This window comes from Brevundimonas diminuta 3F5N, from assembly GCF_900163625.1.
GTDB classification, from domain to species: Bacteria; Pseudomonadota; Alphaproteobacteria; order Caulobacterales; family Caulobacteraceae; genus Brevundimonas; species Brevundimonas diminuta_A.
Genome location: NZ_FUIE01000085.1, coordinates 55,360 through 110,920 on the forward strand (window position 1 = coordinate 55,360; position 55,561 = coordinate 110,920).

51 protein-coding genes and 1 pseudogene (2 of these 52 running past the window's edge) are annotated in these 55,561 nt (G+C 69.0%); 25 read left to right on the plus strand and 27 right to left on the minus strand.

The window, feature by feature from the left end:
- The 7 genes and pseudogenes from odhB to FM111_RS15530 all read right to left on the minus strand — a co-directional run.
- Positions 1-261, minus strand: the 5' end (the start) of a protein-coding gene (gene odhB, locus FM111_RS15505; protein WP_087141818.1) for a 2-oxoglutarate dehydrogenase complex dihydrolipoyllysine-residue succinyltransferase. The gene continues 1,245 nt to the left of window position 1, outside the view; 261 of the gene's 1,506 nt are visible here — the first part of the coding sequence; it begins with the start codon at positions 259-261; its stop codon lies beyond the left edge, outside the window.
- A 55-nt stretch (positions 262-316) separates the two neighbouring features.
- Complete coding sequence (locus FM111_RS15510) at positions 317-3,337, minus strand: 2-oxoglutarate dehydrogenase E1 component (protein ID WP_087141819.1); 3,021 nt, start codon at positions 3,335-3,337, stop codon at positions 317-319.
- A gap of 213 nt (positions 3,338-3,550) precedes the next feature.
- A pseudogene (locus tag FM111_RS16625) lies at positions 3,551-3,619 on the minus strand (twin-arginine translocation signal domain-containing protein); the annotation flags it as partial.
- A 61-nt stretch (positions 3,620-3,680) separates the two neighbouring features.
- On the minus strand, positions 3,681-4,583 hold the full coding sequence (sucD, locus tag FM111_RS15515) for a succinate--CoA ligase subunit alpha (protein WP_087141820.1): 903 nt from the start codon (positions 4,581-4,583) through the stop codon (positions 3,681-3,683).
- A 46-nt stretch (positions 4,584-4,629) separates the two neighbouring features.
- Positions 4,630-5,820, minus strand: coding sequence for an ADP-forming succinate--CoA ligase subunit beta (gene sucC / locus FM111_RS15520; protein ID WP_087141821.1), 1,191 nt, complete (start codon positions 5,818-5,820; stop codon positions 4,630-4,632).
- 165 nt (positions 5,821-5,985) lie between these two features.
- A complete protein-coding gene (locus FM111_RS15525) occupies positions 5,986-7,374 on the minus strand; it encodes a spinster family MFS transporter (protein WP_087141822.1) in 1,389 nt (462 codons plus the stop codon).
- Positions 7,375-7,496: 122 nt separating this feature from the next.
- On the minus strand, positions 7,497-9,755 hold the full coding sequence (locus FM111_RS15530) for a TonB-dependent receptor (protein WP_087141866.1): 2,259 nt from the start codon (positions 9,753-9,755) through the stop codon (positions 7,497-7,499).
- Between the two features lie 177 nt (positions 9,756-9,932).
- Between FM111_RS15530 and FM111_RS15535 the strand changes: the two genes are divergently transcribed.
- Together FM111_RS15535 and FM111_RS15540 are read left to right on the plus strand one after the other, a co-directional pair.
- The gene (locus tag FM111_RS15535) at positions 9,933-10,661 is read left to right on the plus strand and encodes a TetR/AcrR family transcriptional regulator (protein ID WP_087141823.1); all 729 of its coding nucleotides are present in this window, start codon (positions 9,933-9,935) and stop codon (positions 10,659-10,661) included.
- Positions 10,658-11,440: a LytTR family DNA-binding domain-containing protein gene (locus FM111_RS15540; RefSeq protein ID WP_256968376.1), complete on the plus strand. Its 783-nt coding sequence runs from the start codon at positions 10,658-10,660 to the stop codon at positions 11,438-11,440. Before FM111_RS15535 ends, FM111_RS15540 begins: the two co-directional genes overlap by 4 nt.
- A 4-nt stretch (positions 11,441-11,444) precedes the next feature.
- On the opposite strand, the gene FM111_RS15545 is transcribed toward FM111_RS15540, so the two are convergent.
- The 3 genes from FM111_RS15545 to FM111_RS15555 all read right to left on the minus strand — a co-directional run bounded on the left by FM111_RS15545 (position 11,445) and on the right by FM111_RS15555 (position 14,555).
- Positions 11,445-12,425, minus strand: a complete 981-nt coding sequence (locus FM111_RS15545) for a magnesium transporter CorA family protein (protein ID WP_087141824.1) — start codon at positions 12,423-12,425, stop codon at positions 11,445-11,447.
- 222 nt (positions 12,426-12,647) lie between these two features.
- A complete protein-coding gene (locus FM111_RS15550; protein ID WP_087141825.1) occupies positions 12,648-14,111 on the minus strand; it encodes a carotenoid oxygenase family protein in 1,464 nt (487 codons plus the stop codon).
- A 24-nt stretch (positions 14,112-14,135) separates the two neighbouring features.
- The gene (locus tag FM111_RS15555; protein ID WP_087141868.1) at positions 14,136-14,555 is read right to left on the minus strand and encodes a DUF2141 domain-containing protein; all 420 of its coding nucleotides are present in this window, start codon (positions 14,553-14,555) and stop codon (positions 14,136-14,138) included.
- A 209-nt stretch (positions 14,556-14,764) separates the two neighbouring features.
- Between FM111_RS15555 and rpe the strand changes: the two genes are divergently transcribed.
- The 4 genes from rpe to purH all read left to right on the plus strand — a co-directional run bounded on the left by rpe (position 14,765) and on the right by purH (position 19,325).
- Positions 14,765-15,448 (plus strand): ribulose-phosphate 3-epimerase, encoded by a 684-nt coding sequence (gene rpe / locus FM111_RS15560; RefSeq protein WP_087141826.1) that lies wholly within the window; start codon positions 14,765-14,767, stop codon positions 15,446-15,448.
- Entirely contained in the window at positions 15,445-17,259 is a 1,815-nt protein-coding gene (locus tag FM111_RS15565; RefSeq protein ID WP_087141827.1) for a heparinase II/III family protein, read from the plus strand. Before rpe ends, FM111_RS15565 begins: the two co-directional genes overlap by 4 nt.
- Before the next feature lie 56 nt (positions 17,260-17,315).
- A complete protein-coding gene (locus FM111_RS15570; RefSeq protein ID WP_143276143.1) occupies positions 17,316-17,654 on the plus strand; it encodes a hypothetical protein in 339 nt (112 codons plus the stop codon).
- Positions 17,655-17,720: 66 nt separating this feature from the next.
- Positions 17,721-19,325, plus strand: coding sequence for a bifunctional phosphoribosylaminoimidazolecarboxamide formyltransferase/IMP cyclohydrolase (purH, locus tag FM111_RS15575; RefSeq protein WP_087141829.1), 1,605 nt, complete (start codon positions 17,721-17,723; stop codon positions 19,323-19,325).
- A gap of 112 nt (positions 19,326-19,437) precedes the next feature.
- Here the strand turns inward: purH and FM111_RS15580 are convergent, their stop codons facing one another.
- Both FM111_RS15580 and FM111_RS15585 read right to left on the minus strand, forming a co-directional pair.
- Positions 19,438-20,253 (minus strand): siderophore-interacting protein, encoded by an 816-nt coding sequence (locus tag FM111_RS15580; protein ID WP_087141830.1) that lies wholly within the window; start codon positions 20,251-20,253, stop codon positions 19,438-19,440.
- Positions 20,250-20,840, minus strand: coding sequence for a PadR family transcriptional regulator (locus FM111_RS15585; RefSeq protein ID WP_256968378.1), 591 nt, complete (start codon positions 20,838-20,840; stop codon positions 20,250-20,252). The genes FM111_RS15580 and FM111_RS15585 overlap by 4 nt, the downstream gene beginning before the upstream one ends.
- A gap of 149 nt (positions 20,841-20,989) precedes the next feature.
- On the opposite strand from FM111_RS15585, the gene FM111_RS15590 reads away from it, so the two are divergent.
- The 3 genes from FM111_RS15590 (at position 20,990) to FM111_RS15600 (ending at position 23,191) form a co-directional block, all read left to right on the plus strand.
- Complete coding sequence (locus FM111_RS15590) at positions 20,990-21,739, plus strand: dienelactone hydrolase family protein (protein WP_087141832.1); 750 nt, start codon at positions 20,990-20,992, stop codon at positions 21,737-21,739.
- A gap of 71 nt (positions 21,740-21,810) precedes the next feature.
- Positions 21,811-22,299, plus strand: a complete 489-nt coding sequence (locus FM111_RS15595) for an Rrf2 family transcriptional regulator (protein WP_087141833.1) — start codon at positions 21,811-21,813, stop codon at positions 22,297-22,299.
- On the plus strand, positions 22,268-23,191 hold the full coding sequence (locus FM111_RS15600) for an NAD(P)/FAD-dependent oxidoreductase (protein WP_256968379.1): 924 nt from the start codon (positions 22,268-22,270) through the stop codon (positions 23,189-23,191). The genes FM111_RS15595 and FM111_RS15600 overlap by 32 nt, the downstream gene beginning before the upstream one ends.
- A gap of 5 nt (positions 23,192-23,196) precedes the next feature.
- Here the strand turns inward: FM111_RS15600 and FM111_RS15605 are convergent, their stop codons facing one another.
- Genes FM111_RS15605 through trpS form a run of 3 tightly spaced genes read right to left on the minus strand, consistent with a single transcriptional unit; the run spans position 23,197 to position 25,478 of the window.
- Positions 23,197-23,661 carry an OsmC family protein gene (locus FM111_RS15605; protein ID WP_087141835.1) on the minus strand — a complete coding sequence of 155 codons (465 nt, stop codon included), beginning with the start codon at positions 23,659-23,661 and terminating at the stop codon, positions 23,197-23,199.
- A 33-nt stretch (positions 23,662-23,694) separates the two neighbouring features.
- The gene (locus tag FM111_RS15610) at positions 23,695-24,435 is read right to left on the minus strand and encodes a GNAT family N-acetyltransferase (RefSeq protein ID WP_087141836.1); all 741 of its coding nucleotides are present in this window, start codon (positions 24,433-24,435) and stop codon (positions 23,695-23,697) included.
- A gap of 5 nt (positions 24,436-24,440) precedes the next feature.
- The gene (gene trpS, locus FM111_RS15615) at positions 24,441-25,478 is read right to left on the minus strand and encodes a tryptophan--tRNA ligase (protein ID WP_087141837.1); all 1,038 of its coding nucleotides are present in this window, start codon (positions 25,476-25,478) and stop codon (positions 24,441-24,443) included.
- A 250-nt stretch (positions 25,479-25,728) separates the two neighbouring features.
- Here trpS and FM111_RS15620 point away from each other — a divergent pair, with 250 nt between their 5' ends.
- Positions 25,729-26,232 (plus strand): hypothetical protein, encoded by a 504-nt coding sequence (locus FM111_RS15620; RefSeq protein WP_087141838.1) that lies wholly within the window; start codon positions 25,729-25,731, stop codon positions 26,230-26,232.
- Here the strand turns inward: FM111_RS15620 and murJ are convergent.
- The 6 genes from murJ to FM111_RS15650 all read right to left on the minus strand — a co-directional run bounded on the left by murJ (position 26,227) and on the right by FM111_RS15650 (position 35,869).
- On the minus strand, positions 26,227-27,933 hold the full coding sequence (gene murJ / locus FM111_RS15625) for a murein biosynthesis integral membrane protein MurJ (RefSeq protein ID WP_087141839.1): 1,707 nt from the start codon (positions 27,931-27,933) through the stop codon (positions 26,227-26,229). The two genes, FM111_RS15620 and murJ, sit on opposite strands and share 6 nt — an antisense overlap.
- A gap of 30 nt (positions 27,934-27,963) precedes the next feature.
- A complete protein-coding gene (gene glnD, locus FM111_RS15630) occupies positions 27,964-30,666 on the minus strand; it encodes a [protein-PII] uridylyltransferase (RefSeq protein ID WP_256968380.1) in 2,703 nt (900 codons plus the stop codon).
- A 150-nt stretch (positions 30,667-30,816) separates the two neighbouring features.
- On the minus strand, positions 30,817-33,522 hold the full coding sequence (mutS, locus tag FM111_RS15635; RefSeq protein ID WP_087141840.1) for a DNA mismatch repair protein MutS: 2,706 nt from the start codon (positions 33,520-33,522) through the stop codon (positions 30,817-30,819).
- Between the two features lie 95 nt (positions 33,523-33,617).
- Entirely contained in the window at positions 33,618-34,517 is a 900-nt protein-coding gene (locus FM111_RS15640; protein ID WP_087141841.1) for an aldo/keto reductase, read from the minus strand.
- Positions 34,518-34,586: 69 nt separating this feature from the next.
- The gene (gene maiA / locus FM111_RS15645) at positions 34,587-35,219 is read right to left on the minus strand and encodes a maleylacetoacetate isomerase (protein WP_087141842.1); all 633 of its coding nucleotides are present in this window, start codon (positions 35,217-35,219) and stop codon (positions 34,587-34,589) included.
- Positions 35,216-35,869, minus strand: a complete 654-nt coding sequence (locus FM111_RS15650; RefSeq protein WP_087141843.1) for a fumarylacetoacetate hydrolase family protein — start codon at positions 35,867-35,869, stop codon at positions 35,216-35,218. The genes maiA and FM111_RS15650 overlap by 4 nt, the downstream gene beginning before the upstream one ends.
- A 158-nt stretch (positions 35,870-36,027) precedes the next feature.
- On the opposite strand from FM111_RS15650, the gene FM111_RS15655 reads away from it, so the two are divergent.
- The 3 genes from FM111_RS15655 to FM111_RS15665 all read left to right on the plus strand — a co-directional run bounded on the left by FM111_RS15655 (position 36,028) and on the right by FM111_RS15665 (position 37,064).
- Positions 36,028-36,372 carry a glycine zipper domain-containing protein gene (locus FM111_RS15655; protein WP_087141844.1) on the plus strand — a complete coding sequence of 115 codons (345 nt, stop codon included), beginning with the start codon at positions 36,028-36,030 and terminating at the stop codon, positions 36,370-36,372.
- Positions 36,372-36,782 (plus strand): hypothetical protein, encoded by a 411-nt coding sequence (locus FM111_RS15660; protein WP_087141845.1) that lies wholly within the window; start codon positions 36,372-36,374, stop codon positions 36,780-36,782. Before FM111_RS15655 ends, FM111_RS15660 begins: the two co-directional genes overlap by 1 nt.
- Positions 36,783-36,884: 102 nt before the next feature.
- Entirely contained in the window at positions 36,885-37,064 is a 180-nt protein-coding gene (locus tag FM111_RS15665) for a DUF1328 domain-containing protein (RefSeq protein WP_003166483.1), read from the plus strand.
- Between the two features lie 69 nt (positions 37,065-37,133).
- Here the strand turns inward: FM111_RS15665 and FM111_RS15670 are convergent, their stop codons facing one another.
- Positions 37,134-37,922, minus strand: coding sequence for a metallophosphoesterase family protein (locus FM111_RS15670; protein ID WP_087141846.1), 789 nt, complete (start codon positions 37,920-37,922; stop codon positions 37,134-37,136).
- Complete coding sequence (locus FM111_RS15675; RefSeq protein ID WP_087141847.1) at positions 37,922-38,887, minus strand: diacylglycerol/lipid kinase family protein; 966 nt, start codon at positions 38,885-38,887, stop codon at positions 37,922-37,924. The genes FM111_RS15670 and FM111_RS15675 overlap by 1 nt, the downstream gene beginning before the upstream one ends.
- A 154-nt stretch (positions 38,888-39,041) precedes the next feature.
- Here FM111_RS15675 and FM111_RS15680 point away from each other — a divergent pair, with 154 nt between their 5' ends.
- From FM111_RS15680 to FM111_RS15695, 4 genes are all read left to right on the plus strand, one after another.
- Positions 39,042-39,395: a YMGG-like glycine zipper-containing protein gene (locus FM111_RS15680; RefSeq protein WP_087141870.1), complete on the plus strand. Its 354-nt coding sequence runs from the start codon at positions 39,042-39,044 to the stop codon at positions 39,393-39,395.
- 126 nt (positions 39,396-39,521) lie between these two features.
- Positions 39,522-39,977 carry an OmpA family protein gene (locus FM111_RS15685; protein WP_087141848.1) on the plus strand — a complete coding sequence of 152 codons (456 nt, stop codon included), beginning with the start codon at positions 39,522-39,524 and terminating at the stop codon, positions 39,975-39,977.
- Positions 39,978-40,082: 105 nt separating this feature from the next.
- Positions 40,083-42,296, plus strand: coding sequence for a protein-disulfide reductase DsbD family protein (locus FM111_RS15690; RefSeq protein WP_087141871.1), 2,214 nt, complete (start codon positions 40,083-40,085; stop codon positions 42,294-42,296).
- A gap of 23 nt (positions 42,297-42,319) precedes the next feature.
- Positions 42,320-42,994: a thioredoxin family protein gene (locus FM111_RS15695; protein ID WP_087141849.1), complete on the plus strand. Its 675-nt coding sequence runs from the start codon at positions 42,320-42,322 to the stop codon at positions 42,992-42,994.
- A gap of 84 nt (positions 42,995-43,078) precedes the next feature.
- On the opposite strand, the gene FM111_RS15700 is transcribed toward FM111_RS15695, so the two are convergent.
- Entirely contained in the window at positions 43,079-43,555 is a 477-nt protein-coding gene (locus FM111_RS15700; protein ID WP_087141850.1) for a hypothetical protein, read from the minus strand.
- A 150-nt stretch (positions 43,556-43,705) separates the two neighbouring features.
- On the opposite strand from FM111_RS15700, the gene pgi reads away from it, so the two are divergent.
- From pgi to FM111_RS15715, 3 genes are all read left to right on the plus strand, one after another.
- On the plus strand, positions 43,706-45,310 hold the full coding sequence (gene pgi / locus FM111_RS15705) for a glucose-6-phosphate isomerase (RefSeq protein ID WP_087141851.1): 1,605 nt from the start codon (positions 43,706-43,708) through the stop codon (positions 45,308-45,310).
- Positions 45,307-45,696 (plus strand): DUF4260 domain-containing protein, encoded by a 390-nt coding sequence (locus FM111_RS15710; protein ID WP_087141852.1) that lies wholly within the window; start codon positions 45,307-45,309, stop codon positions 45,694-45,696. Before pgi ends, FM111_RS15710 begins: the two co-directional genes overlap by 4 nt.
- A gap of 90 nt (positions 45,697-45,786) precedes the next feature.
- Positions 45,787-46,254, plus strand: coding sequence for an ion channel (locus FM111_RS15715; RefSeq protein WP_256968383.1), 468 nt, complete (start codon positions 45,787-45,789; stop codon positions 46,252-46,254).
- A gap of 58 nt (positions 46,255-46,312) precedes the next feature.
- On the opposite strand, the gene FM111_RS15720 is transcribed toward FM111_RS15715, so the two are convergent.
- Positions 46,313-46,786 (minus strand): hypothetical protein, encoded by a 474-nt coding sequence (locus FM111_RS15720; RefSeq protein ID WP_087141853.1) that lies wholly within the window; start codon positions 46,784-46,786, stop codon positions 46,313-46,315.
- A 239-nt stretch (positions 46,787-47,025) separates the two neighbouring features.
- Between FM111_RS15720 and groES the strand changes: the two genes are divergently transcribed.
- A complete protein-coding gene (gene groES / locus FM111_RS15725) occupies positions 47,026-47,313 on the plus strand; it encodes a co-chaperone GroES (RefSeq protein ID WP_003166488.1) in 288 nt (95 codons plus the stop codon).
- 109 nt (positions 47,314-47,422) lie between these two features.
- A complete protein-coding gene (groL, locus tag FM111_RS15730) occupies positions 47,423-49,069 on the plus strand; it encodes a chaperonin GroEL (RefSeq protein WP_087141854.1) in 1,647 nt (548 codons plus the stop codon).
- Positions 49,070-49,319: 250 nt separating this feature from the next.
- Here groL and FM111_RS15735 read toward each other — a convergent pair whose 3' ends face one another.
- Positions 49,320-50,264: a LysR substrate-binding domain-containing protein gene (locus FM111_RS15735; RefSeq protein ID WP_087141855.1), complete on the minus strand. Its 945-nt coding sequence runs from the start codon at positions 50,262-50,264 to the stop codon at positions 49,320-49,322.
- A 391-nt stretch (positions 50,265-50,655) separates the two neighbouring features.
- On the opposite strand from FM111_RS15735, the gene FM111_RS15740 reads away from it, so the two are divergent.
- Positions 50,656-52,296, plus strand: a complete 1,641-nt coding sequence (locus tag FM111_RS15740; protein ID WP_087141856.1) for a leucyl aminopeptidase — start codon at positions 50,656-50,658, stop codon at positions 52,294-52,296.
- A gap of 12 nt (positions 52,297-52,308) precedes the next feature.
- Here the strand turns inward: FM111_RS15740 and greA are convergent, their stop codons facing one another.
- Entirely contained in the window at positions 52,309-52,791 is a 483-nt protein-coding gene (gene greA / locus FM111_RS15745) for a transcription elongation factor GreA (RefSeq protein ID WP_179205128.1), read from the minus strand.
- Positions 52,792-52,838: 47 nt separating this feature from the next.
- Here greA and FM111_RS15750 point away from each other — a divergent pair, with 47 nt between their 5' ends.
- A complete protein-coding gene (locus tag FM111_RS15750) occupies positions 52,839-54,053 on the plus strand; it encodes a TIGR03862 family flavoprotein (protein ID WP_087141858.1) in 1,215 nt (404 codons plus the stop codon).
- A gap of 72 nt (positions 54,054-54,125) precedes the next feature.
- Positions 54,126-55,561, plus strand: partial view of a M28 family metallopeptidase gene (locus FM111_RS15755; RefSeq protein ID WP_087141873.1) — the 5' portion only. Its footprint extends 205 nt past the window's final position; only the first 1,436 of its 1,641 coding nucleotides appear in the window; it begins with the start codon at positions 54,126-54,128; the stop codon falls past the right edge of the window.

A 55,561-nucleotide genomic window follows, 5' to 3' on the forward strand; every position in this document is an offset into this window, starting at 1 on the left:
AGCCGGAGCCGAGGCGGCGGCTGCGCCGCCTTCGGTCACCGAGCCCAGCACCGTGCCGGGAACGACGGTGTCGCCGTCATTGGCGTTGATCGCCGACAGCACGCCGTCAGCGGGAGCGACGACTTCGAGCGAGACCTTGTCGGTTTCCAGCTCGACCAGGACTTCGTCCTTCTTCACGGCGTCGCCGACCTTCTTGGTCCACTTGGCGATGGAGGCTTCGGCGACGGATTCACCGAGGGCGGGGGTCAGGATATCGGCCATCTTCAGTGTCTTTTCGTGTCTGAACTTTGCTTGTCTTTTAGGTCAGGCGCGGCGGTCAGGCCATGGCCTCGGCGAGGAAGGTCTCGAGTTCCTTCAGGTGTCGGCTCATCAGGCCCGCGGCGGTCGAGGCCGAAGCCGGACGACCGACGTAGCGCGCGCGCTTGGCCTTCACGTTCAGCTTCTCGAGCGTCAGCTCGATCCACGGATCGACGAAGGTCCAGCCGCCCATGTTCTTGGGCTCTTCCTGGCACCAGACCAGATCGGCGTTGGGGAAGCGGGCCAGTTCCGCCGAGATCGACTTGATCGGCCACGGATAGAACTGTTCCAGACGCAGGATGTAGATGTCGTTGACGCCCGCCTTCTCGCGCGCGTCCAGCAGGTCATAATAGACCTTGCCCGAGCAGACGACGACCTTGCGGATGTCCTTGTCGGCCTTGAGCGTGACGCCCGCCACGTCCGGACGCAGCTCGGCGTCATCGCGCAACACGCGGTGGAAGGACGAACCCACGGCCATATCGGCCAGGGTCGAGACGGCCTTCTTGTGACGCAGCAGCGACTTGGGCGTCATCAGGATCAGCGGCTTGCGGAACGAGCGGTGCAGCTGGCGACGCAGGATGTGGAAGTAGTTGGCCGGCGTCGTGCAGTTGGCGACCTGCATGTTGTTCTCGGCGCACTGCTGCAGGAAGCGCTCCAGGCGAGCCGAGGAGTGCTCCGGACCCTGGCCTTCATAGCCGTGCGGCAGCAGCATGGTCAGGCCGCTCATCCGCAGCCACTTGCGCTCGCCCGACGAGATGAACTGGTCGATCACCACCTGGGCGCCGTTCACGAAGTCGCCGAACTGGCCTTCCCACATGGTCAGGGTGTTCGGGTCGGCCAGCGAATAACCGTACTCGAAGCCCAGCACCGCCTCTTCCGACAGGGCCGAGTCGATGACCTCGAAATGGGCCTGGCCGTCGCGCAGGTTGTTCAGCGGGAAGTAGCGCTGCTCGGTCGTCTGGTCGGTCACGCCAGAGTGACGCTGCGAGAAGGTGCCGCGCACCGAGTCCTGACCCGACAGGCGGATGTTGTAGCCTTCGTCCAGCAAGCTGGCGAAGGCCAGGCTCTCGGCCGTGGCCCAGTCGATGTTCGCGCCGCTCGACACTGCATCGCGGCGGCCGTCGATGACGCGCTTCAACGTCTTGTGCATGTCGACGCTGTTCGGGATCGTCGTCAGGCGGTGGCCGTATTCGAGCAGCTTCTCGGCCGGAACGCCGGTCTTGCCGCGTTGCTGCTGATCATCGCCCGCATCGACGCCCAGACCTTGCCACTGGCCATCCAGCCAGTCGGCCTTGTCGGCCTTGAAGGTCTTGCCGGCCTCGAACTCGGCGTCGAGGAAGGCTTCGAAACGGGTGATCTCGGCGTCGGCCTCGGCCTGGCTGAGAACGCCTTCGCCAACCAGGCGCTTGACGTAGATCTCCAGCGTGGTCGGCTGGTTCTTGATCTTCGCGTACATCAGCGGCTGGGTGAAGGTCGGATCGTCGCCTTCGTTGTGGCCGAAGCGGCGGTAGCAGAACATGTCCACCACCACGTCCTTGTGGAACTTCTGACGGTACTCGGTGGCGACCTTCGAAGCGAAGACGACCGCTTCCGGATCGTCGCCGTTGACGTGGAAGATCGGCGCCTGAACCATCAGGGCGACGTCAGACGGATAGGGCGACGAGCGCGAGTTGCGCGGCGCCGTGGTGAAGCCGATCTGGTTGTTGATGACGAAGTGCAGGGTGCCGCCGGTGCGGTAGCCCTTCAGCCCCATCAGGGCGAAGCACTCGGCCACCACGCCCTGACCGGCGAAGGCGGCGTCGCCGTGGATCAGCAGCGGCACGACCTTGGAGCGGTCCAGCACCCACTCGTTGTCCGGCTTGCCGACGTTGACCTCGGCCTCGCGGATATCGAAGGCCTGCTTGGCGCGCGCCTTGCCCAGGACGACCGGGTTGACGATCTCCAGGTGCGAAGGGTTGGCGGTCAGCGACAGGTGGACCTTGTTGCCGTCGAACTCACGGTCCGACGAAGCGCCCATGTGGTATTTGACGTCGCCCGAACCTTCGATGTCCGACGGCACGGACGAACCGCCCTGGAACTCGTGGAAGATGGTCTTGTAGGGCTTGCCCATGACGGCGGCCAAGGTGTTCAGGCGGCCGCGGTGCGCCATGCCGAAGACGATCTCGTCGACGCCCAGGGCGCCGCCGCGCTTGATCACCTGCTCCAGGGCGGGGACCATGGCCTCGCCGCCGTCCAGGCCGAAGCGCTTGGTGCCGGGGAAACGCTTGTGCAGGAAGCGCTCGAAACCTTCGGCCTCGACCAGCTTCCTGAAGATGGCCAGCTTGCCTTCCTTGGTGAAGGCGTTCTGTTCAAACTTGTCCGGACCTTCGAAGCGCTGCTGCAGCCAGGCCTTCTCGTCCGGCTCGGCGATGTGCATGAACTGCACGCCGATGTTGCCGCAGTAGGTGCGCTTGAGGATTTCCAGCACCTGGCGGACCGAGCCGGTCTCCAGGCCCAGGACGCCGTCCAGGAAGATCGGGCGATCCATGTCAGCGGCGGTGAAGCCGTAGAACTCGGGCGTCAGCTCCGGGTTCTGGATCGGCGGCTCGATGCCCAGGGGATCGAGGTTGGCCTGCAGGTGGCCGCGCACACGATAGGCGCGGATCAGCATCAGGGCGCGGATGGAATCGTGGGCGGCGGCGCGCACATCGGCGGCCGAAACGGCGCCCGAGGCGTCAGCGACCGGAGCGGCCGGGCGCGGGCCGGGCTTGCCGGCGGTCTTGGGGTCAACCTTGGGAGCCGGCCAGCGGCCGTCGAACACGGCGGTTTCCTCGGTCGGCTCGGCAGCGCCCGAACGGCCCCAGGAGCCGGCGGCGGCCGACTGCTTCACCAGGTCGGCGTTGTCCTTCAGTTGATCGAAGAAGGCGCGCCACTCCCCCGACACCGAGCCGGGGTCCGAAGCCCATTTTTCGTGCAGGTCCTCAATGAAGGCGGCGTTCGCGCCATAGAGGAAGGAGGTCTCGGCAAAGACCTGGTTCAGCCGACCCGCATCGTCCGCCATTTTTCTCTCAATCGTCCCTTTACAACCGCCCGCGCACAGCCGCGCGGAGAGCAGCGCCGTTCATATAGGCCCTGTTTCCTTACTGGTCATGACCGAAGGGAGGCGGACCGGGTGGAATTTGGTCGAATCGGCAAGAAAAAACGCCCCCGGACGATTCCGGAGGCGTTACAAAAGGTCACACGGCGCGAAAAACACCCCCGGAACGCGGATAGATTAGACTTTGGTCCAATCCGCCGCCCCGCCTGACGCCGTGACCTCCCTCAAGAAATCACGGCGCTCAAGTAGCGAGCGACCGCGTCGCGAGCGTTAACGCCGCGCCTCCAAAGAGGCGCTGCTGAAGGGTTTAACCCTTCAGCACTTCCACCAGAGTCGTGCCCAGACGCGCCGGCGACGGCGAGACGCGGATGCCCGCGGCCTCCATGGCGGCGATCTTGGATTCCGCATCGCCCTTGCCGCCCGAGACGACAGCGCCGGCGTGGCCCATGGTGCGGCCCTTCGGCGCCGTGCGGCCCGCGATGAAGCCGGCCATCGGCTTCTTGCGGCCCTTCTTGGCTTCGTCGATCAGGAACTGGGCGGCGTCTTCTTCGGCCGCGCCGCCGATTTCACCGATCATGATGATGGATTCCGTGGCGTCGTCGGCCAGGAACATTTCCAGCACGTCGATGAACTCGGTGCCCTTGACCGGGTCGCCGCCGATGCCGACGGCCGTGGTCTGGCCCAGGCCTTCGTTCGTGGTCTGGAACACGGCTTCATAGGTCAGGGTGCCCGAACGCGAGACGATGCCGACGTTGCCCTTCTTGAAGATGTTGCCCGGCATGATGCCGATCTTGCACTCGTCCGGGGTCAGGACGCCGGGGCAGTTCGGGCCCAGCAGGCGCGAGTTGGAACGGTCCAGGCGAGCCTTGACGCGCACCATGTCCTGCACCGGAATGCCTTCGGTGATGCAGGTGATGAAGGGGATCTCGGCCTCGATGGCCTCGATGATGGCGTCGGCCGCGCCTGCCGGCGGGACGTAGATCACCGTGGCGTCGGCGCCGGTGCGCTCCTTGCCCTCGGCGACCGAGGCGAAGATCGGCAGGCTTTCGCCGTGCGAGCCGGTCCAGGTCTGGCCGCCCTTGGTCGGGTGGACGCCGCCGACCATCTGGGTGCCGTGATAGGCCAGGGCCTGTTCGGTGTGGAAGCCGCCGGTCTTGCCGGTCAGGCCCTGAACCAGGATCTTGGTGTTCTTATTGACGAGAATGGACATGTGTCTGTGCTCTGAATTCTGTGTGTCTGCTGGGCGGTAGCGGCGCTTACGCGACCGCCGCGACGATCTTCTGGGCGGCGTCGTCCAGGTCGTCGGCGGCCTGGATGGTCAGGCCCGACTCGTTCAGGATCTTCTTGCCCAGTTCGGCGTTCGTGCCTTCCAGACGCACGACCAGCGGCACCTTCAGGCCCACTTCCTTCACCGCGGCCACGACGCCCTCGGCGATGACGTCGCACTTCATGATGCCGCCGAAGATGTTGACGAGGATGCCCTCGACCTTCGGGTCAGCGGTGATGATCTTGAAGGCCGCCGCGACCTTGTCCTTGCCGGCGCCGCCGCCGACGTCGCAGAAGTTGGCGGGCTCTTTGCCGTACAGCTTGATGATGTCCATCGTCGCCATGGCCAGGCCGGCGCCGTTGACCATGCAGCCGATGTTGCCGTCCAGGGCGACATAGGCGAGGTCCCACTTCGAGGCCTCGATCTCCTTGGCGTCTTCTTCGGTCTCATCGCGCAGGGCGCGGATGTCTTCGTGGCGGTACAGGGCGTTGCCGTCGAACGAGACCTTGGCGTCCAGAACGCGCAGGCGGCCGTTCTCCATGACGATCAGCGGGTTGATCTCGAGCATGTCCATGTCCTTCTCGACGAAGGCCTTGTACAGGATCGGGAACAGCGACTTGCCGTCTTCAGCGGCGTCGCCCGTCAGCTCCAGCGCCGCATTGATGGCGGCGATGTTCTCGGCGGTGACGCCGGCTTCCGGGTTGATGGCGATGGTGTGGATCTTTTCCGGGGTGGCGTGGGCCACTTCCTCGATATCCATGCCGCCTTCGGTCGAGACGACGAAGGCCGTTTGACCGACCGAGCGGTCGACCAGCAGCGAGCAGTACAGCTCACGGGCGATGTCGGCGCCGTCTTCGATGTACAGGCGGTTGACCTGCTTTCCGGCTTCGCCCGTCTGGGCGGTGACTAGCGTGTTGCCCAGCATTTCCTTGGCGTGGGCGACGGCTTCCTCGATCGAGAAGGCCAGACGCACGCCGCCCTTGGCGTCGGCGCCCAGTTCCTTGAACTTGCCCTTGCCGCGGCCGCCGGCGTGGATCTGCGACTTCACGACGTAGAGCGGGCCAGGCAGTTGCTTGGCGGCGGCTTCAGCCTGGTCGGCCGAGGTGATGGCGACGCCCGCCGCGACCGGGGCGCCAAAGCCCTTGAGGACCTGCTTGGCCTGATACTCGTGAATGTTCATGTCTGGATCCGCGCCGTTAGGGAGGTTTGTGGAAACTTTGGCCGCGCTTATAGGCGTCGCGCCTTCGCCTGCGCAACCGCCTGTCGTCTTATGGCCTCATGAGGATTTTCTTATGCCGGGCGGCGAGCCTGCTTCAGGCCGCCGCCCGGTCCATCTTCGGGGCGATTAGTCGACCCAGTCCTTCTTGAGCGTGCGCGAGGCGCCGAACAGCAGGGCCGAGGACAGAAGATAGAAGCCCATGCCCGTATAGATGGCCCAACGCAGGCTCTCCTCGCCGAAGGCCGGGCGCAGCAGGTCGCTCATCCAGCCGAAGTAGTAGATGCCGACGGCGATCCCCAGCAGGTTGTTGATCAGCAGGAACAGGGCCGAGGCCGTGGTCCGCATGGCCGGCGTAGCCAGGTGCTGCACCGCCGCCGTGATCGGACCCAGCCAGGTCAGGTTCAGACCCGTCGGGATCAGGAAGATCAGGAAGGCCATGGTCAGGGCCGCCGCGCCGTTGGGATCGGACCCCGGCATGACCGCGCCCACCACCGCGCCCGAATTCATCGCCAGGATGAAACAGGGCACCGAGATCAGGAAGGCGATCGCCGGCGTCAGCGGATAGGCCGCCTTGGATGTCTTGCCCAGCCGGTCAGCCATGGAGCCGCCCAGCCAGATGCCCGCCACCCCGCCGACCAGAACGATGGCCGAATAGTACCAGGCCGTCTGCGACAGGGTCAGGCCGAAGCTGCGCATGAAGAAGCTGGGCAGCCAGGCGGCCACGCCATAGCCGCAGACCGAAGACGACGCCGCCCCGAACGCCAGCAGCCAGAAGCTGGGCTTGGGCGCCAGGGTGCGCACCACTTCCTTGAAGGGCGGCGCCTTGAGCTCCTTGGCGACGGGAGCGGCCGCGACCGGCGCCGCGAGCGCCGCCGGCTCGACGTCCAGTCCGCCGCGCTTGGGATCCTTGACCGTCAGGCGCAGCACCGGCGCGACCAGCACGCCCAGAACGCCGACCACGATGAAGGCCGTGCGCCAGCCATAGGTCGCCGCCAGCAGGCCGCCGACCAGGGTGCCCGCCGCCATGCCCAGCGGAATGCCGAAGGCGTAGGCCGCGAGCGCCCGCGCCCGCTGCGACTTGGGAAAATAGTCGGCGATCAGGGAATAGGCCGGCGCCACGCCGCCCGCCTCGCCGATGCCCACGCCCATGCGGCACAGGAACAGCGAACCGAACCCGCCCGCCAGGCCGCACAGGGCGGTGAAGCCCGACCAGATGGTCAGGGCGCCGGTCATGATCCACACCCGGCTGAACCGATCCGCCAGCCAGGCGATGGGGATGGCCAGGGTCGAATAGAGCAGGGCGAAGGCCAGCCCCCCCAACAGGCCGAACTGGGTGTCGCTGAGGTTGAACTCGGCCTTCAGCGGCGCGGCCAGGATGCCGATGATCTGCCGATCCAGGAAGTTCAGCATGTAGATGAGGATCAGAACCCCCAGCACATAGTAGCGATAGCTCGGCGACGCGGCGCGCGCGTCGAGCGTCCCCGCGTCGGCCTTTGCGGCCTCGATCTGGCTCATGGACGTTCCCCGACTATGTTCCTTAAGACGACGGTAGCGGCCTCGCCGCTCCGCGCCACAAAAAAGAAGGGCGGCGGCTCCCATGAACCGCCGCCCAGTGCGCTGCGTTCAGGCGCGCAGCATCAATATTTGGCCGAAACCTTGATCATCCAGGTCCGCGGTGCGCCGTAGTAGGCGGTGCGGATGTTGCCGATCGAGGAGAATTCCTGGGCGTCGGTCTTGTAGACCTCATCCGACAGGTTCTGACCGTAGAGGCCGACCGTGTAACGGTCCGAGGCGTTCGACCAGACGACGCGGGCGTCATAGAGCCAATAGTCGTCCTGATACATGCCAGGGATTTCGGTCCCGGTGTTCTCGTAGGTGTTGTCCACCGCCAGAGCCATCCGCGAGCGATACTTGGCCGCGCCGCCCACGGTGACGGACGATCCGCCCGACAGGAACCACTCGTACTGACCGCCGAACCGCAGGGTCCACTTGGGCGAGAAGGCCGGGTCCTGGAAGGCGCGGCTGCCACTGAAGTTGGTGAAGCGGTTGTCCTTGAACTCCTTGTAGTCAGCGTCGAGGAAGCCGACCTGAGCGTCCAGCGTCAGACCGCGGACCGGCATCAGAACGCCTTCCATTTCGAAGCCGAAGATGTCTAGCTGACCAGCATTCAGCACCGACAGAACCGGCGCGGGCAAGCCGGTGACCGGATCGGTATCCAGACCAGCGACGCGGGCCTGGAAATCCTCATACTTGGTCATGAAGGCCGCCAGGTTCAGGCGGGCGCGACGATCCCAGAACGAGGTCTTGGCGCCGACCTCGAAGGAATCGGCCGTTTCCGGCTGATACTCCGTCGCCTCGGTCGGGGAGTTGGCGCGGCCGTTGAAGCCGCCCGACTTGAAGCCCTGCGAATAGCGCGCATAGACCATGGCGTCGTCGGACAGCTGATAGTCGGCCGACAGCATGATCGAGGTGTCATCGTACTTGCCCACGTCCGGCGCGAAGACGTAGGTCGCGTTGAACGCCGGGAGCAGGCTGTAGAAGGTCGACGTCGTGCGCCAGTAGTCCTTCTCCTCCTCGGTGTAGCGGACCCCCGCCGACAGACGCAGCTTGTCGGTCACGTCATAGCTGAGGTTGCCGTATACGGCCTTGGAGGTGGTCTCCAAAGTGTCGTCGATGGTGCGTAGGAAGCCGGAATTTCCGAACGCGGGCCCCAGCAGGGCGTCGTTGTAGCTTTCCTGGTGGGAGTCGACGTCTTCCTTCAGGTAGTACAGGCCAGCCACCGCGTTCAGACGGTCGCCAGTGTAGGTCAGCTGCAGTTCCTGGCTGAACTGGTTCTGATCCACGGCCACCAGGGCGTCGGCGATCTCCAGCTCGGTCGCGTCGAAATCGATGTAATCATCGGTGTTCATGGCGCGATAGGAGGTGATCGACTTCAGCGACAGGGCGTCGGAGATGTCCCACGTCGCGCGCAGCGCCGAACCCCAGCTTTCCAGCCGCGTTTCGTTCGGCAGGCCCGGCGTCGTGCGGGTCTTGAAGTCATATTCCGGAACCGGATTGGGCACAGGACGCAGCACCGTCGTCTTCAGCAGGTCCGTCAGGCTGTTCTGGGCTTGACCGACGGTCATGCCCGCGTCGTCCTTGGCGTAGTCGGCGTTCAGGTCGATGCGGAAGTTCGACGCCGGATCCCAGGCCAGGCTCGCGCGCACGGCGGTCGAGTTCTTGTCGTTGTACTCCGCTCCGGTGGCCGGGTCGGTGACATAGCCGCCGCGTTCCGAATGCAGGGCCGACAGACCCAGGGCCAGGGTGTCGGTGACCGGGCCGGAGATCGCGCCCTGGAACTCCATCAGATCATAGTCGCCATAGGCGGCGGAGGCGCGGGCGCGGAATTCCTGGTCCGGGCGGCGCGACACCAGCTTCATGGCGCCGCCGATGGTGTTCTTCCCGTACAGGGTGCCCTGCGGGCCGCGCAGGATCTCGACGCGCTCCAGGTCCAGCAGGTCGAACTGGGTGCCGCGAATACGCGAATAATAGACGTCGTCGACATAGACGCCGACGGCCGGGTCGAAGGTTTGCAGAGCGTCCGGCTGGCCGACGCCGCGGATGTAGATGTTGGTCGAGTTCGACGAGCCGCGGCCCTGTACCAGGTTCAGGTTCGGCACTGCGCCTTGCAGGTCCGTCACCTGCTGGGCGCCCGTGCGCTCCAGGGTCTCGCCGCTGAACGCCGTCAGGGCCAGAGGCGTCTTCTGGGCCGACTCTTCCGTGCGACGAGCGGTGACGATGATGTCCTCGACCTGAGACGCAGCCTCCTGCGTGGTCGCGTCCTGAGCCTGCGCCGCGGAGGCCATTGCGCCGAAGGCGGCGCCCGCCAGCAGGGCGGTCTTCACGAGTCTGTTCATGTGCATCCCAATCTTGTTTCCGGCCCGATCGACGCTTTTATTCAGCGTTCAATGATTTTTTGCATTGGTGACGGTCTTTCGCCCGCCTGTCAAACGGCCAAGCCTGATTTCCGTCACGGAAAGGCCCGCCCTGTGGCGCCGTTGCACTAACCCCCAAAGCGCGACTAGCTTCCGGCCATGACGAAGAGCGACCTGCCGCCGCCCCAAATTCCACCGCTGCCCGCCGCGCCCGCGCGGCGCGGACGGCCCAAGAAGTCCAAGGCGGCCGCTGCGGGCGAGACGCGCGACGCCATTCTGAACGCGGCCGAGGACCTGTTCTCCAAGCACGGATTCTACGGCGTCACCATCCGCGAGGTGGCGCGCGAGGCGGGCGTGGATACGGCCCTGGTCCACTATTATTTCGGGGCCAAGAAGGAGCTGTTCGACGCCGTCTTCAACCGCCGCGCCGAGGTGTGGAACGCCGAGCGCGTCGCCGCGGTCGATCGCTACGCCGAGGCTGCGGGCGACGCCATGACGCTGGAAGGACTGTTCGAGGCCTTCCTGCGCCCGCCGTTCCAATGGTCGCTGAAGGGCGGGCCGGGGTGGAAGCACTACGCCGCCCTGGTGGCCCAGACCAACGCCAACCCCGCCTTCGGCGGCGAGACCATGGCCCGCTATTTCGACCCCGCGATCCGCCGCCTGCTGGAGCTGGTCAAGCGCATCATGCCCGAGGCGGACGAAGCCGACCTCTATTGGGCCTATCACAACCTGTCGGGCGCCCTGACGCTGACCCTGGGCGAGACAGGGCGACTGGACCGCCTGTCGGGCGGCCTGTGCCGGTCCGGCGATCTGGACAGCGCCTGCGACTACATGGTGCGGTTCGCCGCCGCCGGTTTCCGCGCCGTCTGCGGTCCGGCGCGCGCGTGACGCCGCGACCGGATTTCTCGCCGGGCTCCAAGGCGCGCGACTTCCTGCGCGGCCTGGCGGTGGCCGTGGGGGCGGGCGTCTTCCTGGCGCTCGGCGGAGCCTTCGGCTCCAACGGCGCGCCGCTGGCGCAGCGTCTGGCCTATTGGGTGCCCGTGCTCGTCGTCGGCGGCCTGTGGGGGCACCTGTGCAGCCTGCTGGTCGAGCGCTTCATCGACGTGGACGCACGCCCCTGGCTGGGCGTCGCCGCCCTGACCCTGGTCATCACCGGGCCCTTGACCGTCATGATCTGGGCCATGACCGGCCTGATGTTCGAAGGTCGGCTGCGCCACGCCGACGACCTGCGCCACTTCTTCCCGCCGGTGGCGCTGATCACCGCCGTACTCAGCGTCCTGAACGTCTTCCTGGGCCGCAAGCAGCCGGTCGAGACCCACGCCGCCGCGCCAGGCGCCGCGCCCGCCCGCTTCCTCGACCGCCTGCCGCCTCGCTTGCGCGGCGCGCGGCTGATCGCGGTCCAGGCCGAGGACCACTATCTGCGCCTGCACACCGACAGAGGCTCGGACCTGATCCTGATGCGGCTGTCCGACGCCCTGGGCGAACTGGAAGGGCTGGAAGGCGCCCAGACCCACCGCAGCTGGTGGGTGGCCAAGAGCGCCGTGGCCTCGGTCGCACGCGGCGACGGCCGCGCCGCCCTAACGCTGGACGGCGGCCCCGGCGGCGAACTGGTCGCCCCCGTCAGCCGCCGCTACGCCAAGGCCCTACGCGACGCGGGCTGGTGGTGAGCCCCTACAGCCAGCGCTTCTTGCGGAAGACGAGATACGGCAGGGCGGCCGACAGGATCATCGCCCCCACCGCCGCCGGATAGCCGTACCGCCAGTGCAATTCCGGCATCACGTCAAAGTTCATGCCGTAGATGGAGGCGATCAGCGTCGGCGGCAGCAGGGCCACGGCCGCGACCGAGAATATCTTGATGATCTGGTTCTGCTCCAGATTGATCAGGCCCAGGGTCGCATCCATCAGGAAGGTCACCTTGGACGACATGGAGACGCTGAGCTCGCTCAGCGCCGCCGCATCGCGTTGCAGCAAGCGCACGGTCTGGCGCGCCTCGCGGTCCGCCTTGCCCCCGGCGCGCGCGCCCGACAGCGCCGCGTGATAGGCCAGCAAGCGCTGCAGGCTGGACAGGCTCTCGCGGATCAGGGCCAGGAAGTCGCCCGCCCGGCCGATGTCCTGGATCACCAGTTGCAGGTTGTGACTCTCCACCGCCTTGGGGTCGCGCTTGCGGAAGATCTGGCGCGAGATGGCGTCCAGCTCCAGCCCCTTCATCTCCAGGGCGTCGGCGTAGCGGTCGATGACGGCCTCGATCAGCCCCATCATGATGGCCTCGCCGCCGGCCAGCTTCTCGCCCGGCTTGTTGGTGGCGCGGGCGATGAACAACTGGAAGGAGCGCGGCTGGCCGTAGCGCACCGTCACCAGCCGCCCGCCCTTGAGGATGAAGGTCACGGGCGTCTTGACCGGATCATGCGTCTCCAGGTCCGTGGCCACGGCGGCGATCATGAAGACGCCGTTGTCCTCAGCGTAGAGGCGGGCGGACGGCTCGACATCGTCCATCTCGTCCCTGCTGGGGATGTCGATGCCGGTCAGGGTCTCCAGCGCGGCCACCTCATCGGCGGTCGGGGAGACGAGGTCGATCCAGCAGGCGGGGCCGTGATCCACGGCCGTGTCCAGGCGCACGAGCCGATCGGCGCGCCAGTCATAGGCGTTCAGCATAAGTCGCTTCCTTTCGCGAGGACCCTCGCGCGGAAGCGGAGCGTCCTCAGAGCGTCGAAGAAGTTGAAGACTGACTTCGGTCTTCGGGGTTCATCTGAGGGTTTCCAAAAAGACGCCGCCCCAAGACAAGCATCTGGGCGGCGAAGGGGTCTTGGCCCGTTCGGCGGCGGGGGTCAACCGCACGCCGATGGGGCGCAGCGAGGCGAAGGCGCGGTGTGGCTTTCACGCCCAGTTCCCATGAAACGCCGCCGGCAGGGCCACATCGGCGCGCCAGGTGGCGACCGGGCCGTCCTCGACGTGCATCAGGTCCAGGACGTGCAGTTCACTGACCCCGGCCTTCAAATTGATAGTCGGGCCGACCAGCCAGGCGTCGGCCTCGTGCGTTCCGCCGGGCTTGGGGACGTAGACCATCTCGTCCGTCACATGGCCGGGGCCGAAGTCGAAGGACCGGGTGCGGCCGGACGACCAGTCGGTGACGGCCACCGCCGAGGCCAGAGGCCGGTCGGCGCGTTCGCCCGTGGTGTGCAGACTGAAACGGCGGACCAGCCCGGCGCGGCGCGGATCGCTGCGGGGGAACTCGCCGACCACGCCCGTCCGCTCCAGCCGCCCGCGGCCGTTCGGCGACAGCACGACCATGGCCAACTCGGCCGGTTCTCCGCCCAGCGGCACGCCGTTCAGCACCTCCTGGGCGCCGCGCGCGGCGAAGTCCATGTCCCTGTGCGCGCACAGGTCGAAGCGGATCGTGCCGTCCGCCTCGTCCCAGGCGTCGCCGACGTGGAAGAAGCCGAAAGGCGGCAAGTCGTAGATCCGCCGCTGGGTCAGGTCAGCTTTGTCGACCACCAGCACCTGCGTCCCCGCCTCGGGCGTCCAGTCGAAGCCCGCCGACATCGGCGCGACGTTGCGGACATGGACCCAGGGCTGAAGCACGATGACCAGATGGCGGGCTGTGGCGCTGAAGTCGTGGATGTAGCTGGCGCGCGGCAGTGCGATCACCTCGGCGTCCTCCAGCGTCCCGTCCGCCGCCAGGCGCCAGACCATTGCCTGCCTGCCGTTCACGCCCAGGTTCCAGATGCGGCCGTCCGGCTCGATGCGCGGGTGGGCCAGGAAGGGCATGTTCTTCAGATCGGGACGCAGGGTGACGAAGTCCTCGGTCTCCAGCGTCTCGGGGTCCATGGCCAGGGGCGAGCCCGCCTCCCACAGGGCCCACAGCTTGCCGCCGACCTTGTGCACCGAGGTGTTGGCCGGGCTGGCGTCGTCGGCCGAGCCGATGCGGGCGCGCGGGTCCGCCACCGTGCCGAAGCCGGGCATCAGCATGGCCCCCACCTCGGTCTCCTGGCGCCGCTTGCGGGTGTCGGCGAAGCGGGCGGCAAGGCTGGCCTGACCGTCCTGCACCCGCCAGCGGCGGATCAGGCCGTCGCCGTCGAACCAGTGCTGGGACGAGCCGCCCGGTCGCCGGAACTTGGCCGGACCGTTGCGATAGAGGCTGCCCGCCAGCCCCTGCGGCGCCCGGCCGTGGACGAGGCGCAGGGCGCGCGGGGCGATGTCGCCCTCCACGTCGGCGGTGGCCAGGGACCAGTCGGCGGTCGCCGCCAAGGCTTGCAGAGCATAGGCCCGATCAGGGGCTAGGACGCGGGCGGCGGCCAAGGCGGCGGCGCCCATGAACAGGGTGCGGCGGGTCGGGGTCATGGCGATCTCTTCAGACAACGGGGCTTAGCGGATGCGGATGGTCTGGGCCGTGACGCCCGAGACGTCGAAACGGGCGCGCTCCCACTTGGCCGGACCCATGTTGCCGACGGCGTTGTTGGAGAAGGCGAAAGGCTCGGTCGGCATGCCGAACGGATTCACGTCCATCTTTCCGTTGCCGTTGACGTCATGGAACGCCTTCATGCCATAGGCGCCGGCGGGCAGGTTCTCGAACACGGCGGCGCGCTCACCCGTCGCCACATCAACCTGGGCCACACGGCTCGGCGGGCCGCGCTCATAGGCGGCCTCGTCGGCATAGAGGGCGACCATGACGGCGCCGGTCTGCGCGCCTGTCTCGAAGGTGAAGGTCAAGCGGTTGTCGGCGGTTTGGGCGACGGCCGGAACGGCGAAAGCCAGAACGGCGGCGATAACAATATGGCGGATCATGACGGGCGTCCTTGTGGGCGGGGTGAAGAAGTCGTCGCCTTCCTTCCTCGCCGCGCCGAACCCCGCCAGCGACCTTGCGTCCGCGACCGCCGCGCCTTCGCCAACGACCACCGCTCGCCGTTCACGAAGCGCCAATGACCGGCTTGGTCGCGGCCTGCGGCAGCAGCCCGGCTTGCTCCTCGCGCCGAGGGGCCCTAAGTCGCAGAACCATGACCCAGACGTCCGCGACCGCCGCCCCGCTGATCTGCCCCTCCATCCTGGCCAGCGACTTCTCCAAGCTGGGCGAGGAGATCCGCGCCCTGGAAACCGCCGGCGCCGACTGGATTCACGTCGACGTCATGGATGGCCACTTCGTGCCCAACCTGACCATCGGCCCGGACGTGGTGAAGGCCCTGCGCCCGCACACCAGCCTGCCGTTCGACGTGCACCTGATGGTCGCTCCGGTCGACAACTGGCTGGAGGCGTTCCGCGCGGCAGGCGCCGACGTGATGAGCGTCCACCCCGAAAGCGGCCCCCACGTTCACCGCACGCTCGGTCAAATCCGCCAGTTGGGCGCCAAGGCAGGCCTGGTCTTCAATCCGGCCACGCCGCTGAGCGTGCTGGAAGAGGCCGTCGAACTGGTCGATCTGGTGCTGATTATGTCGGTGAACCCCGGCTTCGGCGGTCAGAAATTCATCGAGACCTCGCTGAGGAAGATCGAGCGCGCCCGCGCCATCCTCGACCGCGCCGGGTCCAAGGCCCACCTGCAGGTCGACGGCGGGGTGGTCGCCGCCAACGCCGGGGCCTGCGTCGCCGCCGGGGCCGACGCCCTGGTCGCCGGCTCCTTCGTCTTCAAGGGCGGGCCGGACGCCTACGCCGCCAACATCCAGGCCTTGAAGGCCGCCGCCGCGTGAGCCCCCTCGGCCCCTTCGCCCCGCGCGACAGCGACGTCCCCCTGGCCGAGGGGCACATCCCCGGCCTGAAGGGCGCGCCCATACGCACGCCCGTCCGCAGCGCCTCGGGCGCCCGGCCCGACCCGCGTCTGTGGGCCTCGGTCGCCAAGGGACTGGCCGCGCGCCAGTTGTGGATCGAACTCTACGGCCTGCCCGGCTACGGCCTGACCCTGGGCGGACCCACGGCCGAGGGCTTCGCCGTCAGCCCGCGCGATTTCCGCCCCCTGCCCGAAGAAGCGCCGCGCCCCCTGCTGTCGGGCAAGCTGACGCTGGCGGGTCTCAGCCTCGACGCCGACACCCCGTTGGCGCTGTGGAACAGTCCCACCCCCAGCCGCGCCTTCGCGGTCGAACTGCACAGTTTCAACTGGCTGCCCGCCATGATGGCCCAGGGCGATCGCGGCGCGCGCGAGGCCCTGGCCATGACCCTGGCCTGGCGTGAGGTGTTTAGCCGCTGGTCGCCCTTCTCCTGGGATCCCGACATTCTGGCGCGCCGCGTCTATCATCTAGCCTGCGCCGGGCGGCGGCTGGCGGGCGTGGCGACCGAGGTCGAACGCCTGCAACTGACCGACATCCTGGCCCATCAGGCGCGCCAGCTGCTGCGTCCGCCCGGCGGCGTCATGGGCCGCGCCGAGCGCCTGACCGCCACCGCCGTCGCGGGCTGCGCCCTGAGCGGCAAGGCCGGCGCCGCCATCCGCAACAAGGCGCTGAAACGTCTGCCCGGCGCCCTGGCCGTCACGGTCGCGCCGGACGGCGCCCACGCCACGCGCGCGCCGGAAATGGGGCTGGAGCTGCTGCTCGACCTGCTGACGCTGGACGACGCCCTGGCCCAGCTGTCGGAGGTGACGCCCGAGCCGGTGGCCGAGGCCATCTCGCGTCTGACCCTGGCCCTGCGCGTCCAGACCCTGCCCGACCGGCGCCTGGCCGTGTTCCAGGGCGGCGGTCCTTCGACGCCCGAACGCATCGCCGCCGCCCGCGCCCATGACGACACGCCCGCCGCCCCGGCCAGCGGCGCCGTCGGCGGCGTCCTGCGCGTCTCCAGCCCGCTGCTGACCGTCATGGTCGATGTCGAGGCTCCGGCCCGCAACGCCTGGTCGGCCGCCGCCTGCGGCCAGCCCGCCGCGCTGGAGGTCGTCTGCGGCCGCGACCGCCTGTTCACCTCGGCCGGATGGACGCCGCGCGCCCTGGATCGCCAGGCCCTGCGCCTGACGCCGGGCGCCTCGACCCTGACGCTGGGCGAACAGCCGCTGGGCGAACCCCTGTCCGGCTGGAAGAGCGATCTTCTGGGCCCGCGCCTGGTCGGCCCCGCCCTGCACGTCACGCGCCAGCATCAGGACAGCGACGACGCCGTCTGGCTGGAAGTCGAGCACGACGGCTGGATGCCGGGCTACGGCCTGATGCATCAACGTCGCCTCTACATCGACCAGCGCCTGGACGAACTGCGCGCCGAAGAGCGGCTGCATCCGCCCGAAGGCCGCCCTGAAGCGACCCGCGCCATCGCCGCCCCCTACGCCCTGCGCTTCCAGCTCGAGCCCGGCGTCCAGGCGTCGCTGGCCCGCGACCGCCGCTCCATCCTGCTGCGCGGCCCGTCCGGGCGCGGCTGGTGGTTCCGCAGCGACGGCCCCGACGTGGCCATCGAGCCCGCCGTCCACATCGATGAGGGCCTGACCCGCCGCAGCCTGCAGATCGTGGTCCGCGGCTCGGCCCGTACCGACGCCGAGACCAAGGTCCGCTGGAAGCTGAGTCCGGCGGGCGCGAGCGGCGACCCGCACTGATGCTTCGCATGATCTGTCAGCGATGGATCTACAGGGTCGGCAATTCGACAGTCTGCGTGGACAACGCCTTCAGCTGGGTCGGTTGGGCGCAGGAACGCCTCAGGGTCAATGACGAGACGGTGCAGGACAGTCGCGGCATGTTCCGTACGCGCCAGTCCTACGCGGAACCGTGGCTGACCATGATCGGCGAGGGTGAGCTGTCGGTGCGCATGTCCGCCCGCCTCCTGAGCATCCAGTGCGAGCTTCTGCTGAACGGCGAGCCGCTGGAGCCCGAGGCCTATATGGCGACACGCTGGGCAGGCCCAAAGAACACCTGGCCCGCCGAAGAGGATTGGCGGCCTGCTCGGCGTGGAGACTTCATCGCCTTGCCGAAGGCCGAGGCCGCCAAGGGCTGACGCCGCGCCCCGTTGGTGCTAGAGGCCCCGCCATCTCCCCGCCCCAGCTGTAAACGGACGCCGCCCATGCCCGCCGCTCCCGACTTTCCGCCCGCCCCGGACGCGATCAAACCCGTCCGCGCCCTGATCTCCCTGTCGGACAAGGCGGGGCTGGAAGAGGCCGCGCGCACCCTGGCAGGTCTGGGCGTCGAACTGGTCTCGACCGGCGGCACCAAGGCGGCGATCGCGGGCTTCGGCCTACCGGTCAAGGATGTGGCCGATCTGACCGGCTTCCCGGAAATGATGGACGGCCGGGTCAAGACCCTGCATCCCGTGGTGCACGGCGGCCTGCTGGGCGTGCGCAACGCCCCGGCCCACGCCGCCGCCATGACCGAGCACGAGATCGGCGCCATCGATATCGTCTGGATCGACCTCTATCCGTTCGAAAAGACCGTGGAATCCGGCGGCGGTTTTGAAGCGGCCATCGAAAACATCGACATCGGCGGCCCGGCCATGATCCGTTCGGGCAGCAAGAACCACGGCCACGTCGCCGTCGCCGTCGACGCCGAGAGCATCAACCTGATCGTCGAAGCGCTGAAGGCCGACGGCTCGACCTCGCTCAACCTGCGCAAACAACTGGCCGCCCGAGCCTTCGCCCGCACCGCCGCCTATGACGCCGCCGTTTCCGGCTGGTTCGCGGCTCAGCTGGAAGACGCCGCCCCGGCCCGCAAGTCGATCGCCGGCTCGCTGGCGCAAACCCTGCGTTATGGCGAGAACCCGCACCAGACCGGCGCATTCTACCGCACCGGCGAGAAGCGTCCGGGCGTGGCCTACGCCACCCAGATCCAGGGCAAGGAACTGGGCTACAACAACATCGCCGACGCCGACGCCGCCTATGAGCTGGTCGCCGAGTTCGAGGCTCCGGCCTGCGTCATCGTCAAGCACGCCAACCCTTGCGGCGTGGCCGTCGGCAAGGACCTGTCGGAAGCCTACGCCCGCGCGCTGGAATGCGACGCCGTGTCCGCCTTCGGCGGCGTCATCGCCGTCAACCGCCCGCTGAACGGCGAAGACGCGCGCGCCATCACCGGCATCTTCACCGAGGTCGTCATCGCCCCCGGCGCCGACGAAGAGGCCAAGGCCGTCTTCGCCGCCAAGAAGAACCTGCGCCTGCTGATCACCGACGGCTTGCCCGACCCGCACGGCGCGGGCGAGGTGTTCCGCTCGGTCGCCGGCGGCTTCCTGGTCCAGTCGCGCGACCGCTCGCTGATCAAGCCGTCCGACCTGAAGATCGTCACGCGCCGCCAGCCGACGCCGACCGAGATCCAGGACATGCTGTTCGCCTTCACCGTGGCCAAGCACGTCAAGTCCAACGCCATCGTCTACGCCAAGGACGGCCAGACGGCGGGCATCGGCGCCGGCCAGATGAACCGTCGCGACAGCGCCCGCATCGCCGCCATCCGCGCCAAGGAAGCGGGCGAGGCCAAGGGTCTCGCCCACTCGCTGGCCGAGGGTTCGGCCTGTGCGTCCGAAGCCTTCTTCCCCTTCGCCGACGGCCTGCTGGAAGCCGTCGCCGCCGGGGCCACGGCGGTGATCCAGCCGGGCGGTTCGATCCGCGACGAGGAAGTCATCGCCGCCGCCGACGAACGCGGCATCGCCATGGCCTTCACCGGCGTGCGCGTGTTCCGGCACTAGGCCGAAAGGGCGCTAACGCGGGCGACGCGGTCGCCCGCTGCTTGAGCGCAAGCAAAAGGGCGCTGCCGGTCGTCGGCAGCGCCCTTTTCTTTGGCCTAGACCCGGTCGGGCCTCAGTCCTCAATCACCTCGTGCGATCCGGCGCGGCCCAGGCGCCAGTAGCCGGCGACCTTCATCCATTTCTGGTTGAATGGCCGGGCGGCCAGCAGGGCCGCGCGCATCGAGCGGGCGACCGAGGATTCACAGGCCACCCAGACATAGGCGTCGGCCGGATCGATCCGCTTCGCCGCCGCCACCGCCGCCGCCGTCAGGGCTTCAGGGCGGCCGCGCGGGCCGCCGTTGCGGTGCACCCAGACGACCTCGACGTTCGCCGGACTGGACAGGTCCAGCTCTCCGCCTGCGTCGTTCACCTCGATGCAGACGATGGCGCGCGCGGTCGCTGGCAGTTCCTCCAGCCGCCGAGCGATGGCGGGGATGGCCGCCTCATCGCCGATCAGCAGGTGCTCGGCGAAACTGGTCGGAATCAGGAAAGAGCCCCGCGGGCCGCCCAGGCCCAGTTCGTCGCCCGGCCGCGCATCCTCGGCCCAGGCCGTGGCCGGACCGCCATGACCGACGGCGAAGTCGATGGTCAGCCGCCGGTTCGCGGCGTCAAAGGCGCGCGGCGTATAGTCCCGCGCCACCGGCTTGGGCTCGGCATAGACCGGCCCGTCCGGTCCGAGCGTCGGCAGGACCAGACGCTCGCCGCGCGGCGCGGGGAATATCTTCACATGGTCGTCGAAGCCGGGACTGAAGAAGCCCTCCAGTTCGTCGCCCGTCAGGACGATCCGCTTCAGCACCGGCGTCAGTTGCTCCACCGCCTCGACACGGGCGAGGCGGAATTTCAGCTCGTGCCGCACGCGGCGCGGTTGTCTGAGGAGGGCGTCGGTCATGCCTGTCTCACCTTTTCGGCTACGGCTTCGATCAGATCGGCGATGGCCTCGACCTGAGCCTCGCTGAGCGATGGCTCCTGGGTCAGGCGCTCATGGGTCGCAGCGCGGAAGGCCTCGATGGCCTGGGCGATGCGCGCCGGGCGGTCGGCGCGGCCGCGCAGGGCCTTCATCTTGCGCTCGGCGTGAGCCAGGGCCTCGGCGTTCTCGACCAGCAGGCGGCGGCCCTCGTCGGTGATCGCGTAGCGTTTCTTGCCGCCCTCGGCGACGGCGCTGAGCGCGCCCATGTCTTCCAGCAGGGTCAGACTGGGGTAGATGACGCCGGGGCTGGGCGTATAGGCGCCGCCCATGCGCGCCTCGATGGCCTTGATCAGTTCATAGCCATGGGCGGGCTTGTCCGCGATCAGCGACAGCAGCACCCAGCGCAGGGCGCCGTGCTCGAACATGCGGCCGCCGCCGCGCCGGCCGTGGCCCTCGCCGCGCATCCGGCCCTCGCCCATGCGCCGTCCCTCCGGCCGCATCGACCGAAAGGGGCCGCCGTGGCCGCGCGCGAAGCCGTGGCCCATGTCGCTTCTGGCACCGCCGCTCATGCCGCATCCGCGCTTTCCGATCCGCTTGGATCCTCTCATTTGCGTCTCTTCTTTCTCAATTCGATATATCTAACTTGCAAACAGATATATCGATATGCTGAAAGCGCAAGACCCCTTTCCTCGGCGATGGGACGGATTAAGCTGTGCCGATGGACACCGTCGCCGCCCGCTGGGCCCAGCTAGAGCCCCATGTTCACGTCGTCGGACCGGACGACGATCACCCGCGTCCGGCGGCGTTGCTGTTTCACGGCTGCGGCGGTCTGCGGGCCCATCTCCCGCGCTACGCCGAGGCGGCGAAGGCGGCGGGCTGGCGCGCCTTCATCATCGATTCCTATGCGCCGCGCGGCTGGGGCCGGGCCTTCACCCTGGCCGCCGTCTGCACCGGCCTGGCCTTTCGCGGCTATGAGCGCGCGGGCGACGTGCTGGCGGCCATCCACGGGATTTCGCAGCGGCCCGACGTGGACGCCTCGCAGCTGATGCTGGGCGGGTGGAGCCACGGCGGCTGGGCCATCATGGAGATGATGAGCGAGACGCCCGAGCCGGGCCGTATGGGGGTGACCGATCCCGCAACCGTCGACCTGTCGGGGGTGAAGGCCGTCTGGCTGGCCTATTCCTATATCGGCCCCTGGGCCTTCAACCGAATGAAGCCGTGGCGGCATTGCCCACGCGTCCTGGCGCTGACGGCCAAGCGCGACCACCTGACCACCGTCCGCAACGCCGAGCGGGTCAACGCCATGATCCGTGACTGCGGCTCGGAGGTCGAAAGCTGGGTCGCCGACGGCACGCACGCCTTTGACGAACCGACCAACAACGGCCCCATGCGCCACAACCCCGAACTGACCGAAGAAGCGCTGCGCCGGTTCGGCGCCTTCCTGAAAGACGCAGCGCCTCACGCCTGAAAATAGTCTGCTGAAAATAATCTCTGGACCGCGCCTTGACGTGCAAGCCATCACGTAACAATTGAAGTTACATGAAAAGGGACTCCCGCCTCTCCAACATCCTGCACGCCCTGCTGCACATGGCCGAGCATGAACAGCGCTGCGGCCGACCCATGACCTCGGACATGCTGGCGACCTGCCTGTCAACCAATCCGGTCGTGGTCCGGCGGACCATGGCGGGCCTGCGCGAACAGGGGCTGGTCGTATCCGAGAAAGGCCACGGCGGCGGCTGGTGGCTGGCGCGCCCGCTGGAGGCCGTCACCCTGGGCCAGGTCCACGCCGCCCTGGGCGAGCCCGGCCTGCTGCCCGAAACGCCCCGGGTCGAGGCGGAGGGCTGCCTGATCGAGGCCGCCGTCAACGACGCCCTGTCCGACACCTACGCCGCCGCGCGCGCCCTGCTGGCCGCGCGGCTGAACTCCATCACCCTGGCCGATCTGGCGGCGGACTTCTCGCGCCGGCTGGCCACCGATCCCAAGCGAGACCTGCTCCATGCGCACCAGCGAAAATCCGATGCCCCATGACGCCGTCGTCATCGGCGGCTCCTACGCGGGCCTGTCCGCCGCCCTGCAGTTGGTGCGGGCGCGCCGCCGCGTCCTGGTCATCGACGACGGCCGCCCCCGGAACCGCTTCGCCGCCCGCGCGCACGGGGTGCTGAGCAACGACGGCCGTCCGGGGTCTGAGATCGCCGCCGCCGCCCGCACCCAGGTCGCAGCCTATCCCACCGCCGCCTTCCGCATGGCCGAGGCGGTGGACGCGACGCGCATCGACGGCGGCTTCTCGGTCGCCTTCGCCGACGGCAGCCGCACCATGGGCCGTCGTCTGATCCTGGCCCACGGGGTCGAGGACGTCCTGCCCGACCTGCCCGGCGTGAAGGAGCGTTGGGGCCGCACCGCCCTGCACTGCCCGTGGTGTCACGGCTACGAGGTCGGCGGCGGGCCGATCGGCGTCCTGGGGCGCGGCGACCATGCGGTCCAGTATGCGAGCGTCGTCGCCGAATGGGGCCAGGCCGTGCTGTTCATCGACCCGGCGCGCCTGAGCGAAGACGACGCGCGCGTGCTGGCGCGGCGCGGCGTGACCATCGAGCCGACGTCCGTCGAACGCCTGGAAGGCGAGGCGCCGACCCTGACCGGGGCGCGGCTGACGGACGGCCGCTTCATCCCGCTGAAGGCCGTCTTCGTCGGCGCCCATGTGCGGCAGTCCGGCGGCTTCGCCGAACGCCTGGGCTGCGAGATGACCGACACCCCCATGGGCCGCATCGTCAAGGTCGACGCTCAGCAACAGACCAGCCAGCCGGGCGTCTTCGCCGCCGGCGACCTGGCGCGGCCCGCAGGCAACATCACCCTGGCGACGACGGACGGCATGACCGCCGCCCACGCCGCCTTCCGCTCCCTGATCGAAGAGGAGACGGCCTGAGGATTTCAGCGCGGCTCGATCTTCACCTCGGCGCGGACCGAGTTGGCGATGTAGCAGATGTCATGGGCGCGGTGATGCAGGTCGGTGATAGCCGCCGCATCCGGCTGCGTGTCCCCCGACCAGGTCACGGCAGGGCGCAGCACCACTTCGGTGATCGACATCTTGCCGCGCTCATCCTTGCCGAGGGTTCCCTCCGCCTCATCGCGATAGGAATCGACCACGAAGCCGTCCTTGCGGGCGAAGGCCAGGAAGAACAGCATGTGGCAGCTGGACAGGGCGGCGACCAAGGCCTCTTCCGGGTCCACCGCCGCCTCTTCGGACAGGGGCGGCGGGATCATGGGCGAGGGCGCGGACGAACCGCGCACCACCGCGCCGCCGTCGAAGCGCCAGTCATGGCCGCGTCCGTATTTGTTGTCGCTGAAGGGCTGATCGCCCCGGTTCCATTCGACGACGGCGACGTGCTGGCTCATGACGGGCTCCGAAACAAGGGGTCGAAGCTTAAGCTAGGCGCCCGGTTCGGCTTTCGCCAGATCGCCTTGGGTCAGATCACCTGGGGCCAGATCGCCTTGGGTCAGCATCCGCATCTGCATCTCGGCGCGAATGGTGAAGCCCAGCGCATGATAAAGGGCGATAGCCCCGGCGTTATCCGCATAGGAATGCAGGAAGGCCGTCTCGCCGCGCGCCAGGATGCGCTCGATCACCGCCCGCATCAGCGCCCCGGCGTAGCCCCGCCCGCGCGCGTCGGGATGGGCGCAGACGCCAGAGACCTCGGTGAAGCCGTCCGGCTTCAACCGTTCGCCCGCCATGGCCAGCAGCCGCCCGTCCTGCTTGACCCCAAAGAAGTCGCCCAGCCGATGCGTCCGGTCGAAGAAAGGGCCCGGCTCGGTCAGGGTCGCCAAGGCCAGCATGGCCGGGGCGTCGGCCTCGGTCAGAGGTTCGATGACGATGTCGCGCACCTTGGCCGGAGCCAGATCGACCAGCACCATCTGCGCCAGCACCGCCTCCTTCAGCACCGTCAGGCCGGGCGGGACGGGCGTGCGCTCCGCCTCAACCGTGGCCAGCATCCCCTCGGGCTGCTCCAGCGCCGAAATGGCCGCCAGGCTTTCCGGCGACTGATCAACGCCGGCGACGAAAACGCCGTAGCCCGGCGCCAGCCGCAGCGCCCCGCCCGTCCCCACGGCCAGGGACGCCTGACGCGCGGACGTCAGGGCGTTCCAGATCGGACGGTCGAGCGGGTGCGCCATTCGGCTCAGCCCTGCCAGAAGCCGACGATCTTCTTGACCTCGGCGATGGTCGGCTCGGCGATCTCGCGGGCCTTTTCGGCGCCCGCAGCCAGGGCGCGGTCGATCTCGGCCGGGTCGTTCATCAGGCGGCGCATCTCGGCCGTGACATCAGCCATGGACGACACCGCCAGTTCGGCCAGCTTGGGCTTGAAGGCGCCGAAGCCCTGGCCCGCGAACTCGGCCAGCACGGCCTCGCGCGTGGTGTCGGCCAGGGCGGCGTAGATGGCGACCAGGTTCTTGGCCTCGGCGCGGCCCTCCAGCCCCTCAACCGTTTCCGGCAGCGGCTCCATGTCGGTCTTGGCCTTGCGGATCTTGTTGGCGATGGCGTCGGCGTCGTCGGTCAGATTGATACGCGACAGGTCCGACGGATCGGACTTGGACATCTTGGCCGCGCCGTCGCGCAGGGACATGACCCGCGTCGCCGGACCCTGGATCAGCGGGTCAGGCAGGGGGAAGTAGCCCGGCGCGCCGAAGTCGTTGTTGAACTTCTGGGCGATGTCGCGGGTCAGCTCCAGATGCTGCTTCTGGTCCTCGCCGACCGGCACTTCGGTCGCCTTGTAGAGCAGGATGTCCGCCGCCTGCAGCACCGGATAGGTGTAGAGGCCGACGCTGGAGCGTTCCTTGTGCTTGCCCGACTTCTCCTTGAACTGGGTCATCCGGTCCAGCCAGCCCAGACGGCCGACGCAGTTGAAGATCCAGGCCAGCTCGGCGTGGGCGGGCACGGCCGACTGCGGGAAGATGACGGCCTTGGCGGGGTCGAGGCCCGAGGCCAGATAGGCCGCCGCGATCTCGCGCGTCTGGGCGGCCAGCTTCTCGGGCTCCTGCCAGACAGTGATGGCGTGCATGTCGGCGACGAAGACGAACAGCGGCGCGCCCGTCTCCTGCAGTTCGGTGAAGCGCTTCAGCGCGCCCAGATAGTTGCCCAGGTGCAGGGCGCCGGAGGCCTGGATGCCGGACAGGATGCGGCGCGGACCGGTGTATTGGGCCGGAGTCTGGTCAGTCATGATGATGGATCTCGGAAATCGAAAGGCGAATGTCGGCGCGCGTCATCCCGCGCGAAAGGCAGGCGTGCGGAGGCACGAGGCGGCAGGTCAGCCGCGCCATCGTCCGTGAGCGAGTTTTCGTCCCGAAAGCGCCATATCCTCGCGCTTATCGGTTCGGGGCGCGAAGAGCAACACTCCTGCGGCGGTTCGCACGTCGCCGCGATCATGGAACGGTGTTAGCTTCACTTTCCTTAGGCACGGAGGGAAGGACATGGATGAATTCGAAGTCGCCCCGCCCGAGAGCTTCGACTCTCGACAGGCGCTGACGCGGATGCTGGCGCTGCTGCGTCATCTGATCAACATGATCGCCGAGTTCAGGGAGACGCTGATCCTGACCAGCGGCGGCGACCCCGCCGATCCGGTGCTGGACGAGGCGTTCCTGGCCGCCCGCAGCCTGGCGCTGGAAGACATCGACGCCTTGACCGCCCTCGTCGGCGATGCGGACTTCGCCGCCCCGCCCATGGTCGAGCATCGCCTTCAGGGCGAGGCGCTGCGCTTCAAGATGCTGGCGATCCTGGCGGCCTATCGCCTGGTCGTCGCCGCCCAGCCCAGCCGAAATCCGGGGATGAGCCGGGGCTGGTCCCTCTATCGCCGCGCCCTGCGCGGGACGCTGGCGGCCATCGACGGGCCGCTGGAATCCCTGACGGCGGCGCTCGGCGCAAGGCAGGGCTTGGTGGAGTTCAAGAAGGCGCTGGAGGTGCTGCTGGACCTATGATGACCGGGCCGAGCGTCGGACCAGTCCCTTGACCTCGGCGACCGTCACGGCGCGCGTCAGGAAGGCCAGGACGACATAGGCCAGACCGCCCGCCGCCACGACCAGCAGCAAGGTGATCTCCTTGGCGCCGTGGGTCGAGCCAAGCATGGTCAGCAGGTCCGCGACCGGCGCCTGCAGCATGGGCCGCGCCCATGAGGCGGCGCCGACCACCGCCGCCAGGCCCGCGCTGGCCAGGGCGATGCGCCCCAGCCGCCAGACAGCGCGCGGGCTGGGGCGGTAATGACCGCGCCGCCACAGGGTCGCCGCCAGCAGGATGACATTGGTCCAGGCCGAGGCGCTAACCGCCGCCGCAATGCCCGACACCCCCATGCCGAGATAGAACAGCCCGATCGCCAGCGCCGCGTTCACCGCCACCGAAACAAGGGCGAAGACCATGGGCCGTCGCGTATCGCCGCGCGCGAAGAAGGCCGGGGCCAGGATGCGGATCAGGACGAAGGCGGGCACGCCCCAGCCGAAGTGCAGCAGGGCGTGGGCCGTGTTGACGGCGTCCACCTGCAGAAAGGCGCCGCGCGTGAACAGGGCGTCGATCAGGAAGTAGGGCATGGCCATCAGGGCCGCCGCCGCCGGCAGGGTCAGGGCCATCGACAGGATCAGCGCCTCGTCCATCGAGGCCTGCTGCTGGCCCTTGTCCTCGGACGCCACCGCCGACGACAGCTTGGGCAGCAGGGCGATGCCGATGGCCACCCCGACCAGGCCCAGCGGCAACTGATACAGCCGGTCCGCCGTCGCCAGCCAGGTGCGCCCGCCGTCGACGAAGCTGGACAGGTTGCCGGAGATGAAGACGTTGATCTGGGTCGCGCTGTTGCCGATGGCGGCGGGAACCGCGGTGATGATGATGGCCTTCACCGCCGGGGTCATCTTCGGCAGGCTGAGGCGGATGTTCGCCCCCGCCTTGCGCGCCGCCCACCAGCACAGACCCGCCTGGGCCACGCCCGCGACCAGCACGGCCCAGGAGGCGGCGTAGGCGGCCTCGATCTGATCGCCCTTCACCGGCCAGACGGCGGCCAGCATGATGACGTTCAGCAGGATCGGATAGGCGCCCGAGACGATGAAGCGCCCGCGCGCGTTCAGCACGCCGCTGAGCAGGGCGGCGATCGCCATACAGGGCAGGTAGGGCATGGTGATCTGAGTCAGGATCACCGCCAGTTTGAAGCGCGCCGGATCGTCCAGGAAGCCGATATTGATGACGGTCATCAGCCACGGCATGGCCAGCTGGGCGACGATGGTCAGGGCCACGGTGACGGCGGCCACGGCGGCCAGGGCGTCGGTCGCCACCTTGTCGGCCGCCGCCTCGCCCTCGCTCTTCAGCGTCTTGGCGTAGGCGGGCACGAAGGCGGCGGCGAAGGCGCCCTCGGCGAAGATGCGCCGGAACAGATTGGGGAAGTTCAGCGCCGTATAATAGGCGTCGGCCGCCGGTCCCGCCGAGGCGCCCAGCGCCGCCGTGATGACCAGATCGCGCGCAAACCCGGCCAGACGGCTGAGCAGGGTCATGGCGCTGAAGATGGCCGAGGAGCGCGCCACGCCGCCGGCTTTGGGCTTAGCCACCGCCGCCGAGGCGGGGGGCTGGACCACCGGCTCGACCGTGGCGTTTGCCGCAGAAATCGGCGCGGCCGGTTCGATGGGATCGGTCTTGTCGTTCACGGCTGTTCCTGCGCTCGGTCCCGAAACGCCTTAGCGCGCCTGCGGGCCGCTGGATACGGGCGAGCGGCCCAGCGCACCTTCCAGATCCGAAACGTCGCGCACGCTGGCGCGCACGGGGGTGATGCGCCGCCCCGCCGGTCCCTGGGGCGCGCGGTCCAGCACCTCCAGAAGATCGGCCTTCAAGGCTTCAAGCTTCGACTTGCTCTTGGGTTTCCGGCCGTCCGCGTCGGTGATGTAGAAGCCGTCCACCGCCCGCTCGCCGAAGCTGGCGACGTGGGCCGATCGGGTCGAATAGCCATGCGCGGAAATGGTCCGCGCCAGGTCGGCCAGCAGGCCCGGCCGGTCGGCGCCCGAGACCTCGATCACCACGGCGCTGGTCCCCGTATCGGCGTCGATCCGCACCACCGGGCGCACCTCGAACACGGCGCGGCGGGCGCTGACGCGCGGCGTCTCCAGGGTCGAGGTCCGCGCGCCCTTCAGCACGGCCCGCTCCATCGCCTTGACCAGAATGGCCAGCCGTCGCGGCTCGCGTCGGCCATAGGGCTCGCCCGCCCCGTCCTGAATCTCGAACACGTCCAGCGCCATGCCGTCGTCGGCCGTGGCCAGCCGCGCGCCCACCACATCGGCGCCCGCCATCGACAGCGTCGCCGCCAGATCGGCGAACAGGCCGGGCCGGTCGCGCGCCGCCACGGCCACGCGGGCGGTGGATTCCAGCGGCCCTTCGGCAGGCAGGGCCTCGACCGCCGCCCCTTCGCGCCGCGCCCGCTCGACCAGCGCCGGGTGGTCGGCCAGAGGGTCTTCGCGCGTCACGGCGTCGCCCCGGAACAGAGCCTCGGTCGCCTCGAACAGGGCGCGCATCAGTTGCCCCTTCCAGCCGTTCCACACCCCCGGTCCCACGGCGCGGATGTCGGCCACGGTCAGCACCATCAGCATCCGCAGACGCTCCGGGTCGCCCACGGCCTCGGCGAAGGCCCTCACGGTCGAGGGGTCGGAGACGTCGCGCTTTTGGGCGTAGTCGCTCATCAGCAGGTGATGGCGCACCAGCCAGACGACCAGCTCGATCCGGCGCGGATCGACGCCCAGCCGCTCGCACGCCCGGCGCGCGGCGATGGCGCCGTCCTCCAACTGGCCTCGATCGCCGCCCTTGCCCACGTCATGCAGCAGCATGGCCAGCATCAGGGCCTCGATATCGGCGATGCGCGGGATGATGGCGGTCGAGGCCGGGTGGTCCGCCTTCAGCTTGCCGCGCGCGATATCATTGATGACGCCGACCGCCTGCAGGGTGTGCTCGTCCACTGTATAGGCGTGGTACATGTTGAACTGGGTCTGGCCGACGATCCGCCCCCACTCGGGCAGGAAACGACCCAGGAAACCCGTCTCATTCATGATCGACAGGACGCGATAGGGCCGCTGACCGTGCGCCAGCACCGTCAGAAAAGCCTCGGCCGCGCGCGGATCGCGGCGCAGGGCGGGCGTCACCAGAGTCAGCGAGCGGATCACGGCGGCGAAGGCGTCGGGGTGCAGGTCCAGGTCCAGCCGGTCCGCCTCGACGAACAGCAGCAGCAGACGCACCGGATCGCGCGCGAAGACATTGGCCCCCGTGACGGTCAGCCGCCCCTCTTCCACCGCCAGACCGTCGAAGGCCAGCTTGATCCGGCGCCGCCGCATCAGCCGCGACAGGCCGCGCGCCAACCCTTCCGCCTTCTTCTGCTGACGGGCCTCCAACTGGGCCGAGACGGCGCGTGTCAGGGCGCCGACCTCGCGCGCGACCTGGAAATAGCGGCGCATGAAGCGCTCGACCGCCAGTTCGTCGCCGCGCCCGCGCCAGCCCATGCGCCGGGCGATCTCGGGCTGGACGTCGAAGGTCAGCTTCTCCTCGGGCCGCCCCGTGACCAGGTGCAGCAGGATGCGCACCCGCCAAAGGAAGCCGATCGCCTCGCGGAAGCTGCGAAGCTCGCGGGCGGTCAGCAGGCCTTCCAGCGCCGCCTGTCCCCGCTCGCTGTCCGGGGCCAGGGAGCGGGCGATCCAGAACAGGGTGTTGAGGTCGCGAAGCCCGCCCTTGCCGTCCTTGATGTTGGGCTCGACGCGATACCGGACGGCGCCGGTCTTCTGCAGGCGCACGTCGCGCTCGGCCATCTTGGCGGCGATGAAGGGGCGAGGGTCGGCGCGGGCGACGGCGGTGCGGAACCGCTTCAGCAGGCTATCGCCCAGGGCCGCATCCCCGGCCAGCACCCGCGCCTCCAACAAGGTCGTGCGCACCGTCATGTCGTCGCGCGCCAGCGTCAGGGTCTCGCCAATGGAACGGAAGGCCGAGCCGACCTTCAGCCCCAGATCCCACAGGACGTAGTGGACGAACTCCACCACCGCTTGCGCACGCGGACTGATCGCCCGCCCCGGCCGCAGGAACAGCAGGTCGAGGTCCGAAAACGGCGCCAATACCCCGCGCCCATAGCCGCCGACAGCCAGCAAGGTCAGCCGCTCGTCCGGAGCTGGATGGACCTGTTCGGTCGCGAACCGCCACAGGGTCGACAGCAGGGCGTCGGCGGCCTCGGCGTAAAGATGTGCGGCCTCGGCCCCGTCGGTCGCGCTCTCGGCCCGGCGTGCAGCGCGAGCGCGGTCGGCGTCAAAGCTTTCACGCAGGAGCGCAGTGACGGCGGCGCGCGGGTCCGGCGCCGAGGCGGCCTCAAGAACGGCGGACGGGAGCGGAGGCGATGCGGTCACGGCGACGACCATAGCACGCCCTTTTCTTCCCGCTCATCCAGGCGGACCCCGGGATCCAGTGAGAGCTTCGCCCTCCATCGATAAGGCTGGAGCTGCCAATGTCTAAGCGCGCGCCTAAAGCCAAAGGACTGAATCCCGGCGTCCGCCGGGATGAGCGGGGATTTAGACCTTCGCCAAACCCTTCAGCCGATACAGCGCCTCCAGCGCCTCGCGCGGCGTCAGTTCGTCGGGGTCGATGGCGGCGACGGCCTCGTCCAGCATGGACTTCACCGGCGGCGGGGGCGGCTCGGCGGCGGCGAACAGGGGCAGGTCGTCCAGACGGGCGGTCGCCGCCTTTTCATTCTCTAGTCGCTCCAGCACCTCGCGGGCGCGGCCGACGACGGCGGTCGGCACACCGGCCAGACGCGCCACCTGCACGCCGTAGGAGCGGTCCGCCGCACCGGGCGCCGCCTCGTGCAGGAAGACCAGTTCGCCGTTCCACTCCCTCGCCTTCATCGACAGGTTGCAGACGTGGTCCAGCCGTTCCTCCAGTTGGGCCAGCTCATGATAGTGGGTGGCGAACAGGGTGCGAGCGCGATTGGTCTCGTGCAGGGCCTCGGCCGTGGCCCAGGCGATGGCCAGACCGTCATAGGTGGCGGTGCCGCGCCCGATCTCATCCAGCACGACGAAGCTGCGCCCCGTCGCCTGCGTCAGGATGGCGGCCGTCTCGACCATCTCCATCATGAAGGTGGAGCGGCCGCGCGCCAGATCGTCGCCCGCGCCCACGCGGCTGAACAACCGGTCCACCACGCCCAGCGTCATCGACCGCGCCGGCACGAAGGCCCCGGCCTGAGCCAGCACCACCAAAAGCGCGTTCTGGCGCAGGAAGGTCGACTTACCCGCCATGTTCGGTCCGGTGACGATGGACAGGCGCGAGGCGCCCACGCCGTCGCCCGCCAACTGGCAGTTGTTGGGCGTATAGGGCTGGCCCTGCGCCTTCACCGCCGCCTCGACCACCGGGTGACGGCCCGCCTCGACGGCGAAACTCAAGGAATCGTCGACGCTAGGGCGCACGGCCCCGACCTCTTCGGCCCATTCGGCCAGGGCGGCGTGGGCGTCCAGTTCGGCCAACGCCTCGGCCACGCCCTGAAGCGGCCCGGCCAGACGCGCCACTTCGCGGCGCCAGCCCTCGAACGTCTCGGCCTCGATGGCCAGGGCGCGGTGCCCGGCCTGGCTGATTTTCGCGTCCAGCTCCGACAGTTCGACGGTGGTGAAACGCACCTGATTGGCCAGGGTCTGGCGGTGAATGAAGGGGCTGTCGGGTCCGGCGCGCAGCAGGGGCTCGGCCGCCTTGGCGCTGGTCTCGAGGAAGTAGCCGAGGACGGCGTTGTGGCGCACCTTGAAGGCGACGCCGCTGTCGGCGACGGCCTTGGCCTCCAGCTCGGCGATGACCTTGCGGCTGTCGTCGCGCAGCGTGCGGGCGGCGTCCAGCTCGGGCCGGTGGCCGGGGTTCACATAGCCGCCGTCGCGCGCCAGATGCGGCGGCTCGTCCATCAGGCCGTCGGTCAGTTCGGCCAGCAGGTGCGACAGGTCGCCCTCAAGCGCCAGCCGGTCGAGGCAGGCCGTCACCCGCGCAGGCGGCCCGGCCAGCGGGTCGTTGGCCGAGGCCGCGAACAGGGCGCTGAGACCCTCAGCCGTCTTCAACCCCGAACGGATGGCGGCCAGATCGCGCGGTCCGCCGCGTCCCAGCGCCAGCCGCGAGGTCGCCCGCGCCACATCGGCCGAGGCGCGTAAAGACTCGCGCAGGTCGCGTCGCAGATCACGCCGCTCCAACAGCCACTCGACCGCGTCCAGCCCGGCGTTGATCGCTGCCGGATCACGCAATGGTCGCGAGATACGCTCGGCCAGCGCCCGCGCCCCGCCCGAGGTCACGGTGCGGTCGATGGCGTGCAGCAGGCTGCCGTCGCGCTCGCCCCTCTGGGTGCGGTCGATCTCGAGGCTGAGACGCGTCGCCGGATCAATGGCCAGAAAACCGCTCTCGCCCGAACGGCGCGGCGGGGTCAGGGCGGGGACCTTGCCCGCCTGCGTCGTCTCCAGATAGGCGGCGATCAGGCCCAGCGCCGAAATCTCGGCCTCTTCAAAGGCGCCGAAACCGTCCAGCGCCGAGACGCCGTAAAGCCGCTGGACCCTATCCTTCGCCCCGACCGGCTCGGCCAGGGCCTGGGGCATGGCCTGAACCACCCCGCCCGAGCCGTCCAGCGCGCCCTTCATCGTCTCGTCCGAGAACAGGCGATCGGGAACCAGCACCTCCGACGGCCTGAACGCCGCCAGCGCCGCGCCCAGGTCCGACAGGTCGCAAGCGACCGAATCCACCACGCCCGCCGACAGTTCGACCACCGCCACGGCGGCCCTTCCTTTACGGATCGCCACCGCCGCCAGACGGTTGGCGCCGCGCGCGTCCAGCAGGGTGTCCTCGGTCAGGGTGCCGGGCGTCACCACCCGCACGATATCGCGATGGACCACGGCTTTGGAGCCGCGTTTCTTGGCCTCGGCGGGGTCTTCCAGCTGTTCGCAGACGGCGACCTTGAAACCCTGACGGATCAGCCGCGCCAGGTAGCCGTCCATGGCGTGGACCGGCACCCCGGCCATCGGGATGTCCTCGCCCTGATGCTTGCCGCGTTTGGTCAGGGCGATGCCCAGCGCCGCCGCCGCCTTCTGGGCGTCCTCGAAGAACAGCTCGTAGAAGTCGCCCATGCGGAAGAACAGCATGGCTTCCGGCTGGGTGGCCTTGACCGACAGATACTGCGCCATGACCGGCGTGGTTCCGGTGTCGGGCTTGGCGTCCGGCTTGAGTTCGGTTTTCGGGGGATGGGAAAGCGGCGCGTTCATATGGCGCGCAGGGTGGCGGATCAGGGCGGTCGCCTCAAGCGCGGGCGGCGCCCCTCATGCACAGGCGCAAGGCGACCTGTGGACAGCTCTGTGGATCAGGCCGCGCTGACCAGGCGCAGACGCGGGCGCGAGGCCAGGGCGGCGGGCGTCTCGTCCAACGCCAGGGCGTCCCAGTCGATGTCGGGGCGCGGGGCGTGGGAGGCGGCGATGATGGCCCGCAGCTCGGCTGATGACGCCACGCTGGCGACGACCGAGGCCACGCCGGGCAGGGTCAGGGCGTAGGCCAGCGCCGCCTGCATCGGATCGACGCGCGCCTCGGCCAGACGGCGGCGCGTGCGCGACAGGGCCATGCCGTGGGCGGCCAGTTCGGGCGGCAGGCTGTCGCGGTTGGCGAACAGCAGGCCCTGGGCGAAGACCGAAGCCAGATGCACCTCGACGCCCTGGCTCGCCAGCTCGGCGATAACGCCGCACCGCGCCGCGCGCTGGTCCAGGATGTTGCAGGTCAGTTGCACCACATCCGGTTGGAAGCGACGGGCCAACAGGGCGGGGCCGTCCTCGACCGTGGCGATGAAGCCGACCTTGCGGAAGACGCCGCGCGCCTTCAGCGCCTGAAGGCGGTCCCACAGAGCGCGACCTTCGGCGCCCGCCAGATCGGCGGCGTTCTGCACCAGGACGGCGTCGCCGCGCGGCAGGCCCATCCGCTCCAGCGAGCGGCGGGCGCGGGCCTCGACGCGGTCCAGCCCATCGGCCAGCGGCACGGTGCGGACGGTGACGCGGAAGGGCGAAGGGAAGGGCCAGGCCTGCCCCAGCATCCGTTCGACGTCGCCCTCTGGACGGGTGGCGACCAGGCCGATCCCGGCGTCGCCCGCGGTCTGCAGCAGGTGGCGCGTCGCCTCCTCCCGCTGGCCGGGCGGCAGCGGGCGGGACCGATCAGGCTCGACCACCAGGGCGATGGCGAGTTTGTCGGCCGGAGAGGGCGGAACGGCGAATCTCACACCGCCACTCTCGCCGTCAAAGCTTAAGGGAGATTGACTGAAATCAAGGTCGTTGGTGAATGAAGACGCTTAATCCGCGTCCGGCTGGTTTTCCGGCAGGGCGGCGATGAAGGCCGGGTGGACCTCGGCCCGCGCCTCGATCTCCAGCAGGCGCGGAAAGGCCGCCAGATCGACGTTGAACCGCCGCGCCGAATAGAGCTGCGGCATCAGGTAGCAGTCCGCCAGGGTCGGCGCCGCGCCGAAACACCAGCCCTCGCCGTGACGCACGACCAGCGCCTCCAGCGCCGTAAAGCCGTCGATGATCCATTGACCGGCCCAGGCGTCCACGCCCGCCTGATCGGCGCCCAAACCGCGCACGGCCTTCAGCACCCGCAGATTGTTGAGGGGATGGATGTCGCAACCGATCACCGCCGCCATGGCCCGCACCTGCGCCCGTCCCGCCGCATCGCGCGGCAGCAGGGGCGGCTCGGGATGGGTCTCCTCCAGCCACTCCAGAATGGCCGGGCTCTGGGTCAGCACCAGGCCGTCGTCCGTCTCCAGCGCCGGGACCAGGCCTTGCGGATTGAGCCGGAGGTAGGCGTCGGACTTCTGCGCGCCCGTGCGCAGATCCAGCGCCGCCTGTTGATACTCCAACCCCTTCAGATTGAGGGCGATGCGGGTGCGATAGCTGGTGCCCGAGCGCCAGTAGCCGTGCAGGATCATGATTTCACCGTGAAGTTGAGCGGGGGCAGGCCGCTGATGATCGCCTCGACCCGATCGCCGCGCTGGATGGGGCCGACCCCTTCGGGCGTGCCGGTGAAGATCAGGTCGCCGGGTTGCAGCGCCCACAGTTCGGACGCCTTGGACAGGACGCCGTCCACGTTCCAGATCATATCGGACAGGCGGCTGGACTGACGAACCTCGCCGTTGACTTTCAACTCAATGGTCGCGTCGGACGCAGGCGGCGTCAGGCTGAGCGCGCCGCAGGGCGCCGATTGATCGAAGGCCTTGCCCGCCTCCCACGGCCGCCCCTTGGCCTTCGCCTCGGCCTGAAGATCGCGCCGCGTCAGATCGACGCCGACCGCCCAGCCGACCGGCCGGGCGTCCGCGCCCAGGGCCACGACCAGCTCGACTTCATAATGCAGGTTCTGCGTCGCCGACGGATAGGCCGGATCGGCCCCGTCCACGACCAGGGCGTCTCCCGGCTTGGCGAAGAAGAAGGGCGCGGGCTTGTCGGGATCGGCCCCCATTTCGCGGGCGTGGGCGGCGTAGTTCTGACCCACGCACAGGATGCGGCGCACGGGCAGGCGGCGCGCCTCCCCTTCGATCGGCAGGGACGGCGTCGGCGCGGGCGGGAACAACCACTGGGTCATGAGGCCTGTTCTAGAAGCGCCGCGCGCGTCGCGCCAGATGGCCTCCGCCGCGACCGTCGCCCATGCTGCATTGCAGGAACCTTGATCGTCGGTGTGGCGTTCCGGGCAGGGCTTCTCTATTTAATCGTCAAGCTTACACAAGGAGCGGAGCGCGCATCATGGCCACGTCCAAGGCTCGTGAAGACATCAAGAACGACCTCAAGACCCTCAAGGAGGACCTCAAGACGGGCGCCCGCGAGGAAACCCAGCGTCTGAAGGAAAAGGCCTCAGAGGCCGAAGCCCGCCTGCGCGAGCAGGGCGAGGAGCTGCGCGAGAAAGCGCGCGGCTATTATGACGACGCTAAGGTGCGCGGCCGCGAATATTACGACGACGCCGCCGAGAAGTTCGACGAAGCCCAGCGCTACGTCGTCGAGCGCGTGCAGGAGCGTCCGATCCAGTCGACCGCCATCGCCCTGGGCGTCGGCGTCGTCCTGGGCCTGCTGCTGGCCGGGCGTCGGCGCTGATGATCGGGCGGGGGCTCATCAACCGCGCGGTGGCGACCTTCGTCGCCGCCGGCGCGGCCTTCGTGGCCATGGTCGCCCTGGGGGCCACGGTCTATTATCTGCTGCTGCTGGTCGTGCCGCCGCTTATCGGCGCCGCCCTGACCGCCCTGCTGTTCGCCCTGATCGCGGCCATCGTCGCCCTGGTGTTCGTGCGACGGGCGCATGGTGATGACGAGGACGAAGAATACGACGAGCCCGAGGGCCTGGGCGTACGGGCCTTCCGGCTGTTCCAGCAGCGCCCGATCCTGGGCGCCGCGGCGGCTCTGGCGGGCGGCTTCATCTTCCTGCGCAACCCGGCGCTGGCCACCATGGTGGCGGCGGCCTTCACCGAGAAGAGTCGCAGCACAAGCCGCACAGGGCGTCGTCGTTAAAGGGAACAGCCAAGTCTCCGAGGCGTTGTTTCAGGCAAGCGGCGCTATCGACGGGAGAGGTCGAAAGCTCGCTCCCGTCAACACTTCTCGGAGGGTTCGCCTATGCTTCGCTGGGCTATTATTTTCTTCATCATCGCCTTGGTCGCGGCTGTTCTCGGCTTCGGCGGTATCTCGGGCATGTCGTTCGAGATCGCCAAATTCATCGCCATCATCGCCGTCATCCTGTTCGTCGTCTCCCTGCTGGTCGGCGGCCTGAGGGGGCGCGGCGGACCACGCATCTAGCCGAACGGCCAGACATTGAAATCAGGGCCGCGACGATGTCGTCGCGGCCCTTTTTCATGATTGAAGCCGTCAGGCGCGGCGGCGCGGAAGCCGCCAGGTCTGGTGATCCGCGAAACCCCGACCGTCCCAGGCCACGGCTGAGACGGTCACCGTCTCGGCGTCCCATTCGATGCGGTTGAAGCTGGGCGGCGCGCCGCGCTCACGATGCGACAGCGTCCCGCAGCCGACCGCGTAGGAGCAGCGATCCCCGACCCCGATCGGCAGGGCGAAAGGCACATGGACATGGCCAGTGACGATCAGGTCGACGCCCGCCTCGGCGAAGATGAGGGCGGCCCGTTCGCCGCGCTTGACCTCGCCGGTCATGGGGGCGCCGATCATCTCGATGAGCGGATGATGACAGGCCAGCACGCGCAAGGCCCCGGCCGGCGCCTGACGCAGGGCCTCGGCCGCGCGGCGCGTCTGATCCAGATCGATGACGCCCTTCGACCAGTTGGGCCGAGCCTGCCAGCCGCGCGCCGTCGTCACGCCCCGCACCATCAGCCGGTCCGTGCGGAACTCATGGTCATGGGCCGGATGGCCGGTCGCCCGCTCGAACGCCCGCCAGGGCCAGAACAACCGCGCCATCACATCCCAATAGGGCACGTCATGATTGCCGACGGTGACGAAGACCGGTTCGGGCAGGGCGCGGATCCACTCGCCCGCCGCCGCAAACTCGCGCGGATAGCCCCTCTGGGTGATGTCGCCGGTGATCAGGATCAGGTCGGCCCCGGCGGCGTGGGCGTAGTCGGACGCCGCCGCCACCGCATGTTCATGCTCGCATCCGAAATGAACGTCCGAGAACTGGAGGACCAGACCCACTAAACGCTGTCCTCGCCCGCCGGAGGCTTGGGCGCCAGAGCCATGAAGGCGCGCGGCACGAACTTCACCGCCGTTGCGCGGCCCAGCAGCATCGGCTCGCCGTCGATCACGGCGGGAATGCGCGAACGGGCCTCCACCTCGATCTTGCGCGCGCCGCGGGTGGTGACGGTCGGATCCTGGCGCCAGTCGTCGAACAGGGCGTGGGCGGCCAGACGGAAGGCCTGGGCCGCGTCGGCGGTGTTCATGGCCGCCGCCTCCAGCCCGTCGCACTTGACCATGGCCTTGGAGATCAGCGGGCTGATCAGCACCAGAGCCTCGGCCTTTTCCCGCTCGCCGCCGTCCAGCGCATAGCGCACCCGGCCCGAGAAGGCCTTTTTCAGCGCCCGGCGGCCATAGGTCCAGGCCATCTTCAGCTTGCCTTCGCGAATGGCCTCGCGCGCCGGAGCCCACAGGGCGGGCGAGCCCAGGATGGCGGCGCAATAGAAGGCCTCGCCCTCGACCTCGCCGCCGGACACGCACTGGGGCGCGCCCTCCTCAAGCGCCAGCCGAAGCGCCGCCTTCCAGTCCGCCGTGCCGTACAGGGCCTTGGGCAGCATGTTCATGGTGCCGCCGGGCAAGGGGGCGATCAGCGGCCCTTCCGGCCCAGCGCGAGCAGCGACCGCGCGCGCCGTCCCGTCGCCCGCCAGGATGAACAGGGCGTCCGGCCGCGCCGCCAGAGCCTCGCCGATCTGATCCGGGATGCGCGCCCCCTCCAGCACCACCACCTCGGCCTGCAGCGGATAGACGGCCAGCAGGGCGGCGGCTTCGTCGGCCGCCTGTGGGCCGACGCCGCCCGACAAGGGATTGACCAGGATGATGACCCGCTCCAGTCGGACCTCGCCGGTCAGGGGACGAAGCTCCTCGGCGGCGTCATGCGACGAAGGGGCGGCGGCCAGGGCGCTCAAGAAATTCGGGGCGTCGATCATGGGCGGCGAACGCCTGCGCGACCGGCCAGTTCCGCCCCTGCGACAACCGGTGAAAAATAAAGTGAAGCTTGCGGCGTTTTGCCTCGGAACCGCCCCGTTCCGACTGCGTTATCGAAGCTTCAGGGGTGCCCCCTAAGGGATGAAGGACAGAACCATGAACAAGGCGATTCTCGCCATCGCCGGCGCCGGTCTTCTGGTGACCGCCTGCGCCAGCGACCCGTATTACGGCGGCGGCGCCGGCTCGAGCCAGGCCGTCCGTCAGGGCGCCGTCGGCGCGGGTCTGGGCGCCGTGGCCGGCGCGATCATCGGCAACAACGTCGGCGGCGGCAACGCAGCCACGGGCGCCGCCATCGGCGCGTTGGCAGGCGGCGCGGCCGGGGCCATCCGCGGCTCGAACCAGGACCGCAACAACCAGCAGCGCTACCGCGACAACCAAGGTCGCTACTACTACTGCTACGACAACCGCCAGAGCGAGTGCTACTGGGAGAACGGCCAACGCCGTTATTGATCCAGGCTTCTAGCCTCTGGCGCCCGAAACGTTTTCGGGACAATCTGAAAGGGCGATCCGCATGGCGCGGGTCGCCCTTTTTGCTGGAGGGCGCGCACGCCGCACGGCGCGCGCGAGGGGCCTGACATGAAGCTTGTTTCCGTCGTCGTTCTGCTGACCGCCGGCTTGGTCGTGGCCGGGTGCGCCGCCACGAGCGGATATAAGAAGCGCAGCGATCTGGTCAGCGACCCGTCCGCCTGCGCCGACAAGCGGTTCGAGGTCTATTTCGTGCCCGACCGCGCCACCCTGACCGACGCCGCGCGCCAGGCCATCGGCATGACCGCGACCCAGCTTCAGGGCTGCCAGATCAAGCACGTCAAGGTGACGGGCCTGGCCGACGCCCGCAGCGGCACGGCCGCCGCCAACCAGTCCATTTCCGAGCAGCGCGCCCGCGCCGTGGCCGAGGCCCTGGCCGGCGCCGGCCTGCCCGCTCCGGCCTTCGACATCGAAGCCGCCGGCGCTCAAGGCGCCGTGGTCGGCGGCGTCAACGATCCCCTGCGGCGCCGCACCGAGGTGCTGATCGAGGTCGTCGCCCCACGCTAACGGCCCCAGGCGGCTGAACTGCGGCCCGCCGTCGCGGGCCGTGGATAGGCGAGGCTTGAGGGTCTAAGGTCGCGCCTTTCCCTGATCTTGTACTCGGCGTCGCCCTTGCGCATCCTGCTTCTTCTGCTGACCTGGTTCGCCCTCGCCCTTCCGGCGACGGCAGTCGCCTCTGCGCCCTCGACCGAGGCCGCCCTGCGCGAGGCTCTGGCCGCCGGAGCCGCCCCCGCCGCCAAGGGCGCCGTCGCGCCGGGCCCCCAACGCACCGAACGCATCGAGGCCGAACTGGTCGCCATGGGCGCCTGGGCTGCGCCCGGCTCCACTGCCGTCGTCGCCATCCGCCAGAAGATCCAGCCCGGCTGGCACACCTATTGGCGCAACCAGGGCGACTCCGGCGGCCCCACGACCCTGACCTGGTCCTTGCCGGGCGACGTGACGCCCGGCGACATCCTGTGGCCCCTGCCCGAGCGTCAACGGCTGCAGAGCCTGATGAACTACGGCTATTCGGACACGGTCTTCCTGCCTGTGCCGATCGGGATTCCGGCCGACGCGCCGCCGGGGCGCAGCCTGCCCCTGCGCGTCACCGCCCACTTCTACGTTTGCAGCGACGAGATGTGCGTGCCGGAAGACCTCGACCTGGCGCTGGACCTGCCCGTTCGCGACGGCGCCGCGCCGCTGGACGCCCGCTTCGGCCAGGCGGTGCAGGCGGTGGTCGCCGGCGCCCCCCGTCCCGCCGGGATCGACGCCCGCGCCGCCCTCGTTGACGGCAAGCTGACCCTGACGGCCAGCGGCGGGCCGTTGACCGGGGTCGCGCCGAAATGGGCCTATTTCTACCCGTTCGAGGGCGGGGTGATCGACCACGCCGCCGCCCAGTCGGGCGAACGCGGCCCGCAGGGGCTGACCGTAGGCGTCGCCGCCGGTCGCGGCCTGACGACCAAGGGGTTGCTGGGACCGATCGGCGGCGTCCTGTCCACCGATCTGGGCGCCTGGGAGATCACCGCCGAACCAGGCGCGGCTCTGACCGGGGTCGCGGGCGAGGGCGCGATCGGCGACGGCGAGGGTGCTCAGACCACGGCCGCCGCCACTGGGCTGTCCGACTTCGCCAAGGCGGCGCTGTTCGCCCTGCTGGGCGGGCTGATCCTGAACCTGATGCCCTGCGTCTTCCCCATCCTGGCGATGAAGGCCGCTTCGCTCAGCCGCGCCGCCCATGAACCGGCCGAGGCGCGCCGCGACGGCCTGGCCTTCCTGGCCGGAGTGCTGGCGACCTTCCTGCTGCTGGCGGGCGCGCTTCTAGCCCTGCGTGCTGGCGGTCAGGTTCTGGGCTGGGGCTTCCAGCTGCAATCGCCGGGCGTGGTCGCCGCCCTGGCCCTGCTGATGCTGGCGGTGGCGCTGAACCTGTCGGGCGTCTTCCATGTCGGCGCAGGCCTGCAAGGCGCCGGACACGGTCCGCTGTCGCGTCTGCCCGGCGCGGCGGGCGCCTTCTTCACCGGGGTGCTGGCGGTGATCGTCGCCGCGCCCTGCACCGCTCCCTTCATGGCCTTTGCGCTGGGCGCCGCCCTGTTCATGCCCTGGCCGATGGCCCTGGCGGTCTTCCTGATGCTGGGGTTGGGCCTGGCCCTGCCCTATGTGCTGATCAGCCTCAATCCGCGCCTGCTGGCCCGCCTGCCCAAGCCTGGCCCGTGGATGGAGAGCTTACGCAATCTGCTGGCCTTCCCCATGTACGGCGCCGCCCTGTGGCTGGCCTGGGTCTATGGTCGCCAGACCGCCGACGCCCTGGCCCTGCTGTTCGGTGCCGGGCTGATGCTGGCCCTGGCGCTGTGGCTCTACGGCCGGTATCAGGCCGCCGCGCCCGGAAAAGGCCGGGTCGCGGGCGCCGCCGCCCTGCTGGCCCTGATCGCGGCGCTGGGCTTCGGCGTCCTGGCGGGGCGCGCCGCGCCCGCCGCCCCGGACAGCGCAGGCGCTTCGACCCATTTGCCGTCCCAGCCCTGGTCCGAGCAGGCGGTGAAGGCCGCCCTGGCCGACGGGCGTCCGGTCCTGGTCAACTTCACCGCCGACTGGTGCGTGACCTGCAAGGTGAACGAAAGCACGGCCCTGTCCTCGGCTCGCACGGCTGAGGCGCTGGAACAGGCGAACGCCGTCTATCTGGTCGGCGACTGGACGCGACGCGACGACGCCATCACCGCCGAACTGCAACGCCACGGCCGCTCGGGCGTGCCCCTCTACCTCGTCTATGCGCCCGGCCAGTCCCAACCGCGCATCCTGCCTCAACTCTTGACCGAAGGCGTCGTCATCGGCGCCCTGAAGGACGCCGCCGCCCGCTGATCCATCACCCCAAGGAGACCGCCATGTTCCGCCTGCTGACCGCCGCCTCCGCCTCGCTTCTTCTGCTCGCCGCCTGCCAGCAGCAACCCGCCGCATCGCCCGAACGGTCCGAAACCGCCGCCGTCGCGCCCGAAGCGACCGAAGCGCCCGCCCCCGGCGAAACCGCCCCGGCCTTCACCCTGGTCGACGCCGAGGGACAGCAGCGATCCCTGGCCGATTTCCGCGGCAAGACGGTCGTGCTGGAGTGGACCAACGAAGGCTGTCCCTTCGTGAAGAAGCACTACACCGGCGCCATGCAGGCCCTGCAGCGCGAGGCGACCGCCGACGGCGTGGTCTGGCTGACCATCATCTCCTCGGCGCCGGGAACCCAAGGCTTTGTCGAGGGCGACGAGGCGCAAGCCTGGAAGGCCAAGCACCAGGCCGCCTTCACCCACCTGCTGCTCGACCCGACCGGCGAGGTCGGCAAGCGCTACGACGCCAAGACCACGCCCGACATGCGCATCATCGACCCGGAGGGGCGGCTGATCTTCGTCGGCGGCATCGACGACCGGCCGACCAACAAGGTGGAAGACCTGGACGGGGCCAACAACTTCGTTCGCGCCGCCCTGGCCGACGCCAAGGCCGGCCGCGCGGTGCAGACCGCCTATGCCGCGCCCTACGGCTGCGCCATCAAATACCCCGAGACCGTCGAGGGCTGAGGACGGCCTTTCTGGCCGCCCTGCAGTCGGGCCTCAAGTCGCGCGAAGCGCGGCAGGCCCCAGCAACCAAGCCTCAAGTCGAGGCTAGGCCTCGGGTTGCGGCGGCGAGGTGATGACCTCGACGTTGTCGTTCAACAGATAGGACAGCTCGTCGAGGGCCAGCTTGCGTGCAGCCGTGTCGGAGGCGCTTTCCAGCGCTGCGACCTTGACCGGAATGTCCTCCGAAATGCCGCGCAGGATGCACTTCAGATCGTTGTCCGTGCCGCGTTCCTTGAGGATCAGATGGCCCTGCATGTCGCGCTGGGCCAGATCCGTCGCCTGGGTCTTGAACGCCGCATAGGCCGCGCCGGAGAAGAAGCCGGCCTTGTCCGCCTCGCCCGAAGTCATCCAGCCGTCGACGATCGTCTTCAGGGCGCCCGAGCGGGCCACCAGATCGGCGAACAGGGGCTCTTGGGCCACAGAGACCGGAGCGGCGGGCGCGACCGGCGGCAGGGCGGCGGCTTCGGCGACGGCGGGATCAGCCAGCATCAGGGCGACAGCGAGCGCTATTCCGCAGGACATGGCGTGCCTTTCACAGGGGACCGGAACGGCGGACTTCCACTAGGAAATCCTTGTTGACCCAGTCTTGGATTGAACTCTTCACGGCCTGAGCCGTAAACCAGAGCTTGCAAGCGCCGGGCCAAAAGCCGGGACCGCCATGGGGAGACGACGATGCCGCACACCGCCTGGACCGAATTGGAGGCCGCCGCCCGCCGGGACGCGGACGCCCGAATCCAGGATCAGTTCACGGCCGACCCCCACCGGCTGGCGCGGCTGACCCTAGATGCGGCGGGCCTGCACATCGACCTGTCCAAGCAGAGCTGGACCCAGACGGGCCTGGACGCGGCGCTGGCTCTGGCCCGCGCCCGCGACGTTGAAGGCCGTCGCGCGGCCCTGTTCAACGGCGAGGCGGTCAACCTGACCGAAGATCGTGCTGTGCTGCACCCGGCCTTGCGCGCGCCGAACGGCGCCGACTTCCGTGCCCTGGGCGAACCCGTCTCGGCCGAAGTCGAGGCCGTGCGCGCCGAAATGAAAGCCTATGCCGAAGCTTTGCGGTCCGGGAATGAAACAGGCGCAAGCGGACGCCCCTTCAAGACGGTGCTCCATATCGGCATCGGCGGTTCCGATCTGGGACCGCGCCTGATCTGGGACGCCCTGCGCCCGCTCGATCCGGCTATCGACCTGCGGTTCGTCGCCAACATCGATCCGCGCGACATGGCCGAGGCCTTGATCGGGCTGGATCCTGAAACCACCCTGGTGATCGTCGTCTCCAAAACATTCACAACCCAAGAGACTCTGGCCAACGCCGCGCTCGCCAAGGTCTGGCTGGCCACCGCCCTGCCGGCCGAGGGGATGACGAAACACTTCATCGGCGTCACCGCCGCGCCGGACAAGGCGGCGGCCTTCGGCTGCGGCCGCGCCTTTGCATTCCGCGACTGGGTCGGCGGACGCTATTCCCTGTGGTCGGCGGTCAGTCTGTCCTGCGTCATCGGCCTGGGCTGGGACGCGTTCCAGGGCTTCCTCGACGGCGCCGCCACCCTGGACCGCCACTTCCTCGAGGCCCCGCTAGAGAGGAACGCGCCGGTAATGCTGGCCCTGGCCGAAATCTACAACGTCAACGGCCTGCACCGCCCGGCGCGCACCGTCGCTCCTTACGCCCACGCTCTGCGCCGTCTGCCCGCCTTCCTGCAACAACTGGAGATGGAGTCAAACGGCAAGCGCGTCCACTGCGACGGCTCGCCCGCCGGTCGCCAGACCTGCCCCGTCGTTTTCGGCGAAGCCGGAACCAACGGCCAGCACGCCTTCTTCCAGCAGATCCATCAAGGGCCGCAGGTCGTCCCGTCTGAGTTCATCATCGTCGCCTCCACCGACCAGAGAACCTTGGAGAGCCCTCTCTGGGCCAACGCCCTGGCTCAGGGGCAAGCCTTGATGCTGGGCAAGACAGAGACCCAGGCTCGCGCCGAACTGATCGCTTCCGGCGCATCCGAGGATGAAGCCGACCGCCTGGCGCCGCATAAGGCCTTCCCCGGCAACCGGCCGTCGACCGCCATTCTGATGGAGCGGCTGACGCCTCAGACCCTCGGCGCCCTGATCGCCCTCTATGAGCACAAGACCTTCGTCGAGGGCGTGCTGTGGGACATCAACAGCTTCGATCAGTGGGGCGTTGAGCTGGGCAAGGTTCTGGCCAAGGCCTTGCTGAAGGACGCCGCCACGGGAACGCCTTCAGAGGATCTCGACCCCTCCACGGCGGATCTTCTGCGGCGACTGACGACGTGATCGTCGTCGCCCCGGCCTGGCAGCGGCTGGAGGGTCTGGCCTTGCTCGCCCTCGCCGCCCTGGCCTATGCCCGCCTTGGCCAGGGCTGGGCGATGTTCGCCGTTCTCTTCCTGGCCCCCGACCTCTCATTCGCCGGCTACCTCGCCGGTCCGCGCGTGGGCGCATGGACCTATAATCTGGCGCACAGTTTGATCGGGCCGTTGGCGCTGGCGGGGGCGAGCCTGCTCGTCGCCGCGCCCTTGGCGACCGCTCTCAGCCTGATCTGGCTGGCGCACATCGGGTTCGATCGCGCGCTCGGCTATGGGCTCAACTCGCCGGACGCCTTCGGCCTCACCCACCTGGGCCTGATCGGCCCCGCCAGGCGCGCGGCGCAAGCTGATCAATAGGATTGATGCTGCGCAGCCGCCCGGCCGGAGGTTCCTCGCCACAGGGGGTCGGTGCTAAGGCATGGCGGCACAACGGACGGCGAGGCGGCCATGGACATGTTGCTGGAGTTGACGGTCGCCACCGCCATGGTGCTGCTGACCGTGGGAGCACACGCGATCGGGTTGCTCTGTCTGGGTCGCGTCCTGGCGACCCTGGAATCGCGTGAAAGTCCGACCCCCACGGCGATCCGCCTCAACCCCCTGTCCACGCGCGGCGCCCTCTATACGGTGACGCTGGTGCTGGGCCTCTTCTTCATTCACGGGCTGGAGATCTGGAGCTACGCCGCCCTCTTCTACCTGCTGGGCGCCGTGCCAGACCTGCGCGAGGCGGTCTATTTCTCGTCCATCAGCTACAGCTCCATCGGCTACGGCGACGCCTCCATCGACCCGGAGTGGAAGCTGCTGGGCGCGATCGAAGGCATCAACGGCGCCATCCTGTTGGGCTGGACGGTGGCCTTCTTCGTCGCCGTCATGGGACGGCTGCTGCCGAGCGCCGAGCGAAACAGCGGCTTCGAGTAGGCCCGCCCATGAGAAAGGCCCGGCCATGCAGCCGAGCCTTTCTCATCTCACCCTCCGCCTACCAGCGGCGGTCGTATCGATAGTCGCGATCACGATCACGACCACGATCGCGACGGTTCTGATGGCTGCGCCATTCGCCGTGGTTCCGCCAATAGCGGCCGTCCCGATAATAGCGGTCGTCGCCCCGCTCGTAGCGGCCGTTGTAATAGCCGTCGCGGCTGTTGATGCCGTGCTCGCGTTCCCAGTGGCCCTGGTTCCGATAGCAGCGGCCGCCACGGCGATAGCCGCAGTCGTCGTTGTTCGAGGACGACGCCGCGCCCAAGGCTGCGCCCGCCAAGGCGCCGCCCGCGACATAGCGTCCGTCGCCTTGACCGATCAAAGCCCCGGCGACGCCGCCGACCACGGCGCCCAGGACCGCGTCACGACCGGTGTTGTCGCGATCGCGGTCGCGATAGTGCTGAGCGGCGGCCGGGGTCGAAGCCAGCATCGTCAAGGCGATAGCGCCCACGCCGATCTTGGTCAGGGTCTTCATGGCGGGCTCCTTTCGAAAGCCGGTTGATCCGTTGTCCCCCTTTTAGCGGCGCCTGTCTGAACGACCTCGGCGGCGGACGTTCATTTTCGCTTCATCTTGAGACCGGATTTCGGGCGCCGTCGCCCTTGACGCCTCCCCTCCCCCTGCCTAACTCCCCGGTCGTTAGCACTCGGGGAGGGCGACTGCCAAAGTCGCGGGCTCCGAGGGCTGGAACCAACATCCTAACGGGAGTTACTCAGATGGCGTTTCGTCCGCTCGGCGACCGCGTGCTGGTCAAGCGCGTTGAAGAAGAATCCAAGACCAAGGGCGGGATCATCATCCCCGACACGGCCAAGGAAAAGCCCCAGGAAGGCGAAGTCGTCGCCGTGGGCCCCGGCGTCCGTGACGAAGACGGCAAGTTCGTCGCCCTGGAACTGAAGGCCGGCGACCGCGTCCTGTTCGGCAAGTGGTCGGGCAGCGAAGTGAAGATCGACGGTGAAGACCTGATCATCATGAAGGAATCCGACGTCCTGGGCGTGCTGTCCTAAGCGAAATCGGTCCGGCCGCTTCGCGGACGGGCTCAGATATTCGCGGCAATGACAGCCGCCTCAGGTTTCCGGTTTCTGATTTAAAATCTTATAGATAGGAGCTGCCCGCATGGCCGCTAAAATCGTAAAGTTCAACACCGACGCCCGCGACAAGATGCTGAAGGGCGTCAACGTCCTGGCTGACGCCGTCAAGGTGACCCTGGGTCCGAAGGGCCGCAACGTCGTGATCCAGAAGTCGTTCGGCGCCCCGCGCTCGACTAAGGACGGCGTCTCGGTCGCCAAAGAGATCGAGCTGGAAGACGCCTTCGAGAACATGGGCGCCCAGATGATCCGCGAAGTCGCCTCCAAGGCGAACGACAACGCGGGCGACGGCACCACCACCGCCACCGTTCTGGCTCAGGCCATCGTGCAAGAGGGCCTGAAGGCCGTCGCCGCCGGCATGAACCCGATGGACCTGAAGCGCGGCATCGATCAGGCCGTCGCCGTGGCCCTGGACGAAGTGAAGACCATCTCCAAGCCGGTCTCCAACAACTCGGAAATCGCCCAGGTCGGCACCATCTCGGCCAACGGCGACGCTGAAATCGGCGAGCTGATCGCCCTGGCCATGGCCAAGGTCGGCAACGAAGGCGTCATCACGGTCGAAGAAGCCAAGACGGCCGAAACTACCGTCGACATCGTCGAAGGCATGCAGTTCGACCGCGGCTACCTGTCGCCCTACTTCATCACCAACCCGGACAAGATGGAGGTCTCCCTCGAAGAGCCGCTCATCCTGCTCCACGAGAAGAAGCTGACCTCGCTGCAGCCGATGCTGCCGGTGCTGGAAGCCGTGGTTCAGTCGGGCCGTCCCCTGCTGATCATCGCCGAGGACATCGAAGGCGAAGCCCTGGCGACCCTGGTGGTCAACAAGCTGCGTGGCGGCCTGCGCGTCGCCGCCGTCAAGGCTCCGGGCTTCGGCGACCGCCGCAAGGCCATGCTGGAAGACATCGCCATCCTGACGGGCGGCCAGGTCATCTCTGAAGACCTGGGCATCAAGCTGGAAACGGTCACGCTCGACATGCTGGGCAAGGCCAAGAAGGTCCAGATCACCAAGGACGACACCACCATCGTCGAAGGTTCGGGCGAGAAGGACGGCATCGAAGCCCGCGTGGCCCAGATCAAGCGTCAGATCGAGGACACCACCTCGGACTACGACAAGGAAAAGCTGCAAGAGCGTCTGGCCAAGCTGGCTGGCGGCGTCGCCGTCCTGCGCGTCGGCGGTTCGACCGAAGTCGAAGTGAAGGAAAAGAAGGACCGCGTCGACGACGCCCTGAACGCAACCCGCGCCGCTGCCGATGAAGGCATCGTCCCGGGCGGCGGCGTGGCCCTGCTGCAAGCCTCCAAGAAGCTGATCGATCTGAAGGGCGTCAACGCCGATCAGAACGCCGGCATCAACATCGTGCGTCGCGCCCTGCAGGCTCCGATCCGTCAGATCTCGGAAAACTCGGGCGTCGAAGGCTCGATCGTGGTCGGCAAGGTCATGGAGTCGACCGACGCCTCGTTCGGCTTCAACGCCCAGACCGAAGAGTACGGCGACCTCGTCCAGATGGGCGTGATCGATCCGGCCAAGGTCGTCCGTTCGGCTCTGAAGTCGGCCGCCTCGGTCGCCGGCATCATGATCACCACGGAAGCCGCTATCGCTGACGCGCCCAAGAAGGGCGGCGCCGGCGGCGCCCCCGACATGGGCGGCATGGGTGGTATGGGCGGCATGGACTTCTAAGTCCAAGCTGGCCAACGCTGAGACCAAGGAAGGGCGGGATCGAAAGGTCCCGCCCTTTTCTTTGCGCGGACGCCGCCTCTCCCTCCCCGTCCCGGGGAGGGTGGTTGCAGCGAAGCGGAGACCGGGTGGGGGAGGGCTGGGCGATCCCGGCCTCAGCACTTGCATCGCCTTGCCGCCCCCACCCGGCTTCGGCCTGACGGCCTCAGCCACCCTCCCCGGGACGGGGAGGGAGAAGTTGTGCGCTAGCCCGTTAGCTTCTTGTCTCTCCCACTTCGCGCCCCGCCAAGCGCGCGCCTTCGACCACCGCCGGTTCGGTCCGGGCCGTGTCCAGCACCCAGTCGCGGAAGCGGGCGATCTTAGGGGTCAGGCGGCGGCCGGGCGGGTAGCAGAGCCAGTAGCCCTCGGCCAGGGCGACGGTCTCCTTGAACGGCCGCACTAGCAGGCCGCGCTCGATCTCGCGGCCGTAAAGAATGGGCGAGCCCAGGGCCACGCCCTGATCGCCCAGCGCCGCCGCCACCTCCATCGCCTGATTGTCGGCGGTCAGGCGCGGCGGCGGGGCGGCGTCGGCGGGCGCCACACCGGCGGCGGCGAACCAGGCGGCCCACTCCTCCGGCTCTCCGACCAGATGGGCGCGCTTCAAGTCCGCAGGCGTCTTCAGCTCTAGCCGGTCACGCATGGCCGGCGTGCACACGGGCGTGAAGACGGCGGGCATCAGAAAACGGCTCTCTAGCCCCGCCCAGCGGCCCGAACCGAAGCGCAGCGCCACGTCCAGCCCATCCGCGCCCAGGCTAGACAGGCCGGGGCTGGTGTCCACCCGCACGGCCAGGTCGGGATTGGCCAATTGGAACGTCCCCAGACGCGTCGCCAGCCACTGGGTCGCCAGGGTCTGGAGCGTGGTGACGGCCAACACGCCCTGGTCGGTCTCGATCACCTCGGCCACCGCCCGACGCAGCAGGGTCATCGCCTCGGTCGCCGCCGTGGCCAGACGCTCGCCCTCGGGGGTCAGGCTCACCTGCCGCGTGCCCCGTGTGAACAAGGGCCGCTCCAGCCGTTGCTCCAGGTCGCGAATACGCCAGCTGACCGCCGCCTGGCTCATGCCCAGAACCTCGGCCGCGCGCGTGAAGCTGAGCAGGCGCGCCGCCGTCTCGAACACGCGAAGGGCGTCGACCGGGATGCGGGAAAGAGGATCAGACATAAGCCAACCTTATGGATGAACGCCGTCGTCTCGTTTGTGACGCGCGCCATCATGCGCCATCCTGCATCTCTCAGAAAGGAGGACGAAGTCATGGAGCACATCTACCGCACTCATAAGGAACCCGCGTGGGGTTGGATCGGCGCCCTGCTCGACGCCCGCCGACTTTCTCGCCGCGAAACCGGCGATGTCCGCCTCAGGGCCCGACCCTGCCCGACGCCCCCGCGCCGGGCGGCCTGCTGACGGCCGCCGCTGCGCCGGGCGCGGCTCCAAAGCGCGCGCCAAGCGCGACAAGGCGTCGCGCCCGGCGTTCTTCCCTCAGCGGAGCAGTTGCCCCCGCGTCACGCCACCGCCCATAAAGGCGCCTTCATCGTCACAGAGGGGGCCCTGATCGATGCGCCGCACCACCCGTATTCCGTCCTTCGCCGCAGCCGCGCTGATCGCCGCCGCCGGTCTGAGCGTCGCTGTTCCGGCCGAGGCGCAATCACGCCGCGCCGCGCCCGCCGCCGAGCGTTCCGACTGGCCCGCTCGCCCCGCCCCCGCACAGACGCGCGCCGTGACCTTCGCCGCCTCGGCCGCACCATCGGGCGCCCTGGTTCTACCGCTAGCGTCGGAGGCTGAATTGGCCGCGCGCAGCGCCGCCCTGGACGCCGCGACGCGCCAGGCGATCGCCTCAGCCCTGACCGCCGCCCGCTTCGACTACAAGGCGCGCCAGACCCTGAGCCTGCACGGCGTCGGCGGCTGGGACCGCATCCTGGTCGTCGGCCTGGGCGAGGCGCCCAAGGCCGCCGACGTGCAGACGGCGGGCATCGTCGCGGGCCGCGCGCTGAACAGCCAGCCCGGCGCCCTGACGGCCCTGACCTCGGGCCTGTCGGCGGATCTGGCCTCGGAACTGGCGACGGGTCTGGGCATCGGCCACTATCGCTCGGACCTCTATGTCACCACCGGCCGTGACCGCCCAGCGCCCGGCGCCCTGACCGTGGTGGCCGATGACGCGGCCGGCGCCCAGGCGCATCACCGTCGCGGCGCCGCCCTGATCGAGGCCATGGCCTGGACCCGCGACGTGTCCAACGAACCGGCCAACGTCATCTATCCGGAAAGCTTCGTCGAGCGCGCCCGCGCCGCCTTCGCCGGCGTGCCCGGGGTCGAGATCACCGAGCTGGACGTACCCGCCATGCAACGCCTGGGCATGGGCGCCCTGCTGGGCGTCGGCCAGGGCTCCAGCCGCCCGCCGCGCCTGCTGGCCGTGCGCTATCGCGGCCAGGGCGCGCCCAACGACGGCCCGGTCGCCCTGCTGGGCAAGGGCATCACCTTCGATTCTGGCGGCATCTCGATCAAGCCGGGCGCCAACATGGGCAATATGAAGATGGACATGTCCGGCGCCGCCAGCGTGGTCGGCGCGGTTCTGGCCCTGGCCAAGTCCGGCGCGCCCGTGGATGTGGTCGCCGTCGCCGCCCTGGCTGAAAACATGCCCGACGGGAACGCCATCCGTCCGGCCGATGTGCTGACCGCCATGAACGGTAAGACCATCGAAATCATCTCGACCGACGCGGAAGGCCGCCTGGTCCTGGCCGACGCCGTGGTCTGGGCCGACACCACGCTGAACCCCGCCGCCATCGTCGACGTGGCCACCCTGACCGGCTCGGTCGGCGGCGCGCTGGGCAATGACTATGCGGGCCTGTTCAGCCGTCACGACGCCCTGGCTGATCAGTTGAAGACCGCAGGCGACGCCACGGGCGAGACCCTGTGGCGCCTGCCGCTGCACCCCTCCTATGTGCGAGCCACCGCCTCGACCATCGCCGACATCAAGAACTCGGGCGACGGCGGCGCGGGCGCAGGCACGGGCGCCCACTTCATCGGTTATTTCGCTCGCCCGGAGACGCCCTGGGCGCATCTGGACATCGCCAACATGGCCTTTGGCGCAGCCAACGACGTAAAACCGGCCGGGTCGGCGGGCTACAGTGTGCGCCTGCTGGAACGCTTCGTGCGCGACTTCCAGCCGGTGGCCAAGGAAAAGGGCACGGGCGGCTATTGAGGCCGTCCCCTCTCAGCCTTCCTTGATGGCGACGATCTCGACCGACTGGCCCGCGACCGTCGCCTCATCCCCCTCGCGCTTGCCCATCAGGGCACGGGCCAGGGGCGAGACGTGGCTGACGCTGCCCTTGGTCGGGTCGGCCTCGTCCTCGCCGACAATGCGCCAGGACTGGGTGCGCCCATCCTCGCGCTCGATCGTCACCGTGTCGCCGAATCGCACCTTGCCGTCCGGCGGCGCCTCGACCAACTGGGCCGTGCCACGGCGCGCCGACCAGTAGCGCAGGTCGCGCGTCGCCCGCGCCATGGCGGTGCGGTCAGCCTCGATCGAACCTGCCGCCTGCGCCGCCGTATAGGCCGCGCGCGCGGCCGCCAGCTCGGCCTCGATCTGGGCCAGCCCCTGCGGCGTGACGAGGTTGGGATGGGGCGAGATCGGCCGGTCCGGCAGGTCCGCCGCCGTGGCTTCCAGATCTTCTTCCCGTGTAAAGGCGACGCTCATGTCCGCCAGCATAGGCCGCGGCGGTCATTCCGGCTAGGAAGGCGTCGATGACGCGCTCCCCCTCCACAGTCGCCGTAATCGGCGCCGGCCCTGCCGGGCTGATGGCCGCCGAACGTCTGGCCCAGGCGGGCCTGCGCGTCGTCGTGCATGAGCGGATGCCCTCGGTTGCACGCAAATTCCTGATGGCCGGGCGCGGCGGGCTGAACCTGACTCATTCGGAGCCGCCGGAGCCGTTCCTGAACCGCTATGACGCCGCCGCGCAGGGACGCATCAAGGAATGGCTGGACGCCTTTTCGCCCGCCGATCTGATCGAGTGGGTCGAGGGGCTGGGCCAGCCGACCTTCGTCGGTTCGTCCGGACGGGTGTTCCCGAAAGTGATGAAGGCCTCGCCCCTGCTGCGCGCCTGGTTGGCGCGGCTGGAGGGTCTGGGCGTCGAGGTCCGCACCCGCTCGCGCTGGACCGGCTGGCAGGGCGATGCCCTGACCTTTGACACGCCTGAGGGCGAGCAAACCGAGCGCCCGGACGCCATCGTTCTGGCTTTAGGCGGCGCCAGCTGGGCGAAGCTGGGTTCGGACGCGGCGTGGGTTCCGGCGCTGGAGGACGCGGGCGCCGAAATGGCTGCCTTCCGACCCGCCAACGTCGGCTTCGACGTCGCCTGGTCGCCGCTGTTCCGCGAGCGCTTCGCCGGAACGCCGCTGAAAGGCGTCGCCCTGACGCATGAAGGCCGCACCGTGCGCGGCGAGGCCATGATCGCCGCCTATGGGATCGAGGGCGGCGGCGTCTACGCCCTGTCCGCCGGTCTGCGCGAGGCGGTGGAGCGCGACGGATCAACCGTGCTGACGCTCGACCTGCGGCCCGATCTGGACATCGAGGCTCTGACCCAGCGCCTGTCGAAACCGCGTGGCAAGGACAGCCTGTCGAACTGGCTGCGCAAGGCCGCGCGGCTGGACCCGGCCGCCGTCGCCCTGCTGCGCGAAGCCGGAGCCCTGCCCGCAGAACCCGCCGAACTGGCCGCGCGGATCAAGGGCGTCGCCCTGACCTTGACCGGGGTGCAGGGTCTGAGCCGCGCCATCTCCTCGGCCGGGGGCGTCGCTCTGGACGCCGTGGACGAACGGCTGATGCTGAAGGCGCGGCCCGGCGTCTTTGCGGCGGGCGAGATGCTGGACTGGGAGGCGCCGACCGGCGGCTATCTGCTGCAGGCCTCGTTCGCCTCGGGCGTTGTCGCAGCGGAGGGCGTGCGCGCCTGGCTGGACGGGCGCTGAGGTCTTTCGGGGTCGACAGCGGCGGCCTCAGGGGGCAGCGTGGCGCAAACATTTCAGATGTCGAGCCTGCCCATGTCCCTGCCCCGTTCCGCCGCCGTCGGCCTGATCGCTGTCCTGATGTGTTCGACCTCCGCGCTCGCTCAAGCCGGCCGCGTCGACCCGGCCCGGCTGAACGAGGCGACCCGCGTTCTGGCGTCTGATGAGTTCGAAGGTCGCGCCCCGGTCACGCCCGGCGAAGACCGTACCATCGAGTGGCTGTCGCAGCAGTTCCAGGCGCTCGGCCTCGAACCCGGCGGCCCGAACGGATCATGGGTGCAGGTGGCCCAGGTCAGCCGCACCAGCCAGGACGGCCCCGCCGCCATCAGCGTCTCATCCAACGGCCGCACGACCGAACTGCAACGGGCCAAGGACGTCATCGTCTCCTCCGACCGGCCGGTGCAGCGCATCACCCTGACCGACGCGCCGCTGGTCTTCGTCGGCTATGGCGTGGACGCGCCCGAGCGCGGCTGGGACGACTACAAGGGCGTCGATCTGACCGGCAAGATCATGCTGGTGCTGGTCAACGACCCCGACTTCGGCGCGCCCGAAGGCCATCCGATCAATGGCAAGTTCGACGGTCAGGCCATGACCTTCTATGGCCGCTGGACCTACAAGTTCCAGGTGGCGGCGGCGCACGGCGCGGCGGGCGTTCTGGTCATCCATGACACGCCGGGCGCGGGTTATCCGTGGTCGACGCTGGAGAATTCCTCGACCGCGCCCAAGTTCGACATCGTCCGCGCCGACCCGGACAAGGAGCGCGTGGCGGCGCAAGGCTGGATTCAGGGCGCTGTAGCCGAACAGCTGTTCCGGGACGCCGGGCTGGACTTCGCCGCCCTGAAGGATCAGGCGCGCACCCCCGACTTCCGCCCCGTGGCGCTGGACGGCGTCAGCATGTCCATCGACTTCGGCCAGAAGGCCGACCGGGTCGAGACGCGCAACGTCATCGGCCGCCTGCCCGGAACCCAATACCCGAACGAGACGGTGATGTTCGGCGCCCACTGGGACGCCTATGGCCGCGCCACGCCCAAGAACGGCGACGACATCTATAACGGCGCCGTCGACAATGCGACGGGCGTCGCGGGCGTCATGGAGATCGCCCGCCTGTTCGCCGAGGGGCCGCGTCCCGAACGCTCGACCGTCTTCATCAGCTGGGCGGCCGAGGAAACGGGCCTGCTGGGCGCCGAATACTATGCCGCCAATCCGGTCTGGCCGCTGGAGACGACCGTCGCCAACATCAATATGGACAGCCTGCTGCCAGGGACCGAGATCGACCCCAACATCGTCGTCATCGGCGCGGGCAAGAATGATCTGGACGACCGGCTGGCGGTTCTGGCCGCGCGCGAGGGTCGCCGCCTGATCCCCGACCCGGCGCCGCACGCAGGGGCTTTTTACCGCTCGGACCACTTCCCGCTGGCGCGCAAGGGCGTGCCCGCCCTGTTCGCCGCTGCGGGCTTCACCGGCCACAACGA

What these genes read in the sequence shown, in the direction of transcription:
- FM111_RS15525 (WP_087141822.1), bottom strand. Translation starts at nt 7,374, where the DNA reads ATGAGCCAGATCGAGGCCGCAAAGGCCGACGCGGGGACGCTCGACGCG.
- mutS (WP_087141840.1), bottom strand. Translation starts at nt 33,522, where the DNA reads ATGAACGCGCCGCTTTCCCATCCCCCGAAAACCGAACTCAAGCCGGAC.
- FM111_RS15595 (WP_087141833.1), top strand. Translation starts at nt 21,811, where the DNA reads ATGAAAAGGGACTCCCGCCTCTCCAACATCCTGCACGCCCTGCTGCAC.
- groL (WP_087141854.1), top strand. Translation starts at nt 47,423, where the DNA reads ATGGCCGCTAAAATCGTAAAGTTCAACACCGACGCCCGCGACAAGATG.
- sucD (WP_087141820.1), bottom strand. Translation starts at nt 4,583, where the DNA reads ATGTCCATTCTCGTCAATAAGAACACCAAGATCCTGGTTCAGGGCCTG.
- FM111_RS15735 (WP_087141855.1), bottom strand. Translation starts at nt 50,264, where the DNA reads ATGTCTGATCCTCTTTCCCGCATCCCGGTCGACGCCCTTCGCGTGTTC.
- pgi (WP_087141851.1), top strand. Translation starts at nt 43,706, where the DNA reads ATGCCGCACACCGCCTGGACCGAATTGGAGGCCGCCGCCCGCCGGGAC.
- groES (WP_003166488.1), top strand. Translation starts at nt 47,026, where the DNA reads ATGGCGTTTCGTCCGCTCGGCGACCGCGTGCTGGTCAAGCGCGTTGAA.
- FM111_RS15655 (WP_087141844.1), top strand. Translation starts at nt 36,028, where the DNA reads ATGGCCACGTCCAAGGCTCGTGAAGACATCAAGAACGACCTCAAGACC.
- FM111_RS15700 (WP_087141850.1), bottom strand. Translation starts at nt 43,555, where the DNA reads ATGTCCTGCGGAATAGCGCTCGCTGTCGCCCTGATGCTGGCTGATCCC.
- FM111_RS15580 (WP_087141830.1), bottom strand. Translation starts at nt 20,253, where the DNA reads ATGACCGACGCCCTCCTCAGACAACCGCGCCGCGTGCGGCACGAGCTG.
- FM111_RS15620 (WP_087141838.1), top strand. Translation starts at nt 25,729, where the DNA reads ATGGATGAATTCGAAGTCGCCCCGCCCGAGAGCTTCGACTCTCGACAG.
- FM111_RS15605 (WP_087141835.1), bottom strand. Translation starts at nt 23,661, where the DNA reads ATGAGCCAGCACGTCGCCGTCGTCGAATGGAACCGGGGCGATCAGCCC.
- FM111_RS15510 (WP_087141819.1), bottom strand. Translation starts at nt 3,337, where the DNA reads ATGGCGGACGATGCGGGTCGGCTGAACCAGGTCTTTGCCGAGACCTCC.
- trpS (WP_087141837.1), bottom strand. Translation starts at nt 25,478, where the DNA reads ATGACTGACCAGACTCCGGCCCAATACACCGGTCCGCGCCGCATCCTG.
- FM111_RS15535 (WP_087141823.1), top strand. Translation starts at nt 9,933, where the DNA reads ATGACGAAGAGCGACCTGCCGCCGCCCCAAATTCCACCGCTGCCCGCC.
- FM111_RS15665 (WP_003166483.1), top strand. Translation starts at nt 36,885, where the DNA reads ATGCTTCGCTGGGCTATTATTTTCTTCATCATCGCCTTGGTCGCGGCT.
- FM111_RS15720 (WP_087141853.1), bottom strand. Translation starts at nt 46,786, where the DNA reads ATGAAGACCCTGACCAAGATCGGCGTGGGCGCTATCGCCTTGACGATG.
- FM111_RS15650 (WP_087141843.1), bottom strand. Translation starts at nt 35,869, where the DNA reads ATGACCCAGTGGTTGTTCCCGCCCGCGCCGACGCCGTCCCTGCCGATC.
- FM111_RS15750 (WP_087141858.1), top strand. Translation starts at nt 52,839, where the DNA reads ATGACGCGCTCCCCCTCCACAGTCGCCGTAATCGGCGCCGGCCCTGCC.
- FM111_RS15545 (WP_087141824.1), bottom strand. Translation starts at nt 12,425, where the DNA reads ATGCTGAACGCCTATGACTGGCGCGCCGATCGGCTCGTGCGCCTGGAC.
- maiA (WP_087141842.1), bottom strand. Translation starts at nt 35,219, where the DNA reads ATGATCCTGCACGGCTACTGGCGCTCGGGCACCAGCTATCGCACCCGC.
- FM111_RS15530 (WP_087141866.1), bottom strand. Translation starts at nt 9,755, where the DNA reads ATGAACAGACTCGTGAAGACCGCCCTGCTGGCGGGCGCCGCCTTCGGC.
- FM111_RS15675 (WP_087141847.1), bottom strand. Translation starts at nt 38,887, where the DNA reads ATGATCGACGCCCCGAATTTCTTGAGCGCCCTGGCCGCCGCCCCTTCG.
- FM111_RS15695 (WP_087141849.1), top strand. Translation starts at nt 42,320, where the DNA reads ATGTTCCGCCTGCTGACCGCCGCCTCCGCCTCGCTTCTTCTGCTCGCC.
- FM111_RS15685 (WP_087141848.1), top strand. Translation starts at nt 39,522, where the DNA reads ATGAAGCTTGTTTCCGTCGTCGTTCTGCTGACCGCCGGCTTGGTCGTG.
- FM111_RS15600 (WP_256968379.1), top strand. Translation starts at nt 22,268, where the DNA reads ATGCGCACCAGCGAAAATCCGATGCCCCATGACGCCGTCGTCATCGGC.
- FM111_RS15740 (WP_087141856.1), top strand. Translation starts at nt 50,656, where the DNA reads ATGCGCCGCACCACCCGTATTCCGTCCTTCGCCGCAGCCGCGCTGATC.
- FM111_RS15715 (WP_256968383.1), top strand. Translation starts at nt 45,787, where the DNA reads ATGGACATGTTGCTGGAGTTGACGGTCGCCACCGCCATGGTGCTGCTG.
- FM111_RS15590 (WP_087141832.1), top strand. Translation starts at nt 20,990, where the DNA reads ATGGACACCGTCGCCGCCCGCTGGGCCCAGCTAGAGCCCCATGTTCAC.
- greA (WP_179205128.1), bottom strand. Translation starts at nt 52,791, where the DNA reads ATGAGCGTCGCCTTTACACGGGAAGAAGATCTGGAAGCCACGGCGGCG.
- FM111_RS15555 (WP_087141868.1), bottom strand. Translation starts at nt 14,555, where the DNA reads ATGATCCGCCATATTGTTATCGCCGCCGTTCTGGCTTTCGCCGTTCCG.
- FM111_RS15585 (WP_256968378.1), bottom strand. Translation starts at nt 20,840, where the DNA reads ATGAGCGGCGGTGCCAGAAGCGACATGGGCCACGGCTTCGCGCGCGGC.
- FM111_RS15660 (WP_087141845.1), top strand. Translation starts at nt 36,372, where the DNA reads ATGATCGGGCGGGGGCTCATCAACCGCGCGGTGGCGACCTTCGTCGCC.
- glnD (WP_256968380.1), bottom strand. Translation starts at nt 30,666, where the DNA reads ATGGTCGTCGCCGTGACCGCATCGCCTCCGCTCCCGTCCGCCGTTCTT.
- FM111_RS15610 (WP_087141836.1), bottom strand. Translation starts at nt 24,435, where the DNA reads ATGGCGCACCCGCTCGACCGTCCGATCTGGAACGCCCTGACGTCCGCG.
- sucC (WP_087141821.1), bottom strand. Translation starts at nt 5,820, where the DNA reads ATGAACATTCACGAGTATCAGGCCAAGCAGGTCCTCAAGGGCTTTGGC.
- FM111_RS15550 (WP_087141825.1), bottom strand. Translation starts at nt 14,111, where the DNA reads ATGACCCCGACCCGCCGCACCCTGTTCATGGGCGCCGCCGCCTTGGCC.
- FM111_RS15680 (WP_087141870.1), top strand. Translation starts at nt 39,042, where the DNA reads ATGAACAAGGCGATTCTCGCCATCGCCGGCGCCGGTCTTCTGGTGACC.
- purH (WP_087141829.1), top strand. Translation starts at nt 17,721, where the DNA reads ATGCCCGCCGCTCCCGACTTTCCGCCCGCCCCGGACGCGATCAAACCC.
- rpe (WP_087141826.1), top strand. Translation starts at nt 14,765, where the DNA reads ATGACCCAGACGTCCGCGACCGCCGCCCCGCTGATCTGCCCCTCCATC.